At 68.3% G+C, this 47212-nt stretch carries 43 protein-coding genes; 18 read left to right on the top strand and 25 right to left on the bottom strand.

Annotation, left to right across the window (positions count from 1 at the left end; all coding sequences use genetic code 11):
• Positions 1-266: 266 nt before the first annotated feature.
• Entirely contained in the window at positions 267-1172 is a 906-nt protein-coding gene (locus AB0H88_RS50825; RefSeq protein WP_357657228.1) for a LysR family transcriptional regulator, read from the bottom strand.
• A gap of 170 nt (positions 1173-1342) precedes the next feature.
• Between AB0H88_RS50825 and AB0H88_RS50820 the strand changes: the two genes are divergently transcribed.
• The gene (locus tag AB0H88_RS50820) at positions 1343-2197 is read left to right on the top strand and encodes an alpha/beta fold hydrolase (protein WP_357657226.1); all 855 of its coding nucleotides are present in this window, start codon (positions 1343-1345) and stop codon (positions 2195-2197) included.
• 31 nt (positions 2198-2228) lie between these two features.
• Positions 2229-3041 carry an LLM class flavin-dependent oxidoreductase gene (locus AB0H88_RS50815; protein ID WP_357657225.1) on the top strand — a complete coding sequence of 271 codons (813 nt, stop codon included), beginning with the start codon at positions 2229-2231 and terminating at the stop codon, positions 3039-3041.
• A 126-nt stretch (positions 3042-3167) separates the two neighbouring features.
• Here the strand turns inward: AB0H88_RS50815 and AB0H88_RS50810 are convergent, their stop codons facing one another.
• Entirely contained in the window at positions 3168-3710 is a 543-nt protein-coding gene (locus AB0H88_RS50810) for an XRE family transcriptional regulator (RefSeq protein ID WP_357657223.1), read from the bottom strand.
• A 77-nt stretch (positions 3711-3787) separates the two neighbouring features.
• On the opposite strand from AB0H88_RS50810, the gene AB0H88_RS50805 reads away from it, so the two are divergent.
• Positions 3788-5029, top strand: coding sequence for a benzoate/H(+) symporter BenE family transporter (locus AB0H88_RS50805; protein WP_357657221.1), 1242 nt, complete (start codon positions 3788-3790; stop codon positions 5027-5029).
• Positions 5030-5075: 46 nt separating this feature from the next.
• Here AB0H88_RS50805 and AB0H88_RS50800 read toward each other — a convergent pair whose 3' ends face one another.
• The 7 genes from AB0H88_RS50800 to AB0H88_RS50770 form a co-directional block, all read right to left on the bottom strand.
• A complete protein-coding gene (locus AB0H88_RS50800; protein WP_357657220.1) occupies positions 5076-6665 on the bottom strand; it encodes an SMI1/KNR4 family protein in 1590 nt (529 codons plus the stop codon).
• 176 nt (positions 6666-6841) lie between these two features.
• The gene (locus tag AB0H88_RS50795) at positions 6842-7138 is read right to left on the bottom strand and encodes a GlsB/YeaQ/YmgE family stress response membrane protein (RefSeq protein WP_357657218.1); all 297 of its coding nucleotides are present in this window, start codon (positions 7136-7138) and stop codon (positions 6842-6844) included.
• Positions 7139-7355: 217 nt separating this feature from the next.
• Positions 7356-8330 (bottom strand): LysR substrate-binding domain-containing protein, encoded by a 975-nt coding sequence (locus tag AB0H88_RS50790; protein WP_357657216.1) that lies wholly within the window; start codon positions 8328-8330, stop codon positions 7356-7358.
• A gap of 98 nt (positions 8331-8428) precedes the next feature.
• Positions 8429-8626 (bottom strand): hypothetical protein, encoded by a 198-nt coding sequence (locus tag AB0H88_RS50785; protein WP_357657215.1) that lies wholly within the window; start codon positions 8624-8626, stop codon positions 8429-8431.
• 110 nt (positions 8627-8736) lie between these two features.
• Positions 8737-8910 carry a CsbD family protein gene (locus AB0H88_RS50780; RefSeq protein WP_357657213.1) on the bottom strand — a complete coding sequence of 58 codons (174 nt, stop codon included), beginning with the start codon at positions 8908-8910 and terminating at the stop codon, positions 8737-8739.
• Between the two features lie 217 nt (positions 8911-9127).
• Entirely contained in the window at positions 9128-10096 is a 969-nt protein-coding gene (locus AB0H88_RS50775; protein WP_357657211.1) for an acyl-CoA desaturase, read from the bottom strand.
• Positions 10097-10166: 70 nt separating this feature from the next.
• A complete protein-coding gene (locus AB0H88_RS50770; protein WP_357657209.1) occupies positions 10167-10385 on the bottom strand; it encodes a UBP-type zinc finger domain-containing protein in 219 nt (72 codons plus the stop codon).
• Between the two features lie 478 nt (positions 10386-10863).
• On the opposite strand from AB0H88_RS50770, the gene AB0H88_RS50765 reads away from it, so the two are divergent.
• Together AB0H88_RS50765 and AB0H88_RS50760 are read left to right on the top strand one after the other, a co-directional pair.
• Positions 10864-11157, top strand: coding sequence for a hypothetical protein (locus tag AB0H88_RS50765; RefSeq protein WP_357657207.1), 294 nt, complete (start codon positions 10864-10866; stop codon positions 11155-11157).
• Positions 11158-11622: 465 nt separating this feature from the next.
• Complete coding sequence (locus AB0H88_RS50760) at positions 11623-11880, top strand: lipopolysaccharide assembly protein LapA domain-containing protein (protein ID WP_225301272.1); 258 nt, start codon at positions 11623-11625, stop codon at positions 11878-11880.
• A 72-nt stretch (positions 11881-11952) separates the two neighbouring features.
• Here AB0H88_RS50760 and AB0H88_RS50755 read toward each other — a convergent pair whose 3' ends face one another.
• Positions 11953-12210, bottom strand: coding sequence for a hypothetical protein (locus AB0H88_RS50755; protein ID WP_357657205.1), 258 nt, complete (start codon positions 12208-12210; stop codon positions 11953-11955).
• A gap of 224 nt (positions 12211-12434) precedes the next feature.
• Between AB0H88_RS50755 and AB0H88_RS50750 the strand changes: the two genes are divergently transcribed.
• From AB0H88_RS50750 to AB0H88_RS50740, 3 genes are read left to right on the top strand one after another with little or no spacing between them, the layout of a single operon-like run.
• The gene (locus AB0H88_RS50750) at positions 12435-12800 is read left to right on the top strand and encodes an STAS domain-containing protein (RefSeq protein ID WP_357657204.1); all 366 of its coding nucleotides are present in this window, start codon (positions 12435-12437) and stop codon (positions 12798-12800) included.
• Entirely contained in the window at positions 12797-12925 is a 129-nt protein-coding gene (locus AB0H88_RS50745) for a hypothetical protein (protein ID WP_357657202.1), read from the top strand. The genes AB0H88_RS50750 and AB0H88_RS50745 overlap by 4 nt, the downstream gene beginning before the upstream one ends.
• Before the next feature lie 14 nt (positions 12926-12939).
• Complete coding sequence (locus AB0H88_RS50740) at positions 12940-14097, top strand: serine/threonine-protein kinase (protein ID WP_357657201.1); 1158 nt, start codon at positions 12940-12942, stop codon at positions 14095-14097.
• 24 nt (positions 14098-14121) lie between these two features.
• On the opposite strand, the gene AB0H88_RS50735 is transcribed toward AB0H88_RS50740, so the two are convergent.
• A complete protein-coding gene (locus tag AB0H88_RS50735; RefSeq protein ID WP_357657199.1) occupies positions 14122-14541 on the bottom strand; it encodes a DoxX family protein in 420 nt (139 codons plus the stop codon).
• A gap of 622 nt (positions 14542-15163) precedes the next feature.
• Between AB0H88_RS50735 and AB0H88_RS50730 the strand changes: the two genes are divergently transcribed.
• On the top strand, positions 15164-17722 hold the full coding sequence (locus tag AB0H88_RS50730) for a hypothetical protein (protein ID WP_357657197.1): 2559 nt from the start codon (positions 15164-15166) through the stop codon (positions 17720-17722).
• A 179-nt stretch (positions 17723-17901) separates the two neighbouring features.
• Here the strand turns inward: AB0H88_RS50730 and AB0H88_RS50725 are convergent, their stop codons facing one another.
• From AB0H88_RS50725 to AB0H88_RS50675, 11 genes are all read right to left on the bottom strand, one after another.
• On the bottom strand, positions 17902-18597 hold the full coding sequence (locus AB0H88_RS50725; RefSeq protein ID WP_357657195.1) for a TMEM175 family protein: 696 nt from the start codon (positions 18595-18597) through the stop codon (positions 17902-17904).
• Between the two features lie 223 nt (positions 18598-18820).
• Positions 18821-19375, bottom strand: coding sequence for a dihydrofolate reductase family protein (locus AB0H88_RS50720; protein ID WP_357657193.1), 555 nt, complete (start codon positions 19373-19375; stop codon positions 18821-18823).
• 127 nt (positions 19376-19502) lie between these two features.
• Entirely contained in the window at positions 19503-20387 is an 885-nt protein-coding gene (locus AB0H88_RS50715) for a 2-hydroxy-3-oxopropionate reductase (protein WP_357657250.1), read from the bottom strand.
• A complete protein-coding gene (locus AB0H88_RS50710; protein ID WP_357657191.1) occupies positions 20378-21172 on the bottom strand; it encodes a TIM barrel protein in 795 nt (264 codons plus the stop codon). Before AB0H88_RS50710 ends, AB0H88_RS50715 begins: the two co-directional genes overlap by 10 nt.
• The gene (locus AB0H88_RS50705) at positions 21169-21855 is read right to left on the bottom strand and encodes a GntR family transcriptional regulator (RefSeq protein WP_357657189.1); all 687 of its coding nucleotides are present in this window, start codon (positions 21853-21855) and stop codon (positions 21169-21171) included. Before AB0H88_RS50705 ends, AB0H88_RS50710 begins: the two co-directional genes overlap by 4 nt.
• Positions 21856-21902: 47 nt before the next feature.
• Positions 21903-22493, bottom strand: coding sequence for an NAD(P)-dependent oxidoreductase (locus AB0H88_RS50700; protein ID WP_357657188.1), 591 nt, complete (start codon positions 22491-22493; stop codon positions 21903-21905).
• 58 nt (positions 22494-22551) lie between these two features.
• Complete coding sequence (locus AB0H88_RS50695) at positions 22552-23439, bottom strand: carbohydrate ABC transporter permease (RefSeq protein WP_357657186.1); 888 nt, start codon at positions 23437-23439, stop codon at positions 22552-22554.
• On the bottom strand, positions 23439-24329 hold the full coding sequence (locus tag AB0H88_RS50690) for a sugar ABC transporter permease (protein ID WP_357657185.1): 891 nt from the start codon (positions 24327-24329) through the stop codon (positions 23439-23441). Before AB0H88_RS50690 ends, AB0H88_RS50695 begins: the two co-directional genes overlap by 1 nt.
• 9 nt (positions 24330-24338) lie before the next feature.
• Complete coding sequence (locus AB0H88_RS50685; RefSeq protein WP_357657183.1) at positions 24339-25628, bottom strand: ABC transporter substrate-binding protein; 1290 nt, start codon at positions 25626-25628, stop codon at positions 24339-24341.
• 82 nt (positions 25629-25710) lie between these two features.
• Positions 25711-27648: an alpha-amylase family protein gene (locus tag AB0H88_RS50680; RefSeq protein ID WP_357657181.1), complete on the bottom strand. Its 1938-nt coding sequence runs from the start codon at positions 27646-27648 to the stop codon at positions 25711-25713.
• On the bottom strand, positions 27645-29723 hold the full coding sequence (locus AB0H88_RS50675) for an alpha-amylase family protein (protein WP_357657179.1): 2079 nt from the start codon (positions 29721-29723) through the stop codon (positions 27645-27647). Before AB0H88_RS50675 ends, AB0H88_RS50680 begins: the two co-directional genes overlap by 4 nt.
• Before the next feature lie 828 nt (positions 29724-30551).
• Here AB0H88_RS50675 and AB0H88_RS50670 point away from each other — a divergent pair.
• The gene (locus AB0H88_RS50670; RefSeq protein ID WP_357657178.1) at positions 30552-31340 is read left to right on the top strand and encodes a hypothetical protein; all 789 of its coding nucleotides are present in this window, start codon (positions 30552-30554) and stop codon (positions 31338-31340) included.
• Positions 31341-31423: 83 nt separating this feature from the next.
• Here the strand turns inward: AB0H88_RS50670 and AB0H88_RS50665 are convergent, their stop codons facing one another.
• From AB0H88_RS50665 to AB0H88_RS50655, 3 genes are read right to left on the bottom strand one after another with little or no spacing between them, the layout of a single operon-like run.
• Positions 31424-33358 (bottom strand): hypothetical protein, encoded by a 1935-nt coding sequence (locus tag AB0H88_RS50665; RefSeq protein WP_357657176.1) that lies wholly within the window; start codon positions 33356-33358, stop codon positions 31424-31426.
• Entirely contained in the window at positions 33346-34347 is a 1002-nt protein-coding gene (locus tag AB0H88_RS50660) for a hypothetical protein (RefSeq protein WP_357657175.1), read from the bottom strand. The genes AB0H88_RS50665 and AB0H88_RS50660 overlap by 13 nt, the downstream gene beginning before the upstream one ends.
• The gene (locus AB0H88_RS50655) at positions 34334-35767 is read right to left on the bottom strand and encodes a hypothetical protein (RefSeq protein ID WP_357657174.1); all 1434 of its coding nucleotides are present in this window, start codon (positions 35765-35767) and stop codon (positions 34334-34336) included. The genes AB0H88_RS50660 and AB0H88_RS50655 overlap by 14 nt, the downstream gene beginning before the upstream one ends.
• Positions 35768-36054: 287 nt before the next feature.
• Between AB0H88_RS50655 and AB0H88_RS50650 the strand changes: the two genes are divergently transcribed.
• From AB0H88_RS50650 to AB0H88_RS50615, 8 genes are all read left to right on the top strand, one after another.
• Positions 36055-37386: a DUF4407 domain-containing protein gene (locus tag AB0H88_RS50650; protein WP_357657172.1), complete on the top strand. Its 1332-nt coding sequence runs from the start codon at positions 36055-36057 to the stop codon at positions 37384-37386.
• Entirely contained in the window at positions 37376-38941 is a 1566-nt protein-coding gene (locus AB0H88_RS50645; RefSeq protein WP_357657171.1) for a serine/threonine-protein kinase, read from the top strand. Before AB0H88_RS50650 ends, AB0H88_RS50645 begins: the two co-directional genes overlap by 11 nt.
• A 293-nt stretch (positions 38942-39234) precedes the next feature.
• Positions 39235-40248: a LacI family DNA-binding transcriptional regulator gene (locus tag AB0H88_RS50640; RefSeq protein WP_357657169.1), complete on the top strand. Its 1014-nt coding sequence runs from the start codon at positions 39235-39237 to the stop codon at positions 40246-40248.
• 110 nt (positions 40249-40358) lie between these two features.
• The gene (locus AB0H88_RS50635; protein ID WP_357657167.1) at positions 40359-42479 is read left to right on the top strand and encodes a glycoside hydrolase family 36 protein; all 2121 of its coding nucleotides are present in this window, start codon (positions 40359-40361) and stop codon (positions 42477-42479) included.
• Between the two features lie 42 nt (positions 42480-42521).
• Positions 42522-43838 (top strand): extracellular solute-binding protein, encoded by a 1317-nt coding sequence (locus AB0H88_RS50630; protein WP_357657165.1) that lies wholly within the window; start codon positions 42522-42524, stop codon positions 43836-43838.
• 8 nt (positions 43839-43846) lie between these two features.
• Positions 43847-44734: a sugar ABC transporter permease gene (locus AB0H88_RS50625; RefSeq protein ID WP_357657163.1), complete on the top strand. Its 888-nt coding sequence runs from the start codon at positions 43847-43849 to the stop codon at positions 44732-44734.
• The gene (locus AB0H88_RS50620; RefSeq protein ID WP_357657162.1) at positions 44731-45552 is read left to right on the top strand and encodes a carbohydrate ABC transporter permease; all 822 of its coding nucleotides are present in this window, start codon (positions 44731-44733) and stop codon (positions 45550-45552) included. The genes AB0H88_RS50625 and AB0H88_RS50620 overlap by 4 nt, the downstream gene beginning before the upstream one ends.
• Before the next feature lie 1004 nt (positions 45553-46556).
• A complete protein-coding gene (locus AB0H88_RS50615) occupies positions 46557-46730 on the top strand; it encodes a hypothetical protein (protein ID WP_357657160.1) in 174 nt (57 codons plus the stop codon).
• Positions 46731-47212: the final 482 nt, after the last annotated feature.

The raw sequence follows: 47212 nt of genomic DNA, 5'->3' as shown, positions 1-47212 counted from the left end.
AGGTCGGTCCGGACGCACGAGGCAGGTCGGTCCGGACGCACGAGGCAGGTCGGTCCGGACGCACGAGGCAGGTCGGTCCGGACGCACGAGGCAGGTCGGTCCGGACGCACGAGGCAGGTCGGGCAGAGCGCCTGAACGGTCGCCGCGGCCGCGGCGGGGTCGCATTCTGCGCGGCACCCGTCGCGGCCGTTTCGCGTCGGCAGCGTTGTCGGGACGTGCCGAGCGTGGCATCTCGGCCCAGGACTCCCGGCGGCAAGCGTCATGCGTCAAGCACTGGCCGGCGGCGGCGCGAGTTCGGCCGCGACCTCGACGGCGAGCTCGATGGCTCGGCCGGCAAGTGGTGAGTGGGTACGTCCGGCCCGCCAGTGCAGGTAGACCTCCCGCGGCGGCAGGGATGGCCGTAGCCCGTGGACGCGGAGCCTGTCGTCGGATGAGACGTCGGCACCGCGGATGGCGAGCCAAGGCAGCACCGCCGATCCCAGGCCGGCTCGTACCATCGACAACAGGGTGTCGTTGACCGCGGTGCGGAACACGACCTGTGGACGGGCGCCACTGCCGGCGAGGGCCTGCTCCATCCAAGGCTGGTCGCAGGTCAGCGGCCAGGCCACCATGGGCGCGCCGTCCAGCTGTTCCAGCGGGACCGGACCAGCGGGGAAGGTGCCGGCGCCGGCCACCAGCAGGTACGGATCGTCGAGCAGCTTGAGGTGCTCGACGTCGCCATCGATGCGGCCGTCGTAGAACAACAGGTCAAGGTCACCGATCCGCGGCTGCTCCGGCTCCTCCTCGGACAACCTGATGTCGCAGCCGGGGTGCTCGTCTCGTAGCCGGCGTATGACCGACGGCAGGATCACGTTGGACACGCTCTGGAATGTGCCGATGTCGATCCGGCCGTCTCCCGCCTTGAACCGGTCCACGGCGTCGGCCAGTGCCTCCGCCTTGGCCAGCAGTTCGCGACCGTGGTTGAGGACCACGGAGCCGAGCGGGGTGAGCCGTACCGGCTTGGGGCCGCCCGGCCGGTCGAACACCGGACCGCCGACGGCCCTCTCCAGCGCGGCGATCTGTTGGCTCACCGTCGACTGGGTGTACCCGAGACGGGCGGCCGCCCGGCCGAACGAGCCCTCCTCGGCGATGGCGGCCATCGCCGCCAGGTGGCGAAGCTCGAAGTCGGTCACGAGGCCCATTTTTCATCGGCATGAGCGATCAAATCAATCGGAAACCATCGCTTTTCACGATTGAGTCGCGCGGCTTAGCGTGACAGGACCAGCCGCCGGACAGGTCGCCATGACGTACGAGCCGGCGGGTGGTGGTGGCGTTTGGCACAACGATACGAAGGAGAACCGACATGACCAGGACGCTCACTCACGGCGAGCAGCTCCTCAAGATCAACGGTGTCGAGCTGTGTGTCGAGACCTTCGGGGATCGAGCGGACCCGGCGATCCTGCTCGTCGCCGGGTCGGCCGCCTCGATGCTGTGGTGGGACGCCGAGCTGTGCGAACGAATCGCGGTGGCCGGCCGGTACGTCATCCGCTACGACCACCGAGACACCGGCCGGTCGACCAGTTATCCGCCAGGCGAGCCGGCGTACTCGTTCACCGACCTGACTCTCGACATGCTCGGCATCCAGGACGCCTCGGGCATCGAGCGCGCCCATGTGGTCTGCCAGTCGATGTTCGGCGGGGCCGGACTCATCCTCGGTGTGGACCATCCCGATCGGGTCGCCTCGCTGACGTTCGTGTCGAGCTCGACCGGGGCCGACGACCTGCCGCCGCCATCGGGAGACCTGACCATGCCGGCCGAGCCGGATACCTCCGACGCGGCCGCGGTCGTCGAGTACGTGGTCGCCGGCGCGAGGGTGTACGCCGGTGGCTCCCCGTACTTCGACCAGAGCGCGATCCGAGCGTTGGTCGAACGTGACGTGGCGCGTGCCAGGAGCTACGCGTCGACTCTGGTCAACCACTACGCCATCGAGGTCGATGGGCCTGCCCGAGGCGGCTTCGGTGACATCGCGGCGCCGACGCTCGTGGTCCACGGCGACCACGACCCGTTCCTGCCGCTGCCGCACGGCGAGGCGCTGCGCGACGCGATCCCTGGTGCGCGGCTGCTGGTCCTGGAGGGAGCCGGACACGACCTGCCCGAGCCGGTGTGGGCGAACTTCGTATCGGCCCTGGTACAGCACACGAAAAGAGACCGCCCATGAAGCAGCTACGGCGCACGGAAAGAGACCGCCCATGAACCGGCTACGGTCGGCACTCTGGCTGCCGCTCTTCGACGACCTCGCCGACCCGCGGGTGGTCGCGCGCGTCGCCGCCGAAGCGGAGGAAGCCGGGTGGGATGGCTGCTTCGTATGGGATCAGCTGTGCTGGCGGGCGCCGATCCGGCAGGTCGCCGACCCGTGGATCGCGCTGGCGGCGATCGCGACCGTGACCGAGCGGCTGCGGCTCGGCCCGATGGTGTCGGCACTTCCCCGCAGGCGGCCGGCCAAGGTCGCGCGGGAGACCGCGACGCTGGATCGGCTCAGCGACGGCCGCCTCACCCTCGGCGTCGGCCTCGGCGGCGACCGGTTCGCCGGCGAGCTGTCCAAGACCGGCGAGCAGCTCGACAACCGGCGGCGCGGGCGGATGCTCGACGAGTCCTTGGCGATCCTGGCCGCCGCCTGGTCCGGTGAACCGGTGCGCCATCGCGGCGAGCACTACACCGTCGACGACATCGCGTTCCTGCCGCGGCCGGTTCAGCGGCCCGGCGTGCCGGTGTGGGCCGCCGGATTCCCGGGCAACGTCAAGCCGATCCGCCGGGCCGCCCGGCTCGACGGTTTCTTCCCGGCCAACCTGGCGCACCCGGACCAGGTCGCCGAGGTCGTCGGCACCCTCACCGAACTGCGCCATGGAGACATGGCCTCGTACGACATCGCCCTCGGTATGCCGCTCGGTGCCGACCCCGAGCCGTACGCGCAGGCGGGCGCGACATGGTGGCTGCCGGAATTCGAACCGGGTGTACGGCTCGACACCGTGCGCGGCGTCATTCGCGACGGCCCAGCGGCATAAGGGGGCGATCGCATTGTTCGACTACGACGCGGAGCTCGTTCGCTATCACGAGCGGCTGTGGGAGACATCCGCCCCGGCGATCGTGTCCTCGGCATGGGCTGCGGCACCCGGCGTGGATTCGATGGCTCAGGGCTGTCGGGGAGAGCGGATCAGTAGGGTGGCCACTGCTTCCTCTGGGCCGACAGCGCTGTAGATGTGCGGGACGTCGGCCTGCCAGGAGATGTGCTCGCCTGGCGCGGCCAGCAGGGGGACGTCGGCCGGGCCGGCGCGCAGCACGCCCGCGTAGACCGTTACGTGTTCGGTCACGCCGGGGGCGTGGGGTGGCGAGTGTTGCACGATGCCGGGGCGGACGCTCATGCGCAGCAACTCGAACGTCGCGGTCGGCTCCTCGAAGACCTCCAGCAGTGTGGCCGTTACGGCGGCGCCGGGCACGTGGACGGCCTCCGCGGGCGGTGCCCCGGGCTCCAGAACCAGGGCCGTCAACGGTAGGCCCAAAGCTCCTGCCACCGCGTAGAGCGTCTCCAGCGTCGGGTTGCGGGTGCCCAGTTCCAGGCCGGACAAGGTGGCCTTGCCGATGCCGGCGCTGCGGGCCAGCGCCGACAGGGAGATGCCGCGGGCCTCCCGCAATCGCCGCAGCCGGCTCCCGATCTCCGCGTCATGGCCGTTCACCCGGCAATCCTTGCATTCGGCCGCCGGGCTTGTCCCACGGCGGCCACATGGCTAGGGTTCGTTCCGTAAACGGAACGATGGAGATGAGGGTGGGCGTGCGGGTGCAGGCCGTTATGGCGGGGCTGGTCAGTGCTGTGGTCGGCTACGCCAGTTCGTTCACCGTCGTTCTCGCCGGACTGCGTGCCGTCGGGGCGACGCCGGGGCAGGCCGCGTCCGGGCTGCTCGCCCTGTGCTGCGGCATCGGGGCGGTGGCGATCTTCCTTGGGCTGCGCTACCGCATGCCGATCAGCATCGCCTGGTCCACCCCCGGCGCGGCGCTGCTGGTGGCGACCGGTCCCGTGCCCGGCGGCTTCCCGGCCGCGGTCGGCGCGTTCATCGTCTGCGCCGGGCTCATCGTCCTGGCCGGCCTGTCGCCCTGGCTGGCCCGGGCGATCGCCGCCATCCCGCGTTCGATCGCCGGTGCCATGTTGGCGGGCGTCATCCTCAGCCTGTGCACCGCACCGGTCCGCGCCGTCGTCGACATCCCGCTGTTGGCCGTGCCTGTTGTCCTGACCTGGGCGGTGTTACAGCGGTACCTGCGGCAGTGGGCCGTTCCCGGCGCGCTCGTCGTGGCGGTCATCGCCATCGCGGTGTACGGGCCCGACAACGGTCTGTCCGGCGCGTCGCTGCCGCCCGTGGTCGAGCTGACCACCCCGACGCTGAATCTGTCCGTAGTGGTGAGCATCGCCATCCCGCTGTTTCTCGTCACCATGGCCGCGCAGAACGTCCCCGGTATGGCGGTCATGGCGACATACGGGTACAAGCCGCCCCTGCGCCCGGTCCTCGTCGCGACCGGCCTGGCGAGCGCGGCGGCGGCACCGTTCGGCGGTCACGCCATCAACCTGGCCGCGATCACCGCAGCACTGACCGCCGGCCCGGACACCCACCCTGACCCCGGCCGCCGGTGGATCGCGACGGTGGCCCTCGGCGCCGGGCAGTTGACGCTCGGCCTCGGCGCCGGCCTGGCCATGGCTCTGGTGCTGCTGTCCCCACCCGTGCTGGTCATCGCGGTGGCCGGCCTCGCGTTGCTGCCGGCGCTCGGCTCGTCGCTGGCGGGCGCGGTGACCGAGCCGGAGGGACGGGAGGCCGCGGTGGTCACTTTCGTGGTCACCGCATCGGGGATGACGATCCTGGGCATCGGCGCGGCGTTCTGGGGCTTGGTCGCGGGCGGCCTGACCGCACTCCTGCTGTACAGGCGACCACCGGTGGAACAGCGATCGCCATCCACGGCGGAAACCGAGGCCCGGATGGCTGGTATGTCGGTCGATCAGCCGTCGTAGTGGAACAGGAAGAGTGATCCAAGGACGATTGATCCGTCCTCGCCCTTCAGAACCACATCATGGGCCCGTCAGCTGACGGATCCAGCCCTGTGAGCGATTCGGCCAGCCTGCCGGTCAGGTCGGCGATCACCAGCTCGGTGAGGGTGCCGGGGAAGGTGTGCCGGTCGAATTCGACGTCCCAGATCATCGTCCACCGGTCGGGGTCTGGTTCGCTGGTGTCCCACCAGATGGTGTCGCGGCTTTCGGTGTTCGCGCACCACAGCAGCCCTTCTGGCGCGGGATGCACGGGCATCGCCTCGCCTTCGCTCCAGTCGAGATATTCGGCTTGCTCTTCGTGCTGCTGCTGGAGATCTTCCGGCTGCCCGATCGTGATGCCGTTGATGCCAATCGTCCCGTACACCTCGAACAACCGCTTGTAGTCGCTCGGCAGCCGCAACCCGAGCGACCGCTCGATCGCCGGCCAGTCGTAGGTGTGGCCACCGGTCCGCGGCTCCCCGATGATCGTCGCCAACTGCGCCAGCGTGTCTCGCGGCCCCTCCTCTACGGTCGTGGCTTCAGTCGTGGCGGGAGCGGCGGGGTCGATGCCCGGCGGGTACAGCACGCGCGGACGCGGCACCGCCGACACCGACAGCACGGGCAGGTCCAGCCGCCCGTCCAGCCACTGGTCGAGGAACCCCGAGGCGCCGTACGGCAGCCGTTGCCATCCCAGGCCGTCGGCGTCCAGCAGCACCACCGGCCACTCGTCCGGCTCGCCGCTGACAGGTAGCCACCAGCACGTCTCACCTCCGTCGAACACCCCCCACAATCGCAACCCGGCCGGCTCAGGCGCGATCGGTGACGGGACCACCCGCTCGCCCGCGGCCCGCCGCGAGCGCAACCGCTCGCTCACCACGGCCTCCTCCGCATCCACGTCGAAGCCCTCCGGCGCCCCGGGACCGAGCAGCCGCAGCACGCCGGCCAGCCTCCCCACGCCGTACTCGCCGGCAAGCGCGGCATAGTCCACGGGCGCGCCCGTGGCCGCCTGGACCCTCGCCGCCGGCCCGGCGACCTCGAGAGCGAGCGGCACCCCTGGGAAGGAGGCACTCTCCGGCACGTCCTCAAGCACGAGCGGGGCGAATTTCCAGGCGTACGGAGGCGACACCGCGGGCAGGGCCTCTCCCAGGTCCAGACTGCCGCTCACTCGCGCGGCGAGCACCTCCGTCATGGGTGCGTCCACCAGCCGCCACGTCTCATCCGGCCAATGCTGGGTGAAGACCCTGGTCGGCCAGTCGTTCGGATCGGTGGAGACCGAGGTGTCCCAGAAGTAGTACTCGCTTCCGCGCGACTCACCCCATGCCAGGAGCCCGCCCGGTTCGGGATGAAAGGCGTACGGGTGCGACGGCGGGTCGGCGGCACGGATGGCGCGTTGCAGCCCTTGCCGCTGGTCGAGCTGTCGGTAAGAGCCGCCGCGGTCGGAGTGATGGGGCACCACGACCCAGATCCACTCCCCGACCAGCACAGGTCCGTACCTCTCGGCGAACTCTTTGTAGTCGTCGGGAAGCCGGAGACCGAGCCACTGTTCAACGCCGGGCCAGTCGACGGGAAAGGCGGCAGGGGGCGGCGGGCCGATGACGGCGGCCAGGGCGGCAAGATCCATGCCTGGATTGTGCTGCATCGCACCCGGCCGCTGTTTCGCTGAGATCGCCTTAAGGCCCTGCGGGCTCGTGGCCCGGCCACCCCTGTGGACATCCTCGGCCTGAGCGCTTGGGCGGTCACCCCCGCTGCGGCAGGCGTGTGAGCACGGGGGAGGGGTGAGGGGCGTGCTGGGCGGGGTTATCGGCGGCTGGCCCAGCGGCCCGAACGAGGGCCAGTGCGCCGGCCGGTGATCAGGTTGTAGACGAGCAGCAGGACTGCCGCGCCGACGATGGCACAGACCCAGGTGGACAGGTTGAAGAAGCCCTGGATGCCCGAGACGTGGAACACCTTGGTGGCCACGAAACCGCCGAGCAGCGCGCCGGCGACGCCGAGTACGAGGGTGATGATCAAGCCTTGCTGGTCTTTGCCGGGGACCAGCGTTCTGGCCAGCAGTCCGGCGACCAGTCCGAGGATGATCCAAGCGATGATGCCCATGACCGAACTCCCTGTGGTGGTGCGTCGATGTCTGCGCGGGATCGGTCTTCCGGACCGGTCGAAGCAGGAGGCCGGCCACCGCATGATTGGCGGCGCCGACCGTCGAACACTTCCAGCCAACACCCTGCGTAATGGGGCAGAAACCGGCGATATGTGAAGGATTAATCTCCAGGACCGATCACCAGGGTTCGGCGCGACCAGTGTTGAGCCCGGCGCGTCACAACGGATCATCGCTGCGGCGGCTGGTGGCTGCCGAAGCACCTTCGCCGGACGCCGGCTCGGCGGCCGGGGCGACGGGCTCCAGCCAGTCGAGCCGTTCGGCCAGCCGCCGGGCGATGTCGATGACGATGGCGATGTGCGGGGAAGGGTTGGCGTCGTGCCACAGCAGGGACCAGGGGTAGTGCGTCGCGGGGTCGGACAGAGGCCGCCAGGTGGTGCCCGGCCGGTTGGAGGAGCGGAACGAGGAAGGGACACAGTGCACGCAGCGATGCTGGAGTACGAGGTCGGCGGCGGCCCGGGAGCTTTCGACGGTGCCCTCGTAAAGGGTGGGCGCCAACCCGGCCGAGCGGCACAGCGCGAGGACGAACTGATTGAGCTCCGGCGTCTGCGATTCCTCGCCGAGCAGTAGCAGCTCGTCGGCGAGGGCGGCGACGGGCACGCCGTCGAGGTCGGCGAAGCGGTGGTCGTCGGGTACCAGCACGCCGAGCGGATCGAGCCTGATGAGGTTGGAGGTCACCTCGGCCGGGGTCTGGGAGGCGTGTCCGATGGCGATGTCCAGGCGGCCGTCGGCCAGTTGCCGGTACTGCTCTGGGGTGCCTGCCTCGACCTGGTGGATCGTGATGCCGGGATGGTTGCGATGGAGCTCGCGCAGGATCTGCGGCATGGTGTCGTAGCCGGCGTCGATGATGCCGACGCGCAGCGTGGGCGCCGAGGCGGCGGCGGTGCGCGCGACCTGCGCGGCTCGGCTGACGTGATCGAGGATCTGACGCGCTTCGACGAGGAAGGCGGCGCCGGCCGTGGTCAGGTCGACGTGGTGGGTGCTGCGGTCCAGCAGTCGCACGTCCAGCTCGCGTTCGAGCCGCTGGATCTGCTGACTCAGTGCCGACTGCACGATGTGCTCGCGGGCGGCCGCGCGGCCGAAATGCAGCTCTTCGGCCAGCGTCACGAAATAGCGCAACTGCCGTAATTCCATGCCCGCCACCCTCTCTGCCCAGGCGGCGCCGACGCGGGCTGTCGTCTCCCACTCTAGGTTCCTCGTGGGCGGGTGAACTTCTGGAGGCGAGCCGGGCCCTACTTGCTGGGCTGAGGTGTCTGGCAGGCGATCTGCGGCTTCATGCCGAAGTAGTTGAGGGGGCCGGCCAGGATCGTCACCGCGATAGTGGCCACCTGATTGCAGTTCTCCACCGGCGCCGTGTAGTAGTTGCGCTGGCCTGCGGCGACGGCGCCGACGATCAGCCAAAGGATCAGCGCTCCTGATGCGACGCGCATCGGTTCTACCTCAATCTTCGTGCTTGCACGGGGGTGGACGGGGTCATCGCGGAACTCGCCGGCGTCCGACCTCGACTCCGTAGCCGCCGAGCGGTTGTCAAAGCGGAGGGTCAGCGTTTGAAGGCATCCCAGATCTTTCCGCCGGCCTGCTTCAGATTGCCTGCGACCTGATCGCTCTTGCCCGCGATCTGCTGGCGCCGGTCGCCGGTGAGGCGGCCGAAGAGTTGCCTGACCCAGCCCTTGAGGACCTGGACCTTGTTGCTGATATCCCAACGCAGACTCATCGTGATCTTCCTTCACTGCTGTGCCGCGGTCAGGCGGCTTGGAATCCCAGTGTCCGTCCCGGCCTGATGGGGGGAAACGAGCAATGGCGGCGCCGGTTATCACCGGAACCGATGAGCGCGGGGCGTATCCGGGATCGTGGTCGTGGCCAGAACGGTGAGGATCACGGTAAGGGAGAGCCACACGAGGATCCGCGGCAGCGGAATTGCCGGGAATCAGTCAGTCTCCGGCCGGTGAGAGCGGGCCGGTACGGCGGTGCCGGAGGCGTTCGGGGTCGGGCCAGTGCACGTCGCTTGCCCAGCCCAGCCGCTCGAACAGGCGGATCACCCCGCTGGACAGGTCGATCTGGCCCCGGTCGAGACCGTGACGGGCGCAGGTCGGCTCGCTGTGATGGCCGTTGTGCCAGCTCTCGGCGAACGACAGCAGGGCCAGCGGCCACAGGTTCGTCGCCCGGTCGTGGTTGCGGGTCTTGAACGGCCGGCTGCCGATGAGGTGGCACAGCGAGTTGATGCTCCAGGTGACGTGCTGCAGCAACGCGATGCGGATCAGCCCGGCCCACAGGAAGGCGGTCAGGCCGCCGTACAGGGTGCCGGTGATCGCCCACCCGGCCAGGAACGGCAGTGCCAGCGACACCACGCACAGTGCGGGGAAGGCGCGGGCCACCCGGGTCATGGCAGGATCGGCCAGCAGGTCCGGGGCGTAACGCTCGGCCGGAGTCTGATCGTCGGCGAACAGCCAGCCCAGATGGGCGTGGGCAAGCCCCCGAAGCTGCCCACGCAGGCCGGTCCCGTACCGGTAAGGCGAATGGGGATCGCCCGGTCGGTCGGTGAAGGCGTGATGGCGGCGGTGCACCGCCACCCAGTCGATCACGTTGCCCTGGAAGCCCATCGACCCGGCGACCGCCAGCGTCACGCGCAGCCATGGCCGGGCGGTGAACGAGCCGTGGGTGAGCAGCCGGTGGAAGCCGACCGTCACCCCGAGCCCGGTCACCACGTAGAAGCCCGCGGCCAGAAGCAGGTCGGTGAGCGCGACCCCCTGCCCCCACGCCAGGTAGATCACCGCGCCGAGCGCGGCGAACGGCGCGATCACGATTGACGCGGTCAGCGCCGTCTGCGCCCGCCCGGCCGGCACGTGCTCTCCGGCCCCGGGGAACGGCGAGGTGCCGTCATAGTCCTGCCGACGTTTCACCGGTCGTTCGGAAACCGGTCGTTCGGAAACCGGTCGTTCGGAAACAGTCATGAAGTAGCTTTCTCCTCATCTATACCGTCCGCCGGTGCACGTAGCACCAGCGCCAGGTCGACCTGGGCCCCAGAGTGGCGGCCACCGGATGGTCGGTCTCCTGGTAGTGGGCCTTGGCGTGACCGCCCCGCGAATCGTCGGAACAGGCCACCCAGCCGCAGGTCAGGCACACCAGCAGGCGTGTCCAGGTCTGGCCGAGGGCCAGGCATTCCTTGCATTCGGGCGGTCCATACCGCACGGTGGGAAACTGGTCGATGTGATCGCAGCGGGGCGCCTGACCGTTCAGGCCTGCACGGTCGGTCGCGTCCATTCCTTGTGCGTCCAGGGTCATCGCGACCCCCTCACGGTGACAGCGACGCAAGGTGCGCCAGCTGGTCACTCACCAGTCAAGGTGCTCAGCCGTGCGGCGGAAACACGCAATCCCAGCTCGCCTCATCAGCTGCGGCGATAGCCACCTGCGAGCACGTCGGCCGCGCCATGTCTGCCCTGCCAGGGGTGGAGAGATCTTTCAAGAGGCCACCGGATCGGCTTGACCTGCCGGATCGCGACTTCGAGGCCCGCCGGACAGCGAAATCGGCCGGAGAATTCAGCGGTGCGAAACCTCCTGCCATCTTATGCCGAGAGTGGAATTCGCTCAGTTGTGCGAAATTTCCCTTGCTATTTATTGCGGATGGGTATTGAATGAGGAATGCAAGCCAAAGAAAAGGGAGGCTCTTATGAGCTTCGTACAGATTCTGGAATTCGATACCAAGCGTGCCGGCGAAGTCGAGTCGCTCATGAACGAGTGGTGGACGCAGGCCAAGGGCAAGCACTATGTAAAGCGCGAGGTCGTGGCGAAGCACCGCGATCGACCCGATCACTACGTGGCCATCGTGGAGTTCTCCTCCTACGACGAGGCCCAGAACAACAGCAAGCTGCCGGAGACCGACCGGTTCAACGCGCACATGGCCAAACTGTGCGAGGGCCCGATCGAGTTCTCCAACTACGATGTGATTCGCGACAAGAGCTGATCATCAACTGAACATCGCGGAAAGCTCAACCTGTGCCGTGGCGTGCGAGAATATTCTCGCGTCATGGCGCGGGCATTTTTTATGCCGGCCTTCAAATATCGCGCGGGCGGCAAAGGAGCTGCCGGCGTCCCGGGCACCCGGGATTCACATCCCGCATGACCGAAGGCCCGGAACGGGGCCCGCGGCGTTGACCGCCTGGCCGGCCGCTCTGGTGAGCGCCCGCTTGGCGTGCCGGGTGAGTGACGTAGATTCGAGGTATCCGGAAACGACGACATCCCGCCGCATTAGAGGTGCCTGCCAGGCCGGCTCACCGAAAGGGTTGTCATGGACATCCTGCACCGCTTCCGCACCAGATCCGGGCCATCTGCTGAGACGGCTGAAGCCGATGTGCCCCAAGGCGAGAGCTTACCGGCGCCGGCCGAGCGCCCCGCGGGCCCGGGCTCAAGCGCTGAGAACTCCAGGCCGGTGCCCGTCACCCGTACCAGCGTGGCCTGGGCGGGTGTGTGGGTCGCCACGCTCGTGTCCGTCGCCTTCATCGTGTTCATGCTGCAGAACACCACCGCCACGCAGGTGTCCTTCCTCGGCCTGCACGGCACGCTGCCGCTCGCGGTCGCGATGCTGATCGCCATGCTCAGCGGGATCCTGCTCACTCTCGTGCTCGGCACCGCTCGCATCACCCAACTCCGGCGTCTGGCCAGCCGGCGACGCCGTCAGAACCGCTGACCGGCGAACACTTTCCCCGCCCCGGCGACCACGCCTCCTGATCACATGTCTTGGCGAGACACTGCCCGAGCGCTACGGGTTCCTCCTGGCGAGCGCCTGCTCAGCCGCGGCGCTCAGCAACCGGGCGGCGGCGGCCACCTCGGCGAGCCGACCAGGCGTCATCGTCTCCAGACAGGCGCCCAGCCGCTGCCGGTCACCACGACAGGCCATGCGCGTCGCGTGCTGAAAGGCGAGGGCGCGCGAAGCGGTACCGATCGCCATCAAGACGTCGGTCAGAGCCTGATCCACGCCGTCGTTCTGATCCGGCGGCAGCGGAGGTTGAGCAGTCAACGCCATTCACCATGCCGTCCTTGAGCTCCGACCGCGATCCGCCCCGATGATCACGGCTGACGATAAGCCTTGTGCGGATTGCCGCTTTCCACCTGGTCGAGCCCGTCAGATGATCAGACCATCGCACCAGACGGCTCCGCTCACGCCGCCCCTCCGCAACGTGTTCATGACCGCCTCACACCCGCGGCCACCTTATCCCGCACTCCCCGCCCGTAGGAGCCAGCATGAACACCGCGGACACACTCGGCGCACGCGCCCCTGACGCGCTCGCCGATCGGCTCTTGCACATCACGCCGCTGGTCGATCCCGTGGGCCTGCGGATCGAAGGTGAGCTCGACCACGCCACCCTACCGGCCCTGACCGGGGCACTGGCCGCGCTGGTGGGCGGCGGCGGCTTCTGCGTCGATGTGAGCGGCCTGGTGTTCTGCGACGTCGGCGGACTGCGCGCCCTGGTCGCCGCCGCCGCCGGTATGCGCGACGACCATGCTCTGACGTTGCGCTCGCCCTCCCCGCAACTGCTACGCCTGTTCCAGCTCACCGGCTGGCACCAGACGGCCGGTCTTCGCCTACAGGATCGGAGCACCTCATGACGGCCCTCCATCCCCGCCCATGCCTGGCCAGAGTGCTGCGCCTCACCGGCCTGGACCACAGCTTCCCGATGTACGGCACCCCGGGCCGAGGCAGGGCCGGGTTCAGCCGCGCGGCAGCGCGCTGAGACGTCGTCGGCACATGTCTGTTCTCGCCGCCGCTGCCACCAGGACGACCGCCGGGCCACGCCCTTGCCTTCCCGTTGAGACGACGGCCGAGCTGGATCGGCTACGCCATCAGGTGCTGGGCGAAGCCCGGATCCAAGCCGCCGCGATCCTCGCCCAGGCCCGCACCGACGCCGAGCAGATCATCGCCGCGGCCAAGCTGGAACGAGTGCGATGCCGGCACCCGCCCCCGCGCCGGGCCCAGGCAGGCCAGGCCACGCAGCCGGCGCCCGCACTCGCTGTCGGCCCCGCGCCGATCATGGTGCTCAACGACCGCTGGCGGATCTACGCGCCCTTGAACGCCGACGCCAGCGCCATGGCCAGCCTGTACCAGGCATACGAGCTCGCCGACCCCGCCACCACCGTCGTGGCCAAGGTGTTCCACCAGGCCCACAACGACCCCCAGCGGTTTCGCACCTTCCTACGGGAGGCACGAAGCATGCGCCTGCACCACCGGCACATCGGGCAGATCATCGACGCCGGCCAGGATCCCAGATCCCAGGCGGTCTACCTCATTTCGCCCCTCTACCAGCCAGGCAGCCTCAACCTCCACCTCCACGGCAGGCCAGGCGCCGACGTCTCCCTGAGGTGGAGCCTGCGGATCCTGGGCCAGGTGCTGGCCGGGTTGCAGGCCGCCGCCCTGAGCGACATCATCCACCTCGACATCAAGCCGCAGAACATCGTCCTGGACGGCCCCGCCACCATCAAGATCATCGACTGGGGAATGTCACAACTGCACCAGGCCGGCACAAGCGTGTCGACGGTCCTGCCCGGCGGCACCAAATGGTTCGCCAGCCCCGAGCAACTCGGCGTCACCGACGACGCCCCCAGCAGTCTGTCCGATCTGTACGGCGTCGGTGCCCTGGCCTACTGGCTGCTGACCGGCCTGGCCCCGCTGCGACGTGAAGCCGACGCCGGCACCGATCCGCTGCAGGTGCACCACCTGATGCGGGCCGGAACCCGGCCCGAACCCGTTGACCGCTACAACCCGCTCGTACCCGAGTGCCTGAGCCGGCTCATTGACCAGTGGCTCAGCTACACGCCCGCAGACCGCATCCCCCCGACGATGGCAGCCTCCGCCACGCTCAGTTGGGCATGCACGGCCCTGAGCCGGCAGACGTGCGACCTCTCCTGATCAGCGGAGGTGATCGGCGGGCGGTCATCTGCCGCTGTCGTACTCCAGAGTTCGCGAGGGCAGCAGCGTGGCCAGTGCCCAGCGTCCGGGCCCGAAGACGGCGATGATCAGGAACGACCAGCAGAAGAGGGCGGCCTGTTCGCCGCCGTTCTGGATCGGGAACAGCGCCTGGGGCTGGTGGACCACGAAATACGCGTACGCCATGGTGCCGGAGCAGACGATGGCGGCGGTACGGGTGCCCAGCCCGAGCAGGACGAAGATCCCGCCGACCAGTTCGATGACCGCGGCCCACCACCCGGGCCACTGCCCGAAGCCGGGTGCCTGGCCTTGCGGCCCGCCCAGCACGTTGAAGAGGGTCGCGGCGCCGTGGCAGGCGAACAGCAGACCCACCACGAACCGGTACAGGGCCAGGAACAACCCCTGATTCTTGGCCAGAAGCTCCATGGCGCATCCCTTTCAGGAAGAGATCGAGAAGCGGTGACGGCAACCTGGTTCATGGCATGTCGGCGGCCGACCCGGCGGAGGGGCGGCCGCGATGCCGTGACATGACGTGACCCGCTAGAAGGACGATTGGGAGCGCTCCCAATGAGGTTCTCGAAGCTGATCGTGAGCTGTCAATCCCGGCACCCGGAAAAAGACGCTGCCAACGGCCGGCAAGCGCCTCATGTGCTCGGATACCCGGACTGACTCGGCCGGTCAGTGAAATTTTCACTACCGCATGACTGGGGCGGGGCAAAGGCAACCTGTTCCAAGCGTCGTCATCACCGTCGCAAGGCAGGCGAGGCGATCGGGAGCGGCGACGGATCGAACCCGATCGTCGGCCGCGCCTGGCGGGCCCAGATGATAGCCGTCCGCAGCCAAAGCTGGGGTCTCGTCGGATATGTGAATATTGGATGCCTTTCGGGTGATCGCAGCGATTCGAGTGGTGGGTTGCTTTTACCGCTATTGGAGGCCCCCTTGTTTCACGAGTAGGGGCCGATCTTGAAACGGCCGTGCCCGTCACATCTGTGTTGCAGCTTGACCTCTCTTACCCGCCACAGACGCTTGCCGGAAAATACTTCTCTACATGACCAGCCGGGAGCAGATCTTCGACGACTTCGCCAAAGCCGTCTTCAAAAAGGTGCTTCGCCGCAGGAAGTGGCGCAGCCGCCTGCTCATAGGGATTCATGAGGGAGCCGCGGGCGGTTCGGCCACTTTGGCGCCCACGGTACTCATCGACGCCTTGACAAACCGGCTGCGGCTAGGCACGACGCCGCTGGTGCCGCACGCGGTGGTGGATCAGCGGGCTCGTGTGGCGCAGCAGATCGCGACCGGGCTGGCGGCTCCGAGAGGGTGGGGCACGCTTCGCTTTCCCCAATACAACGTCTTCAGGGCACTCGAGTCGGATGCCCTGGCCGGAATGGATCCGCAGGATTGTGCCTTCAGAAAGATCCACCCTTTCCTGTGCCGGTTCATCCAACTTCCGGGCGCGCCCGATCCGGTTCTTTGGTGGATCCGGTTGGTCGGCTTCATCATCGTGTTCGCCGGCTGGTTCGAACAGCTGCGGTTCGGCGGGGCATGGCGACGTCGCATGCGCCGCAACTGGTTCGCGAAATTCGCCGGGGGAGGCCAGGAGGATTTTTTCGAGCAGGCCGCGACCATCATGCGCGGCAGTGACGAGCAGAAGAAGGAAGGCGTGCTTCTCCGCGCGCTCCTGTGCGATCTGGACACGGTGTTCACTCCGCGTCTGTCTCCTTGGCGGCGACGCCGGCAGAGCGGTTTCCTGCTGTTCATCAAGAACGGCGACGAGCTCGCTGACCTCGTTCGCAAGGCGATAGAGGACACCAAAGCGCGACACATCACCGTGATTTCCGCTCGATCCGGTCAGGCCGCGGGTGCTCCGAATCTCGCCGAGGCCACGCTCCGTCTCATCCTGCACGGAGACACCGAGCTTCAGGTGACGACGCGGGACATGGCGGCGGGTTCCACCGCGGAGAAGCTCGCCGGCGCGTACAAGATCCCTGTGCGGCTGAGAAGCTCCGTCATGGTTGTTGTCGTCGCTGTCCTGCAGATCGTGATCCCCACCGTTGGTGGCTATTTCGGCGCCGCGCGGCTTTTCCAATTCTGGCCCTGGGCCAGGGATGAGACTTGTCTCGGCGAGACCGCTGGTCATGTGGCGACGGCAAGCACGCCGGTCGGCCTGCTCTCATCTCAGGACGCGACCCGTCTCTACAACGCCGACAAGCAGGCGATCGACGACGAGAACATCCGAGTCAGGGGCCTGGCCAGTAAGAACCCCGGCATGAGATACACGATCAAGACGATTGTCTACCTGGGCTCCGGTGTCGCGGGCGCCTTCGACGCCGGAGTCGCCTACAACGGCGTGATCCCGGAACTGCACGGCATCCGACTCGCGCAACGGAAGATGAACGAACTCGCCGAGGACAATCCGCGAACCAAGGATCGGCTCTCGGGCAACGTCTTCGTCGTTGTCGACATCCGGGAGGCCGGCAAGGACTACGCCCAAGCGCCTCAGATCGCCCAGCAGGTGGTACGGCAGTCGACCGAGACCGTCCTCGGTGTCATCGGACTTGGCGAGAGCAGACAGCAGACACTCGAGGCTCTGAAGACCCTCGGCGACGGCGGGCTGCCCATCCTCGGCATGGGCGCTACCTCCGAGGATATGCAGGCCCATCCGCTCTACCATCAGATCTCCTTCGACAACCCGTACCAGGCGCGCATGTTCGCGGCGTTCGCTCGACAGGCCAACATCATCCGGGCAGGTGCATCCGGCCACTGTGTCCCTGCCGACAAAGCACTGGTCATCGGCGACCCCACTGACAACTACAGCCTCCGGCTCGGAGAGGACCTCGCGACCGAGTTCCCCGTGGACAAGGCTCATGTCATCTGGTTCCCACCGCCGGGATCGGCGACGTCCGTCCATCCCGCGGGCACATTCGTGACCAGCGACTCGGAGTTGCTCGAAAAGGCGTGCGCGCAACTGACTGGAAGTACCGACGACCACACCGTGGTCTTCTGGTCCGGCAGGGCGGAGCGCCTGCGGGACTTTCTCGTCGCGGCCAAGGACAGTGCCGCCTGCCCCGCGTCGTTCACGGTGATCAGCGGTGGGGACCTCTCGACCACGGCCGTCCTCAAAGAGCGATTTCCCACCGACTTCGCCGGCGTGACGCTCTTCTACTCCGCGCATGCGCTAGCGAGCAGCCCGCCCAACAGCGCAGGAGATGACTACACCCACCGTTACCTGGAGCTGTACAAGACCACAAATGATCCTTGGTACGACCACTGGCGAGGACCGATTGCCTATGACGGCCTCGTCACCATGGTGACGGGAATCAATACCGTGTGCCGGGAGAACGGGCCGGCCGGCTGCGGGAGAGGATCAGTGGCCAGCCATTTCCGCTACCGCATCGGAGGAGAGTCCGGGCTTCGGGGCGCGACAGGGATCATCCGTTTCGTCAAGGATCCGTGGGCGACCGCGCTTCCCGCACCTCTCCAGAAGCGGTTCCTGATGCTCCGCGCGACGCCTGTGGGACCGTCCATCGTCATGGAGTGCGGGCAGCGCGACACCAACGACCTCAGGACCACCTGGGGGCCCAAGGACGCGTTCGACTGCCCGAGCACATAAAGGTCTCATGGGCGGCCGGCGAGATCAGGAATGTGGACTGCCCTCAGTCACGAAAGCCGGACACGGCCTTTTCCGCTCCTCATTGGCCAGTCGAGCGCGTAGGCCACCCAGGCTGCCGCGCCGGGAGGCCCCGGAAAACCTGCGCGGCCAGATCTCCACCATCGGCGCCAGCCTGAAGATCACCGGCTTCGCCCTGGGGCCGGCGACCGCGGGGTCGGCGGTCCGTCCGGCAAGCCGCGCAGGATCAGGGGGTTCATCACACGTGCCGCGACGAACAGCAGCAGCCAGAAGAACTTCGCGGCGGTGACGTCGACGAAGGCCACCGGGATGGACAGGAGGAAGACGGCGGTCGCGGTGATCGTGCCGAGAGTAAAGGAGCGGACCCATCGGGGAGTGGCCCGCTCCGGGTCGAACAGGCCGTGGCGGGCGCAGTGGTGGACCATCAGGGCCAGCACGAAGGAGATCCCGGCGATAAGGACAGAGTACAAAATCGTGCCGAACCGAAGATCGGTGGCGCCGAGGACACGGGTCGCGAACGGCAGCAGCACGATCATGAGCAGCCAGCTCAGGTTGAGCACGGTCAGTCGGGCGTCGACCCGGTGAACGTGCCGAAAGAACTGCTGGTGGCTGTACCAGAGCCGGCCAGCCACCGCGAAACTGATCACGAAGATCAGATAGTCGGGAGACAGGAGGTCCAGGAAGGAGTGCCAAATCTCGCTCTCGGTCCGGCCCTCGGGCACCGGCAGCTCCAGCGCGAGCAGGGTGAGTGCGATCGCGATCACCGCGTCCGAGAAGAAGATCACACGGTCCCGCACGTGCCGCCGGTCCTCGTCGCCGGCGCCCTCAGTGGTCGCCGCGAGACGTTCTGGGGGCATTTCGCTGTCTATGCTGTCCTGATTTGGCACGGATCCCAGTGTGTCACGCGTGTACGGCTCCTCCTCGCGCTTCAGGCCGGCCCTCCAGAGCGCTCCGACGCCCCCGACAGACCAAGGGCGACAAGCGGATCGGGCTCCCCGGGAATGCGTCGGCGTTGAGCCGCGTCTGGGACGTGCACGGGCGTACGGTCCTGGCCCCTTGTGGGACGCTCGCGCGGGTCGGTCAGGAGCGTACGTAGCGCCGGAACATGGTCCCCGAGGCGAAGGAACGGTGCTCGACCAGGCGCAGCCGCAGTTCTTTTCTCACGGGCAGGTACGGCTTGCCGCCCCCGACGATCACGGGGAACGCGTACACCCAGAACTCGTCGATCAGATCCAGCAGGGAGATGGCCAGCTCGGGGCCGCCGAGTTGGAGGGTGCCGTCGATCTCCTGCTTGAGGCGCGTCACCGCGGACACGGCGTCCTTGCGACGGACGATCGTGACCCCTTCGGGGACGGTCTGGAGGGTGTCGGAGAAGACGTACCGCGGCGTCTCCTTGTAGAACTGGGCGAACTCCCGCTCGACGGCCGGGGCGCCTTCCTTGCCGAGGTCCTGCGTCCAGGGCTTTTCCATCGCCTCATACAGCCGCCGCCCGTACAGGAACGCCGCGATCCGGCGAACGTGGTCGTTGGCCGCCTGGCGAAAGTCGTCGTCCGGGTCCATGAAGTTCATGCCGCCCTCGGGATCCTCGATGTAGCCGTCGATCGAGGTGTTCATCCAGTAGATGACCTTGCCCATGAAACTCCTCCTTGGTCGTAGAGATCGTCCAGAGTGGAGACCCGATGGAGCGCCGGAACTCATCGCCGACAGGGCGGTCAATGTGTGCTTTTTCGGATGGACCAGCGCCGTCGCTCGGCCGCGCCCTTTACGACGTCCCAGACAGCCGCTCGACGCCGCGCAGGAGCGCGGAGTGGTCGAGCGCGCCGTCGCCGGTCGCGTTCGCCGAGGCCACCAGTTGGGCGACGAGCGCACCGAGCGGCAGCACGACGCCGGCCTCGCGGGCGGCCGAGGTGACGATGCCCATGTCCTTGTGGTGCAGGGCGATGCGGAAGCCGGGCTCGAAGGAGTGGGCGAGCATGTTGGCGCGCTTCTGCGCCAGCACGGCCGAGCCGGCCAGGCCGCCGCCGAGCACCTCGAGCGCCGCCTCCAGATTCACCCCGTACGCGCGCAGGAACACCACGGCCTCGGCCAGCGCCTCGATGTTGGCGGCGACGATGAGCTGGTTGGCCGCCTTGACCGTCTGGCCGGAGCCGCTCGGCCCGACGTGGACGACCGTCTTGCCGACCACATCGAAGATCGGCTTGGCAGCCTCGAAGTCCGCGCTCTCGCCGCCCACCATGATCGACAGGGCGGCGTTCCGAGCGCCGGCCTCGCCGCCCGAGACGGGAGCGTCGAGGTAGCGCAGGCCGCGCCGGGCGGCTTCGTCCGCCAGTTCGCGGGTGATGTCGGGGCGGATCGAGGAGAAGTCGATGATCAGCGTGCCAGCGGCGGCGTGCGCGAAGACGCCGTCGTCGCCGGTCAGCACGTCCTTGACGTCGGATGAGTCGGGGACCATGAGGGCGACGACCTCGGCGCCCGTCACGGCGTCGGCGATGGACGTGGCCACCCGGCCGCCGGCCTCGGCCAGCGGCTTGGTCTTCTCGGGCGAGCGGTTGCAGCCGGTCACGCTGTGCCCGGCCTTGACGAGGTGGACGGCCATGGGGTTGCCCATGATGCCGAGGCCGATGAAAGCGATGGTGGTCACGTTGATCCTTCCGCGCGTCGCTCGCGTGGTAGCCAGTCGAAGGCGCCCGGGCCTTCGACGCGGTATTCGAGGCCGATGTATCCGTCGTATCCGGTGGCGTACACGTCGTCGATCCACTGCTGGATCGGCAGCGTGCCGTCGCCGGGCGCACCCCGGCCAGGGGCGTCGGCGATCTGTACGTGGGCGATGCGCGGCGCGTGCCGCTCGATGACGGCCGGTACGTCGTCACCGTTGGTGGCCAGGTGGTAGAAGTCGGCCAGCAGCCCGAGGGTGGGCACGTCACCCAGCCGGTCGAGCACCGCCACGACGTCGGTGGCCGTCAGCAGCGGGTAGCGCGGCGCGCCGCTGACCGGCTCCAGCAGCACGGTGCCGCGCACGCCACGCGCGCAGGCCGCCAGCATCTCGATGGCGAGGTCGTCCTGCTCCTTGGCGTCGGCCCCCTCCACGCGGTTGCCGTAGAGGGCGTTGAACATCCCGCAGCCGAGCCGCTCCCCGATGGAGGCCACCACGGGGATGTTGTCGAGCAGCTCGCGCGAGCGTCCAGGCCACGACACCAGGCCGCGGTCGCCGGCCGGCATGTCGCCGGCGAAGAAGTTGAGCCCGGTCAGCCGCACCCCGGCGTCCTCGATGGCGCGGACGAACGCGTCCACCTCGCGGTCGGCGGGTTCCGCGACCGGCCACGGCCACCAGAACTCGACCGCCGCGAACCCGTCGGCCGCCGCCGCGGCGGGACGCGACAGCAGGGGCAGGTCCGTGTAGAGGATCGAGCAGTTGACGGTCCACCTGGTCAAGCGGGGGTCCCTTCCGACTGTTCGCGGCGGAGCTGGCCGAGCAGGCGTTCCTGGGCTTGGTCCAGATGGTGGGCGAGGCGCTGCTGCGCCCGCTCGGGATCCCCGTCGCCGATGGCCTTGAGTATGTCGTCGTGTTCGTGCACCACGTTCGTCGGGTGGGTGGTGCGGTGGGCCTGGAACTGGCCCATGGTGAGGTGCACCTCCCCGAGGATCACCTCGTGCATCCTCGACAGCCGGCGGCTCCCGACGGCGGCGACCAGCGCGGAATGGAAGGCGATGTCGGCCTCCACCTGGCTGGCGAAGGCCAGGTCTCCGGCCGCAGCCTTCATCGACGCCTGCGCGCGCACAGCCGCGGGCGGCACGGTGGCCGTGCGGGCGAGCGCCGCGACCGCCGCGCGCTCGACGGTCTCGCGGCTGAAGTAGAGGTCGCGGATCTCGTTCTCGTCCAGCTTCGGGACCACGGCGGTCTTGTGCGTGGTGCGGCGCAGCAGCCCGAGCGCGGTGAGCCGCTCCAGGCACGCCTTCGCGGTCGGGCGCGCGACGCTGTATTCGCTGGCGATGCGCACCTCGGTGAGCTTCTCTCCCGGGGCGATCTCGCCGTTGACGATGCGTTTGCGTACCGACTCGTAGAGCGCTTCCGTCAGAGACGACGGTCCGAGAGGAAAGCTGTTCTGGCTGTCCACTGGGTCCCTTCAAGATCGCCGAAATCGTCAGACAAGTATACCGCCTCCTAATACCCGGCGGTCTTGTCGACGATGTTCCGTAGTGGCGCTCCACGGGCGAATCTGGCCACATTGTCGAGCAGGATGTCGAATCCCCTGCGGGCGGTCTCATGCGTGGTGGCGCCGTTGTGCGGGGTGACGATGACGTTCGGCAACGCCCAGAACGGGCTGTCCTGGGGCAACGGCTCCACGCTGTGCGCGTCCAGCCCCGCCCCTGCGATCTCGCCCTGCCGCAGCGCGTCGAGCAGGGCCTCGTCGTCGGCGATCCCGCCGCGCGAGACGCAGACGAAGCATGCCGTACGTTTCATCGCCGCGAACTCCTCCCGGCCGAACCGTCCAGCGGTGGCCGCCGTGAGCGGCGCGGTGACCACCACGAAGTCCGACTCGACGAGGAGGCGCGGGAACTCGTCCTGGCCGAGCAGTTCGTCCACGCCGGGCACGGGTGTCCCGGACCTGCGGCGCATGCCGAGCACCCGCATGTGAAACGCCTTGGCCTTGGCCGCCAGATCGAGGCCGGCGTTGCCCAGCCCGTACAGGCCGACCGTACGGCCCGCCAGCTCGCCGTGGACGTGGCGGTCCCAGCGGCGCTCGGACTGCACACAGCCCGGCGGATGCGGGCGCGGGCCAGGTCGTCGTGGCCGACGGTGACGATGATCCTCATTTGAGCCCCGTGGTGGCGATGCCGCGGATGAGTTGTTTCTGGGCCACGGCGAAGAAGATGAGCACGGGCAGCAGTGACACGAGCGACATCGCGAACAGCATGCCCACGCCGCTCTGCGTCTCCGAGTCCGCCATGGAGTTGAGCGCCACCGGCACCGTGAACATCTTCGGAGACGTGAGATAGATCAGCGGCACGAAGAAGTCGTTCCAGGTCCAGATGAAGGTGAAGATCGTGGTGGTCACGAGCGCGGGCCGCATGAGCGGCAGTACCACGTACCAGAAGGTGCGGAAGGGACCCGCGCCGTCGATCCAGGCCGCGCGGTCGAGATCGCGCGGGATGGTCCTGATGAACTGCACCATCAGGTAGATGAAGAACGCGTCGGTGGCCAGGAACTTGGGGACGAGCAGCGGGAAGTACGTGTTCACCAGGTCGAGCTGTGAGAAGAAGATGTATTGCGGGATCACCAGCACGTGCATCGGCAGCATCACCGAGACCAGCGTGATGGCGAGATAGAGCTTCCGCATCCTGAACTCCAGCCTGGCCAGCGCGAACGCGGTCAGCGAGCAGGAGAAGAGGTTGCCGATGATCGAGCCGACGGTGACGACCAGCGAGTTGAGGAAGAAGACGGTGAAGGGGCGGTTGAGCGCGTTCCACCCCTCGGCGAAGTTGTCGAAGGTGATCTCGCTGGGGATGATGCCGGGCTCGGTCAGGATCAGGTGGTCGGGCTTGAGCGAGCTGACGATCATCCAGACCAGCGGATAGAGCATCAGCAGCACGAAGGCGCCGAGGCCGAGGTGCTTGAGCACGTCACGGCGGCCGCGTCGGCGCGCGGCGACCTTGGATCGGGTACGCGCGGACTCGAGCGAGGTGGTCGCGGTCGTCATCAGTCGTCTCCGTAGAAGACCCAGTATTTCGACAGGACGAAGTGCACGGCCGTTATCAGGGCGATCGCGCCCATCAGTACCCAGGCCAGTGCCGAGGCGTAGCCCATGTCGAAGTTCATGAAGCCCTGCTGGTAGATGTAGAGCGTGTAGAACAGCGTCGAGTTGGCGGGGCCGCCGGTGCCGCCGCTGACGACGTGGGCCTGGGTGAAGGTCTGGAACGCGCCGATCGTCTGGAGGATCAGGTTGAAGAAGATGATCGGGGTGATCAGCGGGACCGTGACGCGGGTGAACTGCCGTACCACCCCGGCGCCGTCCACCTTGGCGGCCTCGTACAGTTCCTCGGGGACCTGGCGGAGGCCGGCCAGGAAGATGACCATCGGGGAGCCGAACGTCCACACGTTCAAGACGATCAGTGTGGACAGCGACAGGCTGGGGTTCTGCAGCCAGCTCCCGAGTTCGAGCCCGAACAGCGACAGCCCTCGGTCGACGAGGCCGTCGTCGCCGAAGATCTGCCGCCACAGGATCGCCACCGCGACGCTCGTGCCGAGCAGCGAGGGCAGGTAGAAGGCGCTGCGGTAGAAGGCCAGGCCGCGCAGGCCACGGTCGAGGATCAGGGCGAGCAGCAGCGCGAAGCCCAGCTGCAGCGGGATGGAGATCAGGACGTAGACCGCCGTGACCCGGACGGCGGCCCAGAAGTATTCGTCCTGGAACATCCGCTCGAAGTTCTCCAGGCCGTTGAACTCCGGGGTGCTGAGGATGTTGTAGTCGGTGAAGGCCAGGTAGAGGGAGGCGAGCAGCGGCACCGCCGTGACCAGCACCAGGCCGAGCCACCAGGGGATGAGGAACACGTGCGCGGCGCGGCCCTGGTTGAGGAGGCTGCGTTTTGCCACGGCGCGCTCCTACCGGGCCCGTGAGATGCCGGCCTGGATCTCGTCCAGGAGCCGTTTCGCCCCGTCGGCCGCGCTGAGCCGGCCGAGCGCGATCTCCTCCGCGACCCTGGACATGGCCGTCCGCCAGGTGTTCGTGCCGGGAGGCGCCTCGAAGCGGGGGCGGCGCTCGGCCTCGCGGCCGGCCTGCACGAGGGTGAGCATCTCCTTCTCGTCGCCGCTCGCGGACTCGAGCGACTGCTTGAAGACTTTGGGGTTGATGGGCGCGCCCATGGTCAGGCCGACGGTCTTGAGCATCGCGTGGTCGTTGGTGTTGTAGTTGACGACCTTGCCGGCGGCCTCGACCTTGTCGTCGTCGATACCCTGATATATCGCCATCCGCGGGTAATAGAGGAACCGGTGTCCGGCCTGGGCGTCCTTGGCCACGGGCATCGCGCGCAGCTTGAACCGGTAGTCGGGGAACATCTTCGCGTCGTCGATGAGGTGGTTGGAGTTGCCCACCTTGGCCAGCACCTTCTTGCCGACCAGCGCCCAGTCGGGGCCGATGCCCTCCTGCTCGCTGAGCGACATCACGGCGCCCGCCTTGACCAGCTTGTCCCACCAGTCGAACCAGGCGCGCACGCTGTCCACGGTGAAGCCGGTCTTACCGTCCTGGGTCCAGAGCTGCTCGCCACGCTGTCGCAGCCACGACTCGAACGGCAGGTCGGCGTCGGGCTCGTACGGCATGCCCTTGCGCTTGTTCGGATTGTCCTTGGCGTACTCGATGAGGAAGGCCGCCCAGGCGTCCCAGTCGGCGTCGGCGGGCGGGAGCTCCACCTGGTCTTCCTTGGCGAACGTCTCGTTGTAGCGCAGGGCGGGGACGAAGATGCCGAACGGCATGGTGTTGAGCTGTCCGTCGAGCTTGTACGACTCCAGGTCCTCCTTGGAGTAGTCGGCCAGGCTCAGGGTCGGGATGTCGTCGAGGCGCCGGTAGAGCTTGCTCTTGTGGTAGGTGAGCACCTGCGCCGAGGCGATCCAGAAGATGTCGGCCACGTCACGGGCGGAGATCTGCGTGGTCATGCGCTCCTGGAAGGCGGCGTAGTCGGCGAACTCCGGCTCGATCTGGACGCCCGGGTTCTTGGCGGCGAACTCCTTGAAAGCCTTCGTGTAGTTCTGCTGCCGGATGTTGTTGCCCCACCAGGCGTACCGCAGTGACGTGCCGCCGCCGCTGCCGGAGTCGCCGCCGCACGCGGTGAGGCCGGCCCCCAGTGCACCGGCCGCCGCCAGTTTCAGGAATCCCCGCCGATCGAGTCCGCTCATCATTGTTCTCCCATCGTTCTTCACAGGGGACCGGCTGCCCTGGTGATGACCTAGTGTCCATTTGTCTAACGAGACCGTCAATAGGTCATGAATACTTGTTTGACAATTTGCTGCCCACCAACACCTCGTAGAGGCCGAGCTCGGGCAGCCGCACCCGGTCGCCCTCGACCTCCAGCGCGCGGCCCGCGATCAGGGCGTGCACCTGCCACTCCCCGGGCCACGGCAGCGTGAGCCAGGACTCGCCGATCGGCACCGGGCGGCGGAAGCGCTGGTCGGCGTCGCCCGAGCGGTTGAGCAGGTGGATCACCCGCGTCGCCCCCGAGCGCGCGAGGACGATCTCCACCTGTTCCGGCAGGCCGGTCTCCACGGCGAGGTCCGGGCCGACGCGGTCGGCGAACAGGTCGCGGTGCGCGCTCAGCCCGGTCTCCCGGTAGCCGCGGCCGACCGTCCACGGCATCAGGACGCCCTTACCCTGGCCGTAGGGGGCGCTCAGCCAGCCCGGATGGCCGCTCTCCCGGTGGCCGTGGCACTTCTCCGGCGGGCCGTACCTGGCCCTGGACAGCGCGAACAGGCCCGCCTCCGCCTTCTCGGCGGGCTCGACCACGTGGAAGGCCCCGATGACCGGCACCATGCCCCGGTCGCCGCGCAGGTGCAGCGAGCGCACGGACTCCTCGCTCTCCATGCTCGCCAGGCGGCGGACCGCGGGTAAGCAGTCGAGCTGGACCTGGTCCACGTCGAATCCGCTCGAACCGGTCGCCAGCACCGTCCCGCCCGCCGCCGCGTAGGCGTCCAGCACACGGGCCGACCGGAGCGGGCCGAGGTCCGGCAGCACGATCAGCCGGTAGCGGGACAGATCGGCCACCGGCAGCTTGTCCTCGGGCAGCACGTCGAAGGGGATGTGCCGTTCCAGCAGCGCCAGGTACAGCCCCTGGAACTCGCCGGTCGCGGGGCGTCCGTCCTTCAGCGGGTCGGGCCGGACCAGCAGCGTGCGCGCCTCGGAGACGAGGTCCCGGTAGACGCCGGCGTGGTCGCGATGGAAGCGGGTGATCTCCGCCGCCATCTCCAGGCACTCGTACGGGCTGTCGTCCGGCGTCCCCATGATGTACGTGGACGGGATCGCGCCCCGCGAGATGGCCTGGAGCAGATACTGCGCGAAGTGGTACGGTTCCTCCCCCGCCATCCGGTAGGGCATGTCCACGAACCCCACCGAGTTGACCAGCACCGGAACCTCCGGCCGATACGACTTGGCCGCGCTGACGTGCTCGCTGGTGCGGTGGTGCCAGAGCGGCCGGCCGACGGCGTTGTTCGCCTCGTGGAAGACGATGTCGGCGTGCTCGCCCAAGATCAGCGCGGCCTGCGGTCTCCGGCGGGCGATCTCGGCGCGGATCCGGGAGTTGAGGTCCTCGATCGTGTCGTGCGCGAACTTGCGCCACCTGAGGTATCCGGGCGAGCCCGGCCCCTCGGGCAGCTCCTCCTCGAACCGGCGGGCGCACGCCAGGCAGTGGCAGACCCCCCAGTACTTACGGCTGTAGTCCACCTCGTTGAACGACATCCAGTTGAGGAAGAAACCGTCGATCTCGTACCTGTCGAGCACCTCGCCGATGACCTCGAACAGCTTGACCTGGTAGTAGTCGCCGCTCGGGCAGACGCTGGCCAGCCCGTTGTAGACCTGGCGAGCGCCGTCGGGGGCCACGAAGCACCACTCGGGGTGTTCCTCGGCCCGCCGGTGGTCGATCTTGGAGAAGTCCATCCTGGCCAGCACCCGCACGCCCCTTCGGCGGGCCGCGGCGACCGCGTCGCCGATCAGGTCACCAGAGGGGCGCTCGGCCAGCCGCCGATTGCGCGTCTGGAAATCCAGGCCGGTCGGATAGTTGGACAGGATGCCGCCGACGCTGATCAACCAGGCATTCGCCCCGAACTCCTCCAGGTAGTCAAGCACCCGCTCCACGTCGAGCCCGGCGTCCACCTCGCGGAGGTTGGTCTGGAACATCCGGAACGGCTCGCGCCACCACGCCCTGCTCATGACCACTCCCAGGTGAGGTGCACGACTTCGATGAGCCCCACGTCCGCCAACTCCACCTCGACCCGGCCGTCGCACATCACCGTGGCGGCCTCGGCGTCCGCGACCAGCAGGCGCGCCGTGGCCCCCTGGGCGCCGGGCGGCAGCGCGACCGACACCGTCTGGGGCGGCAGCGGGATGGTCTCCCTGATGGCGCCGCGCATGGCCATCGGGTTGGTGAGGTTCACGACGGTCACCGCGACGCCGTGCTCGTCCCGGCGTACGGCGAGGTCGGCCAGGCCGGGCCCGCGTACCGTGGCCTCGGGCTCGCCGCCGAGCGCCCACCGCACCGCGTTGGCGATCAGGAGGCCGTGGTCGGCCTGGAGGGCCTCCCAGAAGATCGCGCCGATGTCGAACGGGATGTAGACGACCCGCCCAGGCCCCTCCCTGGTGATCACGGCGGGGGCGTCCGGCGCCTGCCTGGCGTACAGCTCCTCCATCGGCAGGTCGGGGAAGTCGGGCACGAACCGGAACGGCACCCGCGTGCCCGGCCTGGCCTCGACGCGCAGCAGGTGGCTGCCGCCGATGATCCGCTTGGCGCCCCCGAAGCCGGCGTTCACCGGGTGCTCGCCGGTCAGGGCGATGTAGTTGTTCTTCACCGGGCCCCTGACGGGCGCGGTCAGGTCGACGCCGAACACGTCGGCGAGGCCGAAGCCGTCGCGCAGGTCGCCGTGCTCGTCGTACAGGGAGGACTGGTGCGCGGCCACCAGGCCGCCGCCCGCGGCGACGTACTCGCGGATCACCTGGCACTCCGCGTCGCCGAGCTGCTCGGCGTTGGCCAGCACCAGCACCTTGTACGGCCGCAGCCGCTCGGCGGACAGCGCCTGGTCGGCGATGAACTCGAACGGGATCCGGGCCTCGACCAGCGCCTGGTAGAACCCGTTCTCATCGGGGAAGGTGTGCGCCGCCCCCACCTTGAGCTGCCCGGCCCTGCTGGGGTCGAGCAGCGCGACCTCGGCGGTGACCGCCATCTCCGACAGCACCGGCTCCAGCCGCGCGTGCAGGCCGAACGCCTCCACCACCGCCGGCACCCAGCGCGGATCGGAGACGGTGGCGTTGAACTTGGTGAACCACGGGAACGCGCCCTGCGCGAACCCGTCCACGATCCACGTCCGCACCTCCTCGGGCGGGGCCACCGAGTCCTTCCATCGGTGCTGATGGTGCTCGGGGCCGACGGAGGTGATGAGCCCGATCGGCCGGTCTGGATACAGGCCGCGGCTGCGCTTGGCCACCCGCCCCGCCGCCCACGGAGCCTCGTCCCCCGAGCGGCCCTGCTTGTCCACCACGAACATCGGATAGACCCGCCGCACCAGCTCGGGCTCGAGATCGCGGGCCGCGAACATGCCCAGGTTGGGGATGAAGCGGGCGTGCGGCCGCAGGTCCTTGACCGCCGCGTCCCAGATCGAGACCAGCTCGCTGAGCCTGCGCCGCCGCCAGACCACGTACGCGGGCCAGGCGGGGTCGGACGGGTCGCGCTCGCGTTTGGGCAGCTCGAACCCGGTGTCGTCGCGGAACGAGCGCTGCGCGGCCTCGCTGTGGGAGATGCCGGCGTGGCCCTCCCACCGGTTGGCGAAGATCGCGTCGACGTCGTACTCGCGCACGATCTCGCGGGCCACCTCGGTGATGAACTCGCGGTGGTAGTCGGTGAAGGCGCAGGTCAGCCAGATGTCCGGGTACGCCCAGTGCTCGATGGCCGCCCCCTGCGCGTCGCGCGCCAGCCATTCGGGATGCGCCTCGGCCGCGTCGGCGTGCACGGCGTGGGGGTCCACCCTGGCCATGACGTGCATGCCCAATCCCCTGGCGGCCTCGACCAGGGCGCCGAAGGGGTCGGTGTCACCGAGGTAGGTGCTGCGGTGGTGGAACGGGATGCGGGTCGGATAGTAGGCGATGTAGCCGCCGGCGCTGATGCAGGCCGCGTTGGACCTGCTGTCACGCATCACCGAGGTCCAGAAGTCGACATCGAGATGCGCCGGGTCGTTCTCGGCCAGCGTCAGTTGCGTCCAGCGGGTCGCCGTACGCGGCCAGTCGGATGTTCGCATCGTGACACACCTCTCGTCAGGGCTGATCGTCAGACGGGAAATATTGTCATACAAGAGCGCAAGAGAGACAAGGCCACGGTCTCATGGACCTCGAGAACTCCCCCCGGCGGAGGTGATGAGGACGAACACGACGCCTTTGTCATCGGCGTAGCCGCCGACCGCTCACCTGCGCTGACGCCGGGTCAAAGCCACAGCCGCAGGGCGATGGCCGCGGCGACGAGGGGGCCCTGCAGGCTCGCGATGAGCAACCTTCCGCCCTGCGCGAGCGGCTGGCCGCCGCCTTCGGCATGGTGGCCGAGGTCAAGCCTGAGCCCGCGCGCGCATGGAGCGACTGGACGGCTCGCACCGCCCGAGGGAGTTTCCGGGCCGCTCGCCCAGTTGTGGACGCTCGCCCCCAAGACCGGCTATCCCGCATTCTCCCGGAATATGGTGTCCGCACCCGGCGAGAAGGCCAGGCCAGGGCTGGGCGAACTGGCTCAAGGTCACCGTGCGCGCGGCGGTGCTCGCTGGGGCGCACGAGGACATACCGGGGCTGGCGGAGCTGGCGGCACGCAAGGGCTCGAGCCTGCTGATCCGTGAGGCGCGGCGTCTGTACGAGGCACTCTCCGCCAGAGGCACGCGTACGGGCGCGCCTCTTTCCGTTCCGACTTCTCGAGTTCCCGCCGGATCGGACGGACGCGCCGGTCGGGTCGATCTCCTCGTAGGGGCCGCGCCAGGTGATGCGGCGCTCGGAGTGCCGGAGGACGCCCGTCTGCCACAAGGCTCCCTCTAGCGGGGCCCTTTCGAACGTACGGTCGAGTGATGGTGGTTCGGCTAGCATGGCGTGCCATGGCGATCACTGAGGAGTTGATCACGAGGCTGCGGGTCGCGGCCACCGCGGGGGATCCGGACGCCGCTCGCGAGCTAGGCCGCCTGCTGTGCATGCTCAGGACCGACTCTCCGGAAGACGTCATCAACGGGGAGTTCCTCGCTGCTTGGCCGGAGGAGCCGTGGCTCCGCGCCGCCTTGCGCGCCCGCCCCGACGATCAGCTCGCCGCCGTCATGCTCGCCGGGCGGCTCGTCCAGCAGATCGCCTACTGGCAGATCGATGATGACCACGCGATCGCGCAGGGCGAGGACGACCACACCCTCGCTCGCAGGCGGGACGAAGCACACGCTCTCTACGCGCGAGTGCTGAAAGTGGATCCCGGCAATCCCGCCGCGTGCGCCGGAGTCGCCACCTTGAACGCCTGGGCCGACGACGCCGGCGGCATCGACGTACTGGAGCAGAAACCTCCCTACTCGTACTACGAACTCCATCTGGAGGCGGGGTCAGGCTCGTTCGGTCATTCCGAGTGCGTTGTCACCACTCATCCGGACGAGGTGCGCTGGGCCTGCTCATGGCTCATGGCTCCGGTGGTGGCGGAGGTGGAAGAACCTCCCTTCGGCGTAGAGCTTTGCCTCTTCACCTATTCGGACGGGCGGTTCAGCGGCACGATCAACCTCGGCGAGCATTTCACCGCCGATGGCATGCTCAACTGGGACGCGGTCGAGATACCGCCGCTCACCGGCGAGCCGCTCCCCGCGGGCCACCCGGTGGGCACGAGTCACTACGGATACTCCTGCGACTGGGGATGAGTTCGAACCCGCCTTTCAACCGCTCCAGGTCGACACGCAGCGGGTGGACTGCTGGACGGCCGCTCACCTGCGCTGACGCCGGGTCAAAGCCACAGCCGCAGGGCGATGGCCGCGGCGACGAGGGTGATCGATGTGGCGATGAGGACCTTCCCGAGGGTGGAAGCCGGTTTCAGCCTTCTCAGGCTGGGACCTCGGCGCCACCACGTCTTCCGGCCATGGTCCTCATCCTCGGGGGCGGTCATCCGGTCGAGGCCGGCCTTGATGCTGTTGACGATGGGCGTTCCGGTCAGGCCGAATCTGCGCACCGCGCCGTCTGCCAGGGCGTACAGCAGGGTCGAGGCCGTTCCGGGCGCGCTCAGGGTCACGATCGCGAGCAGGAAAGTCTGGGGAGGGCGGTCCAGGCCCACGAGGATCTCTTCGATGTCCGCCGAGGAGAGCTGGCGGCGATGGCTCACCTGGAGCACGTTCTGGTAGTAGCGGACGCTCTCGTCGGCGGCGCAGATGGAGCTGATCGCGTCGATGAGGTAGCGGTGTCGCATCAGCGCGTATTTGACGGTCTCCATGGCCCGTGGATCAGTGGGCAGGGCACGGTGGTCCGCCTCTGATATGACGATGTCCAGCACCTTGCGGTTGCGGGACTGGACGGCGACGTGGAACAACTCGTCCTCCGACATGTCGTCGAGGATCTTGAGAAGGTGCTCGGGGCCCTGCAGGCTCGCGATGAGCAACTTTCCCGAGGGAGAGCTCCGCGGGAGGAGCCGGCTCATCGCAGCGAGCAGCGCCGGTGGGAGGCCAGGCGCCGCCCGGCGCTGGCCACCCAGATCGACCAGCATCTCCTCGACGTCGGCCGCGTGCATCGGCGATGCGTACAGCAGTCGTAGCAGGCTCTCGTAGAAGGTCTGCACGACAACCGAATCGGCCAGCCTTTGGGGCGGGTGGATCGGGTTCGCCCTGATGAACACGCGGTAGGTCTTGCGGTCCTTGTCCGGCACACGTTCGCGTGCCCGCTGCGCCAGCTGCGTGTTGAGGACACCGAGCCGCTGCTCCTCGGAGTTCGCGATGCTCTCACGGCACTGGTGCAGCAACTGCTCCACCGAGGGTTTCGGGGGGCGTGCGACGGCGGTGCGCTGCTCGCCCGAGCCCGGGAGCTGAGCGGAGGTACTGGTTCGGAGCAGCCTGGACGCCGCGGTTCGGTCGGACACGTCGTCGAAGTCGCGCGGCTCCGCCAAGGTGGTGAGCCACCTCATCAGCTCGTGAAGATCAGCACCCTGATAGCGCTCCAGTTCCTTCTCGTAGAACAGGGCCTGGCGCGGATACCCCTCTGGTGGGTCATCGTCCTCCCAGGGCAGCTCCCAGACCCCGTGGGTGGGCGGCACCTCGGCGAAGGAGAGGCGGATCCGGTGCCGGGAGGCGCTGTTGGTCCAGGTGGAGGCCGCCAGCGTGGGGCGGAACCCGTACGGAAGCAGCGCTGCCACGGCGTCCAGGAAGTCCAGCCGCCGATCCAGAGGCAGATGACCGGCCCGCACCACGCAGACCGGCCGCCCGGTGAGCAGCAGCGCCGCCGCCCGCCGTGCCGTGCCGTTCACCTCGCCGGCGAGATGACGCTCGTCGTACGCCGAGGGGGAGAGCCGGAAGGGCACGTTGCCGGAGAAGCTCTCCTTCGTCAGCGCCTCGTACAGGGCACGGTATGACAGTCTGGTCGACTCGGAGGCGATGTCCGCCCAGCGTACGCAGGCGTAGTACGTATTCGCGTACGGGCGTTGGAAGCCGTCCTGGGACTCCGGCTCGGTCTGCAGGGACAGCCCCAGCCAGGGCTCTTTGTCAGGGCCGACGGCGAAGTAGTTGGTCGCCACCCGGGGGAGGGCCTTGGGCTCCATGGTGCCGGAGGTGAACGCCTTGAGCCACATGCCGAACTCCGCGCTGGTGATCGCGCCCGAGCTGCAGCCGATCACACCGTAGTCGTCCAGACTCTCCGGCGTCTTGCCGAGGATCGCCCAGTGGGCGGTCAGCCATCCCATCGCCTGCTCCTCATCGCGCCGGGCTGGATCATGCGGCCGAGCCAGATCACGGGCTCCATCACATTCATGGGGCGGACGGCCCCCCGGATCGTCAGCCCGCCGTTCGCGTTGTCGATGACGTTCAGGAAGTCGTCCGGGTCGAAACGGCCGAGATCCTCATCGATGAACAGGCCCACCGAAGAAGTCACGAAGTATTTGATGCGATCCTGATGGAAGAACGCCTCTATCAGGTCGAGGATCATCTCCGCGTTGTGGTCGTGGGTCTCCCGGCACAGCACCCGGAAGAAATCGGGGACCCGATCCTCGGGCACACGGGGGATTCGCAGCTCATCGCCGGGATCTCGTTCCGAGAACCCCTCTTCCATCGCGATTCGCAACACCTTCGGGTCGTCGTACTTGGTGATGCAGACCGCGATGTGGTGGGGCAGTTTGCCGTCTTCGAACTCGTCGCCGACGAGCATCCGCCCGGCGACCTCGTGCAGTGCGGCGTCCAGATGTTTGAAGGCGTCGCCCACCCGGGCCTCACGGTCGGGGTCGAACATGTAGATCAGCCCGCGGCTCTTGACCAGGCTGTCGACCAGGGTCTTTTTGTCGATATTGGACTCGGACTCGGCGTACAGGTCCCCGCGCAGGTCCAGGAAGTCGAGCTTGAACTTCGGCGCCTTCGCCACGCGCGTCGCCCACGGTCGCCACCATCGTCTGCGCGGCGCCGCCGCCGGGCCGATGATCAACCAGCTGTAGTGGGTGAGTGCCTCGGTCGGGGCCGGGAACGTGCGCGCCTGCAGCAGCGTGTTGCGCAGCTTCGCCAGTTCGGTCCGGGACACCGGGTTCTCCCCGATGAGTCTCCAGCCCGCGTCGCGGGCCTTGTTCAGCGCGATGCTCAGCGCCGCCAGGAAGGCGGTCTTGCCGCTGCCCGATGCCCCCCACATCGCGATGTCGGGCTCGCGATCGCGCTCGGGGTCGCCGGGGGCGGAGTCAGTGTCGACCACCGATGTCCTCATTCTGGGAGACGAAGGGAAGGGAAAGCGCGGCGGCGGACGATGCCACCAGGCCGAGCCGGATCACGAGTTCTTCCGCGTTCACCGCATCCACCTGGAACAGCGCGGCCGAGCCGAGCCGATGCCAGGGGGACGAGGGGGAGGCGGGCGGACTGTCGCAGATGGCCGCGCTCCTCAAATCGTGGCGCTGTTCCATGTCGCGCAGCAGCGCCAGCCAGTCGTGCCGCGCGGGGCAGGCGGGTACGCGGTCGAGACCGGAGCGCGGGGGATGCGGAGGCCGCGCCCCGATGGTGAGCAGTGCCGTCCGCGTGTTGCCCGGCTGCGGGAGCAGCCGGTCGCTCACCTCCGCGAGCAGGTCCTCGAGCTGGGCGGCGTTCGGGTACGTCGGCGGGGTGGGTTGCAGGGACTCCAGGGCGGCCCGTGCCTGCGCCGTGGAGCCGGACCAGACGGCCAAGGCCGGTCGAGTTCGGTCTGCGTGCCTGGTGCCGAACACGTGGGTGCCGTATCCCACGACGGACACCTGGAGGTGCTGGGGGCCGAGACGGTGCTCGGTGAGAAGGTCGATGACGTAGCCGGCCCAGTGGCAGCGATCCTCGAGCTCCTTCAGCGTTCCCGCCGTCTCGATGGCGCACACCAGGTGGGCGGGCCGGGGCGCGGGCGGCAGCAGTGCCGGCAGTGTGGCCACCACTTCCGTCCACGGACGCGTGTCCGGCTGAAGACCGGGGACCTCGGGGAAGCGGACGACGCCGGGTCGCTCCAACACCGCCCGCAGCCGATGTGGTCCGGGCGGGAGCGGCGCGTGGTCGACCGACACCAGGTCCGAAGGCTGGAGCAGGCCTGACCAGGCGGAGACCGCGAGCAGCACGCCGCCCGCGTCGGTGCAGGTAATGCTCACATGGGCATCGTCCCCGGGCGTCGCTCCGGAGCCGAAGAGCCGCCGTCCCACCAGTTCGAGCCTGCCGTCGTCCGCGCGTTCCCGGGCCACGATCAGGTCGTACGCATGACGCAGGGGTGCACCGGCGATCAGCTCCGGGAGTAGCTCCCCGAGCTTGACCCCGGACACCTCGACGACCTGAGCCGATGGGCGCCACTGTCGCAGCGCGCGCAGCGCCGCCTCCTGCTCATGCCCGTCGGCGCAACGCACCACCATCACCGGGTCCTCCTCGTCGGCGGAGATCAGATCTCCGGCGATCCGGAGCACCGCGTCGAAGACCTCATCGCCGGAGGCGGTCAAGGTGGACCACTTGGCGGAGGCTCTGCGCGTGTGGTGCGGCGTGCCGACCTCGTCGACGCGGACTTCGAAGATCCGTATTCCGGCGGCGTCGATCTCCACGACGGCCAGCCGTTCCCTGAACGAGACGATCAGATCGGCGAGATCGCCACGCAACCCACCCTCTGCGAAATGGTTCAAAGATTTCCCCGCCCGTTTCGAACCTTTATTCGTACGAGTCCTATGGCAGCATTAGTGGAACTTATGGCGATAAGGGTTGATAGCTAATCCTTGTCCTTTTTTTGGTGGTTTGTAACCTTTGGTCGCTCTTGGGAAAGCCGTCCGTGGCGGGCCGTCGGACGTAACCTCCGCGAGTTGACATCTATCCTCTTGTGATAAATCAAGATTGCCGGTTGTTTATGGTAGTCAGTGGATTACTCACGGGGTAGGGCGTACGGCGTCCTGTCCCCTCCCCCCCGGAGCCGCGCGTGGTCGGTAGATGGCTGATTGTCTTGTCGGGTGCCCGTCCGGATGTGCTGGAGCGGTGCAAGGGGGAGCGCGCCAGGTTTCACGGCCTGGGCGGCGCCATACTGACCACGGCCTGCGTCGCCGCCATCTCCATGACGTTCGCGCTCGCCTCGGCGCTCAAGGTGTTCGCACCGCTCGCCGTCCTGATCGGCATCGTCTGGGGTGTGGCGATCCTGAGCCTGGACCGGTGGCTCGTCACATCCCTGCCGGCACAAGGTGGACGGCGCTTGTGGCTCGCCCTGCCCCGGGTGCTCCTCGCGTTGCTGCTGGGCGCCGTCATCTCCACGCCGTTGGTCCTGCAGATCTTCAAGCCTGAGATCGATGCCGAGATCGTCGACATCCAGCAGGAGAAGGCCGACGCGTTCACCAGCGCGCAGCAGGGCGGCGAGACCGGCCGGCGCGTAGCCGAACTGCAGAAGTCCGCGGCGGCTCTGCAAGCTGTGATCGCCTCCCGCGGGGAGGTCACGCTCGACCCGGCGGCCGATCCGCGGGTCCGGGAACTGCGTAAGTCGCACGACCAGGCTGTGAAGCAGCGGGACAAGTCCTACCAGGAATGGCAGTGCCAGCTGTACGTCGGGCCGCCCAAATGCGCGAAGAAGGGGTCCGGGCCTCTTGCGGAGGCGGCGGAGAAGGCGTACAGAACCGCCGACGACCGGGTGAAGGACATCGACCGGCAGATAGCGCTGCGCCGGAAACAGCTCAGCGACAGTCAGGAGGCCGGAAAGGCCAGCAGGCTGGCCCAGGCGGAGCAGGATCTGCGCGGCGTACAGACGGAGCTGGGCAAACTGACCAAGCAACAGGGAGGGCTCAGGGACGGCTTCGCCGCCGAGATCCAGGGATCCGACGGCCTGATGCTGCGACTGGAGGCGCTCGGCAGGGTGTCGCAGGCCAACGCGACCCTCAACATGGCCCGGATCCTGCTGTTCCTGTTCATCCTGCTCATCGAGTGTCTGCCGGTCCTCGTCAAGCTGATGCAGCGGCCTGGCAATTACGACATGATCTTGGCTGCGTTGGAGAAGCGGGAGGTCAACGTGGCCATCGACCAGATCTACGAGGCGGACCGGCCACGTCGCGCTCCATGGCGGGACGGCACGACCCGGCCGTACGTCGCGGACGAACCTCGTACCGGAGTCTTCTACGAACCCGGTGTCCCGTATTCACCCCCGCCGGCGGAGCACCCTGAGGACAGGAGCTTCGAGGACGAGGCACTTCGCAACCTCCGAGACAACCGCGCCTCTCGGACAGGCGACGGCAAGCGGACCGAGTACGCCGGATTGACCGATGATTGGTGATCGCGTCGCCGGTCGGTTCGTCATCGAGGCGCGACTGGGCAGCGGCGGCATGGGACGGGTCTGGCGCGGCCGGGACGGCAAGCTCGACCGCGTGGTGGCGCTCAAACAGGTACGCGCGGACGTCGGACGCCTGCCAGAGCTGAAGGCGCGGGCAGAACGGGAGGCGCGGGCGCTGGCCCGGATCGATCACCCGGGCATCGTCCGGGTCCATGACGTGCTCGACGCCCCTGACGGCCCATGGATCGTGATGGACTACGTGCCAGGTACCGCGCTCGGCGCCCTGATCGAGAAGAGACCCCTGTCCGAGCGCGACGTGGTGCGCATCGGCGCCCAGGCGCTCGACGCGCTTGCGGCCGCGCATGCGGTAGGGGTGCTCCACCGCGACGTGAAGCCGGACAACATCCTGATCACCGCTTCAGGCGAGGTCGTCCTGGTGGATTTCGGGATCGCCGCCATCGAGGGCCACGAGCGCATCACCACGCTCGGTCACGTGATCGGCACCCCGGACTTCATAGCCCCTGAGCGGCTACGAGGCATCCCGGTAGACGGAGCGGCCGATCTGTGGTCGCTCGGCGCCACCCTCTACACGGCCTTGGAGGGACGTCCACCCTTCCATCGGAGCACTGAGGAAGCCACCAAGTTCGCGATCCTCGCTCTCCCCCCGGACCCCATGACCCGGGCGGGCGGACTCAAGTCGACGATCAACCGCCTGCTGGTCAAGAGCCCGGTCAACAGGATGACGGCCGATGAACTGGCGCGGCGACTGCGACAGGCCCCCAGGGGCGATCCCGGGACGGGGCCGCGGCGGACGCGGCACGACTCCGCCACTCGACCACCTCCGCCTCACCGGGCGAACGGAACCGGAGCGAGCGGCGGCTCCCCCGGAGCGAGCGGCGGCTCCCCCGGACGGAGCGGCGGCCGAGGTGGAAACGGCGCGGGAGCGGGTGGTCAGGGCGCGGGAAGGGGTGGAAACGGCGCGGGAGCGGGTGGTGAGGGCGCGGGAAGGGGTGGTGACGGGGCGGCGCAACGAGTGCGACGGACGCTCGCCGGTGCCGACGCCGCGGAAAGAGGCTCGATGCTCCTCGCGCTGCCGGCCGCCGAGGCAGCGGTCCTCCTCGCCCAGCAGTGGCAGCTGTTCACGACCGCCGCGGTGGAGGAGCTGTGCCGCCAGGCGACGAAGAGCGCGAAGATCCTGCAGATGTTGCTCCCGCACCGCGTCGGCTGGCTGCTGGACCAGGTACGAGACCCGAACCTGGTGGCCGGGGTCGTACTCGCGATGGAGCCCCACCACCGCGGACGCATGCTCGCTCACATGCACGATCGGCACTCCGCGGCGGCCCTCGAAGCGATGGCTGCCATCGACACCCGGCAGACCGGTCTCGTCGTCGCCGCGATGCCGGAGGGCCCGGCTGGTCAGGCGCTGAGCCGCCTCCCATCCGCCACAATCGCCGGGTTGCTCGTGAATTGCCCGCCTTCCCGTCGCGACCGCCTGCTGCCCCTGCTGCCGTCCGCGACCCGCGAGGACGTTGCGCGGAGACTCGCCGCCAAGGGATAGCCGCTGATCTTAGGCAGATCGGATGTCTGCGGCACCCCTTGTGCGGCCTTTGAGATGAGACGTCCTGAGGCGTCCAAGGTTGCCCCCTAGATCGAACACGGTGTTCGACGCTGACCTACTGCGACATGACCACCGGCCCGGACGGCGTCCACCTCGACGTCGCCCAGCGCCTGGCGGGCCGCCCATGCCATCAACACGACCTATGGTTGTGCCGTGAGCGGGTCGGCCTGCCGTATCCTGCCGCAGGAGCCGCCCGCCTATGCCTTCGCCTCCTGGTATGTACCCTTACCGGTGTGAACCGCCGCCTGCACACCCGTCCTCCAGTCCTCGCGGACGTGGCGAGGGTCGCGGGCGTGTCCGTACCCACCGTGTCTCGGGTGCTGAGCGGTTCCGCGCCGGTGAGCGCCGACAAGCGCAGGCAGGTGCTGCGCGCGATCCAGGAACTGGGATACCGCCCCAACGCCGCCGCGCGTGCCCTGGCGACCGGCAAACGCTCGATCATCAGCGTGCTGACCAGCGACACCACCAGGTACGGCTACGCCAGTGCGATCCGCGGGATCGAGGAGGCCGCCCGCGCGGTCGGCCTCGTGGTCGCCCTCACGCTGCTGGACGGGGACGACAATGAGTCCGCGCGGGTCGCCGTGGACCTGGCGCTCGGCCAGCCGCTCGCCGGGGTGATCGTGCTCGAGTTCGACATCCAGGGCAGCCGGGCGCTGGCGGCCCTGCCCAGGACGATCCCCACGGCGGCAGTTTCCTCCGCAGGGCAGGGGAGGAGTGTCCCGCGGGCGCTGTTCGACGACCGCGCCGGCGCCCGTGACGCCACAAACTACCTGCTCGGCCTGGGCCATCGCACCGTTCACCATGTGGGGATACCGGAGTCGGGCAGGCCGAGCGGGCGGCTGCTCGGCTGGCGGGAGGCTCTGGAGGCGGCCGGAGCTCCGATTCCTGAGATTGTGGAGAGCGACGAGACCCCTCGCTCCGGCCTCCGGGCCGGTGCGCATCTCGCCGGGCGCGGAGACGTGACCGCGGTCCTGTGCGGGAACGACGAGGTCGCCTTCGGTGTGATCAAGGCGTTCCAGGACGAGGGGATGCGGGTACCCGAGGACGTCAGCGTCGTCGGCTTCGACGACCACCCGCTGGCGGAGATCTGGACGCCGTCGCTGACCACGATGCGCCAGGACTTCGCCGAACTGGGACGTACGGCGGTCGACTTCCTGCTCGGCCGGCTGGCGGGCGTGCCCGTCGAGGCGCCGCACTCCACCCCGCGCCTCGTTGTGCGCGGGAGCGCCGCTCCTCCCACCCGCTGAGGCCACGTTTCGAAAGCGTTATCAGCGCATTTCCCCTGGCCACTTGCGGCCTCCTTCTGATAAACGCTTTCATGGCTGAACCGCACCATATGTCCGGCTTAAGGAACGTGATGACGAGCAGAACCATCCAGTGGCATCCCGGCTCCCTGGAGCTGGTCCTCGATCGACGCGAGGACGCTCCGATCCGCATCGCGAGGTTCGGGACCGCACCAGCACCGGGCGAGGTGCTCCTCTCCCGGGTGCAGCCGCTGGTCGAGCTGATGGTTCTGGGGGAGGGCAGGGCGCTGTCCAACACCCGGTTCAGTGACACCGCCGCCGGATCGCGACTGCGTTTCGCGGATGCGGTCGAGCGCGCGGACGGCGACTGGCGCGAGCTACGCGTGCGGCAGCGTGACGAGACGACCGGGCTGGAGGCCACCAGCGTCTTCCGCGCCAGGACGGACGTCCCGGCCGTCCAGACCTGGACCGAGGTCACCAACACCGGATCGGTTTCCCGGGTGCTGCAGATGGTCTCGTCCTTCGGCTCCGGCGCGCTGGCCGAGTCACCGGACGACGGCGAGCTGGTCCTGTGGCGGGCGCGCACGGACTGGTGCGCCGAGGGCAGATGGACGGGCATCCCGCTGGCTGGCCCGGACGGGCTGGCGGACATCGACGGCGAACTGCACGGGCACGACGGCCGGGGTGCGCTCGTCACGGTGAGCAAGAGCACCTGGTCCTCGGGCGAGTACCTGCCGACCGGCGTGCTGGCCGACGCCCGCACCGGCCGGGCCTGGGGCTGGCAGATCGAGCACAACGGCGCATGGCGGTGGGAGGTGGACCGCCGCCGCGGCGGCGCGGACTCCATCGCCCTCGTGCTGAGCGGTCCTACCGACCTCGACCACCAGTGGAGCACCCGCCTGGCTCCAGGAGAGCGGTTCATCACCGTTCCCGTGTCCGTCGCCGTGTCCGACGAGGGCTACCAGGGAGCGCTGGCCGCCCTCACCCGGCAGCGCAGGGCGATCCGCCGCGCGCATTCCGCGGGCGACGCGCTGCCAGTTGTCTTCAACGACTACATGAACACCCTCATGGGCGACCCGACCACCGAGCGCCTGCTGCCGCTCGTCGACACCGCCGCCGAGGCGGGCGCGGAGTACTTCTGCGTCGACGCGGGCTGGTACGACGACGGCGGGAACTGGTGGGACAGCGTCGGTGAGTGGCGCTCCTCGGCCGGCCGCTTCCCCGACGGCGGGCTCGCCCGGGTCTTCGACCACGTCAGGGCCAGGGGTATGCGCCCCGGCCTGTGGCTGGAGCCGGAGGTTGTTGGCGTGCGCAGCCCGCTCGCCGCGCTTCTGCCCGTCGAGGCGTTCCTGATCAGGAACGGCGAGCGCGTCGTCGAGCACGGCAGGTACTTCCTCGACCTGCGCCACCCCGCGGCCAGGAAGCACCTCGACGAGGTGGTCGACCGGCTGGTACAGGACTACGGAATCGGATTCTTCAAGCTCGACTACAACGTCACCCCGGGAGCGGGCACCGACAGGGATGCACTCCAGCCGGGGGAGGGGCTGCTCGCGCTCAACCGCGCCCACCTGGAATGGCTCGACGGCCTGCTCGACCGGCACCCGGAAGTGGTCTTCGAGAACTGCGCCTCGGGCGCGATGCGGGCAGACTACGCCCTGCTGTCTCGCCTCCAGTTGCAGTCGACCTCGGATCAGCAGGATGCTCGCCTCTACGCCGCCATCGCGGCCTCCGCGCCCGCCTCAGTGCTCCCCGAGCAGGCGGGCAACTGGGCCTACCCGCAGCCCGGGATGCCTGCGGAGGAGCTCGCCTTCACCATGGTCAACGGCCTGGCCGGGCGGCTCTACCTGTCCGGTCACCTCGACGGGATGAGCCCCGCCGAGCTCGCGCTCGTCTCGGACGGGGTGGCGGTGCACAAGCGGATCAGGGCCGAGGTCGCCGCGGCCGAGCCGTTCTGGCCGCTGGGGCTGCCCGCCTGGACCGACGAGGTTGTCGCGCTCGGCCTGCGCACCGGCGAGACGGTGTTCTTGGCCGTGTGGCAGCGAGCGGGCGGGCCGCACGACATCCAGCTCGACCTGCCCGGCCTGGGCGGGCGCGCTCTCCGCGTGGAGACCGAGTATCCGGCTGCGCTGCCCGCCTGGCAGCACCGGTGGGAGGCCCACGCCGGGCGCCTCACGCTCCGCCCCGCCGTATCTGGACCGACCGCCCGCCTGTTCCGGCTTCAGCCGACGGATTGAACCCTTCCAGTGTTAACGCTCACACCCCCATCGAGGAGAATCATGAAAACTCGAGGCCTTTACCGTACGGCTGCCGCCATGTGCGGCGCGCTCCTGCTGGCCGGCTGCTCCGCGGGCAACCCCGAGACGCCCTCCGCGCCGACCGCGGCGACCGCGTGGCCAGACCCGGGCGCGTCCTTGCAGGGAGTGACGCTCACCCTGTGGATGTCGACGCAGACCGCCTCGATGGCCGACAACGTCATCCAGGCGTTCGAGGCCAAGACCGGAGCGAAGGTCAACAAGGTTGTCATCCCCGACGTCTACGAGACCAACGCGCCGACCAAGCTCGCCACCGGAGCCAAGCCGGACCTGGCCACCTGGCAGCCGACCGGCAGCATGCTCGCGCTCCTCAAGCCCGCCACCGACCTGCAGAGCCTGGACGGCGCGCCGTGGCTGACCAAGCAGACGCCGGCCATCCAGAAGCTGGGCCTGGTCGACGGCCGCCACTACGCGGCCTTCGTCAACGTCCCCTCGGTCCTCGGGATCTTCTACAACAAGGCCGTCTTCCAGAAGGCGAGCGTCACCGGCACGCCGAAGAACTTCCAGGAACTGCTCGCCGATGCCCAGAAGATCAAGGCGGCGGGGGTGGCACCGTTCTTCGGCGCCACCGGCGATCAGTGGCCGACCCAGTGGTGGCCGCAGGTCATGACGGCCGAGGCGTCGAAGAGCGGCCTGTGGGAGCGGGTCAGCCAGAACAAGGAGAAGTTCACCGATCCGACGATCCTCGGCGCAGTCAAGCAGTTCCAGGACATGGTGAAGCAGGGCCTGTTCAACAAGGACGACAAGACCTCCAAGTACACCGAGTCAGGCCCCGCCCTGCTCAAGGGCAAGGCGGCGATGGTGCTGCAGCTCACCTCGTTCGCGTCGCTCATGCAGTCGACGGCGGACACGGCGACCATCGACAAGGAGATCGGCTGGTTCCCGATCTCCAAGGACGGCAACCTCGCCACGTCGGTGCCCGGTGGCGACAACGCGCTGGTCGCCTTCAGGACCGGCGACGCCAAACGGGAGGCGGGCGCCCGGCAGTTCCTGCGGTTCTGGCTGGAGACCTACTACCCCGAGTACGTGAAGTCCGCGGGCGCGGTGTCGATCGAGCCCGCCGTACCGACTCCAGACGGGGTGCCAGAGGTCGTGAAGCAGGCCACGGCCGCGCTGGACGACGCGGCCGGTTCGATGCAGCAGAACGCGGCGGTGAACCCGGACTTCTACGTGAACCTGGCGAACATGGTCAACGGGACCATGACCCCCGAACAGGCGACCTCCACGACGCAGGCCCAGTTCGCGCAGCTCGCGCAGGCGCTCGGGATCAAGGGTTTCTGACGGACGCCATGATCCCCTCTCTCCCGCCGCGGCGAGCGGTGCTGTATCCCAACTGGTTCCTGGCTCCGGCGTTCGCCGTGCTGGCCGTGTTCTTCTTCCTGCCGACGCTCTTCAACTTCGTCTACGCGTTCACCGACTGGTCGGCCTTTCACAACGACATCAACCCGGTGGGACTGGCCAATGTCGAGGCCGTGCTGTCCAACGGCGCCCTGCTGTCTTCACTGCGGATCACTGTCGTCTACGCCGTCCTCGTCGCGATCATGCAGACGGGGTTCGGGCTCGGGCTTGCCCTGCTGCTGGAGCGCGACACCCGGATCAACCGGTTCGCCAGGGTTGTCTTCTTCATCCCAGTGCTGATGTCGGCCCTGGCGGTGGGGTACACCTTCCAGGCGCTCCTCAAGCCCGACGGCCCGGTCAACGGTCTCCTCGGCGCGCTCGCCGGCCAGGACGTGACGATCCCGTGGCTCGGCAGTACCACCTGGACGGTGGTGACGGTGGCCTTCGTGAACTCCTGGAAGTGGATGGGGCTGGCGATGGTGATCTTCCTCGCCGGTCTCAAGACGGTCCCCGCCGACGTGCTGGAGGCTGCCAGGATCGACGGGGCCGGCAGGTGGAGGACCTTCCGCTCGATTAGGTTCCCGCTGATCGCGCCCGCTGTGACCTTCAACGTCGCGACCGCGTTGCTGGGCTCCTTCAACGGGTTCGACACGATCCTGGCCACCACCGGGGGCGGGCCCGCCCAGCAGACCGAGGTGCTCGACATCTACATCTTCCGCGTCTACGGCAACGGCCTGTTCGCCCAGGCGACGACGATGAGCCTCGCGCTCCTCCTCCTCGTCACCCTGCTGGCCTTTCCCGTCATCGGATACCTGCGCAAGAGGGAGCGCGTCCTGTGAGGATCTCTCGCTTCGTCCACCCGGCCGCCGTCCTCGTCCTGTCCGCCGTGGTCATCGGGATCCCGCTGTGGCTGGCCCTGGCCACCTCGGCCAAGACGCAGGGTGAGGCGAACCTGCCCGACCTGTCGCTCCCGCGGGTGTGGCACCTGTGGGAGAACTATTCCCAGGCGTTCACGGAGGGGCGCGTGCTGTGGGGGCTGTTCGGCAGCCTGCTGGTGATGGTGCCGTCCGTGGCCGGGGTGCTGATCTTCGGCTCGCTGGCGTCCTGGGTGCTCGCCAGGCGGGCGGGCCGCGCCATGGCCGTGCTCTACGCGGCTGCGATCAGCGGGATCATCCTGCCGCCCGCCGTCGTCACGATCGTCCTGCTGCTGCGGCAACTCCACCTGGCCAGTACGCCGATCGGGATGATGCTGGTCTACATGGGGATGTACATGTCTCTGGTGATCTTCTTCGTCACGGGTTTCGTGCGGACCATCCCGGTCGAGGTGGAGGAGGCGGCCCGGATGGACGGCGCACGGCCGCTCGGCATCTTCGTCAAGGTCGTGCTGCCTCTGCTGCGCCCGGTCATCGCGACCGCCACGATCCTTATCTGCCTCTACATCTGGAACGACGTCTTCTACGCCTTCTTCGTGCTCGGCGGAGGGGAGTACTCGACGCTCCCGCTGAACCTGTACTCGGTGGCAAGCAGCAACTTGTACCAGAACAACTGGAACCTGGTCTTCGCCTACGTCGTCCTCATGAGCCTGCCGCTGATCGTCGTCTTCGTCATCGCCCAACGGCGGATCATCTCCGGCATCACCGGAGGCGCCGTCAAGTAGCGGTGGTCCGCTACCTGCCGGGCTGCACTTTGTCGTCTCAGATCTACGCTCTGCGCGCCGAGGCGGACGGGTACGGCTGAGCTACACACACAATGCCGCGTGAGCCGTCCGAGGCTCGACGGCGACATCTTCCTGAGTCTCCAGAGCGAAGGAGGGGTTATCCCTGCTCATCGCCGTAGGCAAGCTCCTCTTCGGTGATGTCGAGATCGCTCGATCGTGACGTGGTGCTGTACGGACAATCGATGGGCGATCAACGAGCGGTGGCAGGCCTCCGAGTCACTCTCGACACCGAGCAGCACCACGATTCCACTGCTCGGCACGGTGGGTGTGAGGTCGGCGCGGTCGAGGATCTCGGTGGTGAGCGGCGCCAGGAGTGCGGGTGAGTCGGACTTTGGAGTTGTGTCGGTTCGGGCGGGTAGATCTGGCGGAGGAGGCCGGGTCCGACTTCGGACCAGCTGATCAGTAGCAGCGGAGCGACGGCATCGACGTCCGCTTTGTCGTACTCGCCGCTCGCGAGGGGTTTGGCGATGTGAGTCCGAGAGTGGCGAGACCGGAGAAGATCAGGAGGCCTCGGGCGGGATGGAGTCCGGTAGTACTGGGGTGGCGTAGAGACGTACTGGATGCCGAGGAGGAGTCCCACTACTGACAGGTCGACGGCGGGTCCGGCCAGGGGTGCGCACCCGGCGGGGCCGCCAACTTCTATCCCTTGGGGCGCGGTCCGCCGGGCCGCTCGCTGTAGTAGTTTCCCCGGTTGATCTTGACATCGGGTGGGAGAACCGAGACTTCATGTCCCTGAACTGGGGTGGGTGGTTCGCGCCGGGCCAAGTACGGCCCACCACCCACCCGTGACTGACTTCCGGTGCTGGGCGCCCGGAGCCCGCCCCGATCGTCCTCGCTCCGCTCGGGCTGTGTTTCCCGGTGTCGGGCTTCGCCCGACGCTCGCGCCTTCACGTCGATCTCGACTGCGCAGCTCTTCTGATTCGTTCAGCCTTCCTCTGCGGGATGTGACCGACTGCGAGAAGACCTACGTGATGCAGTTCGCCGAGTTGGAAGGCTTCAACCACGTCCATTTCCACACCGTCCCTCGAATGGCGGATCTCAGCGCTGACCTGCGCGGCCCGAAGATACTCGGGCTGATGAGCCGCGATGAGGACGCCGCCCTACCGACTGATGGATGAGCGCTGGATCCGCCGATCCGCTGTTGCAACTTGCGGAATAGGGACCTGGATCCATGATGAGCCGCTTGCTCGCCGAACCAGGCGAGGTGTTTCTAACTTGGTGCTCGACTCGGTGCCGGATGTACTCGTCGGGGTGGTTCGGACGATGTGGATGGAGGCCGAGACGGCGTCCCTGAGTTCGGCTTGGTAACGGCTGGGTTTGAGGTCGAGCCCGGGAACGATGCAGCGACGTACGCCGAGGAGTACGGCGACGGGAACCTGACTCTCAAGCGGGAAAGGACGTTTCTCGGTCCACAGACTGATCAGTGGGATATGCCCAGGGCAACCTCAGCGCGCAGGTGTTCCCAAGCGGTCCACCGTGCGGTCAGTCGGCATATTGCCTCGGCATGTCCGTGGCCATGTAAAAGTCCCCACAGGTGGCCAGTTCGAGGTCACCACTGATGGCCGGTTTAGGTCCCCGCTTCTTCTTCGCGCTGTTCGCG

Origin of the sequence: Nonomuraea sp. NPDC050680, assembly GCF_040654555.1 — a bacterium.
Taxonomy (GTDB): Bacteria; Actinomycetota; Actinomycetes; order Streptosporangiales; family Streptosporangiaceae; genus Nonomuraea.
Note: the sequence above shows the minus strand (reverse complement) of the source record. Positions and strands in the feature narration are given on the sequence as shown.

Coding starts and splice junctions, on each gene's coding strand:
- AB0H88_RS50685 (WP_357657183.1), bottom strand. CDS start 25,628: ATGATGAGCGGACTCGATCGGCGGGGATTCCTGAAACTGGCGGCGGCC.
- AB0H88_RS50745 (WP_357657202.1), top strand. CDS start 12,797: ATGACGGCCCTCCATCCCCGCCCATGCCTGGCCAGAGTGCTGCGCCTC.
- AB0H88_RS50675 (WP_357657179.1), bottom strand. CDS start 29,723: ATGCGAACATCCGACTGGCCGCGTACGGCGACCCGCTGGACGCAACTG.
- AB0H88_RS50780 (WP_357657213.1), bottom strand. CDS start 8,910: ATGAGTCTGCGTTGGGATATCAGCAACAAGGTCCAGGTCCTCAAGGGC.
- AB0H88_RS50665 (WP_357657176.1), bottom strand. CDS start 33,358: ATGGGATGGCTGACCGCCCACTGGGCGATCCTCGGCAAGACGCCGGAG.
- AB0H88_RS50790 (WP_357657216.1), bottom strand. CDS start 8,330: ATGGAATTACGGCAGTTGCGCTATTTCGTGACGCTGGCCGAAGAGCTG.
- AB0H88_RS50670 (WP_357657178.1), top strand. CDS start 30,552: ATGGCGATCACTGAGGAGTTGATCACGAGGCTGCGGGTCGCGGCCACC.
- AB0H88_RS50730 (WP_357657197.1), top strand. CDS start 15,164: ATGACCAGCCGGGAGCAGATCTTCGACGACTTCGCCAAAGCCGTCTTC.
- AB0H88_RS50740 (WP_357657201.1), top strand. CDS start 12,940: ATGTCTGTTCTCGCCGCCGCTGCCACCAGGACGACCGCCGGGCCACGC.
- AB0H88_RS50635 (WP_357657167.1), top strand. CDS start 40,359: ATGACGAGCAGAACCATCCAGTGGCATCCCGGCTCCCTGGAGCTGGTC.
- AB0H88_RS50725 (WP_357657195.1), bottom strand. CDS start 18,597: ATGCCCCCAGAACGTCTCGCGGCGACCACTGAGGGCGCCGGCGACGAG.
- AB0H88_RS50645 (WP_357657171.1), top strand. CDS start 37,376: ATGATTGGTGATCGCGTCGCCGGTCGGTTCGTCATCGAGGCGCGACTG.
- AB0H88_RS50795 (WP_357657218.1), bottom strand. CDS start 7,138: ATGGGCATCATCGCTTGGATCATCCTCGGACTGGTCGCCGGACTGCTG.
- AB0H88_RS50815 (WP_357657225.1), top strand. CDS start 2,229: ATGAACCGGCTACGGTCGGCACTCTGGCTGCCGCTCTTCGACGACCTC.
- AB0H88_RS50630 (WP_357657165.1), top strand. CDS start 42,522: ATGAAAACTCGAGGCCTTTACCGTACGGCTGCCGCCATGTGCGGCGCG.
- AB0H88_RS50785 (WP_357657215.1), bottom strand. CDS start 8,626: ATGCGCGTCGCATCAGGAGCGCTGATCCTTTGGCTGATCGTCGGCGCC.
- AB0H88_RS50695 (WP_357657186.1), bottom strand. CDS start 23,439: ATGACGACCGCGACCACCTCGCTCGAGTCCGCGCGTACCCGATCCAAG.
- AB0H88_RS50820 (WP_357657226.1), top strand. CDS start 1,343: ATGACCAGGACGCTCACTCACGGCGAGCAGCTCCTCAAGATCAACGGT.
- AB0H88_RS50680 (WP_357657181.1), bottom strand. CDS start 27,648: ATGAGCAGGGCGTGGTGGCGCGAGCCGTTCCGGATGTTCCAGACCAAC.
- AB0H88_RS50805 (WP_357657221.1), top strand. CDS start 3,788: ATGGAGATGAGGGTGGGCGTGCGGGTGCAGGCCGTTATGGCGGGGCTG.
- AB0H88_RS50735 (WP_357657199.1), bottom strand. CDS start 14,541: ATGGAGCTTCTGGCCAAGAATCAGGGGTTGTTCCTGGCCCTGTACCGG.
- AB0H88_RS50625 (WP_357657163.1), top strand. CDS start 43,847: ATGATCCCCTCTCTCCCGCCGCGGCGAGCGGTGCTGTATCCCAACTGG.
- AB0H88_RS50720 (WP_357657193.1), bottom strand. CDS start 19,375: ATGGGCAAGGTCATCTACTGGATGAACACCTCGATCGACGGCTACATC.
- AB0H88_RS50800 (WP_357657220.1), bottom strand. CDS start 6,665: ATGGATCTTGCCGCCCTGGCCGCCGTCATCGGCCCGCCGCCCCCTGCC.
- AB0H88_RS50750 (WP_357657204.1), top strand. CDS start 12,435: ATGAACACCGCGGACACACTCGGCGCACGCGCCCCTGACGCGCTCGCC.
- AB0H88_RS50765 (WP_357657207.1), top strand. CDS start 10,864: ATGAGCTTCGTACAGATTCTGGAATTCGATACCAAGCGTGCCGGCGAA.